Origin of the sequence: Rhizobium sp. CFBP 13726 (assembly GCF_014841925.1) — a bacterium.
Classification (GTDB): Bacteria; Pseudomonadota; Alphaproteobacteria; order Rhizobiales; family Rhizobiaceae; genus Neorhizobium; species Neorhizobium soli.
This window is the reverse complement of sequence record NZ_JACYUU010000006.1, coordinates 1-57,001: the sequence shown is the minus strand read 5'-3', so window position 1 is coordinate 57,001 and position 57,001 is coordinate 1. Positions and strand designations below refer to the sequence as shown.

Here is a 57,001-nt window from a genome sequence, read left to right as displayed (position 1 = left end):
TTGTCGGCTTTTCGCATATCGAGGCTGTGCACAATGCGGCTCACGATACGCGACACTCGCTGGCCTTTCCCTGCCACTAAGAGGAATTCCTTAAATGTCGCTGTTTCGAAACATCGTCCTCACGGCGGTGATCGCAGGGCTTTTGTCCGGGCTCCTGATGACCGTGATGCAGAGCTTTTCGGTCGTGCCGCTTATCATCGCGGCAGAGACGTATGAACATGCCGGCAGCAACGGTGCCGGACATAGCCATGCTGCCGCTCCAACCGCCAGCGTTCCAGCACCAACTGCCGCTCAGCATGATCATGCCGAAGAGGCATGGGCGCCGGCCGATGGGATCGAGCGCTTTGCCTACACGACTGCCGCCAATGCGCTCTCTGCCATCGGTTTTGCGCTGGTTGCCATCGCCATTGCCGAAGCACTCGGCGGGTTTGGCGGATGGCGCGGCGGGTTGATGTTCGGCATTGCTGGCTTCCTCACCGTCAGCCTCGCACCCGGCCTCGGTCTGCCGCCGGAACTTCCCGGCATGCCCGTCGCCGAACTCGGACCGCGGCAGATCTGGTGGATCGCGACGGCAGTCTGCACCGCCCTGGCCCTCGGGCTGCTTGCCTATACCCGTTCCGCCCTTCTTGCGGCTCTGGCGATCGTCCTGCTGGTTGCTCCGCACATCATCGGTGCACCGCTGCCGCCGACCCATGACACCGCGGTGCCGATCGAACTGCATGCGCGGTTCGTCAATGCCGTCTACGCGACGAACCTCGTCTTCTGGGCCGCTCTCGGGGCGCTTTGCGGCGTCCTCCGCGAGCGTTTCCGTGCCGGCGAGGCGATTTCGACCACGTCCAAGGAGCTTGCAGTCCGTTGAAGGAAATCGATCAGACCACCGAGCAGCGCCACCGCGCCAAGATGGAGAACCGCAAGGCGGTTCAGGATGCGGAAGTCGCGGAGAAGACCGTCGAGAAGGGTCTCCTCATGGTTCATACCGGCTCCGGCAAGGGCAAATCGACGGCGGCCTTCGGGCTGGCTTTGCGCACGCTTGGCCACAACCGGCGCGTCGGGATCGTGCAGTTCATCAAGGGCGCTTGGTCGACCGGCGAGCAGCCAGCGCTTGCGGTGTTCGGCGACCGCATCGCCTGGCACACGATGGGCGAGGGCTTTACCTGGGAAACCCAGGATCTCAAGCGTGACATCGCCGCTGCCGAGAAGGCCTGGGGCATGGCACTCGAACTGATGGCCGACGAAACGATCGGCCTCGTCATTCTCGACGAACTCAATATCGCCCTGCGTTACGATTATCTCGATCTCGACAAGGTCGTCGCCCAGTTACAGGCGCGCCGGGCGGATCTGCACGTGGTCGTCACCGGCCGTAATGCAAAACCGGCTCTGATCGAGGCGGCGGATCTGGTGACCGAGATGACGCTCGTCAAGCATCACTTCAAGGCCGGTGTCAAAGCCCAGGCCGGCATCGAGTTCTGACGGGTGGTGGCTCGCGCTCTCATGTTTCAGGGGACAGGCTCGGATGTGGGCAAGTCGCTGGTCGTTGCCGGGCTTGCCCGCGTCTTCACGCTGCGTGGCTTAAGTGTCCTGCCCTTCAAGCCGCAGAACATGTCCAACAATGCCGCGGTCACCGCCGATGGCGGCGAAATCGGCCGGGCGCAGGCACTGCAGGCAAGGGCTGCCGGCGTGCCGCTCAGCGTCCATATGAATCCGGTTCTCTTGAAGCCCCAGAGCGAAGTCGGCGCCCAGGTGGTGGTGCAGGGAAGGGTCGAGGGCAATGCCAAGGCGGCCGAATACCAGCTTGTGAAGCCGAGGCTGCTTTCGCGGGTGCTTGAGAGCTTCGAGATCCTGAAAGCCAGGGCGGACCTGGTTCTGGTCGAAGGGGCTGGCAGCGCGTCCGAAATCAACCTTCGCCAGAACGACATTGCCAATATGGGTTTTGCCTGCGCTGCCGATGTGCCGGTGGTTCTGATCGGCGATATCGACCGGGGCGGCGTGATTGCCAGCCTCGCCGGCACGAAACTCGTCATCGATGACGACGACGCGGCCATGATCCACGGCTTTATCGTCAACCGCTTTCGCGGCGATCCGGCATTGTTTGCCGAGGGCATGCGGATAATCGGTGCGTTTACCGGCTGGCAATCGATCGGCCTCTTGCCGCATTTCGCCGATGCGGCTCTCCTGCCGGCAGAAGATGCGCTCGGCCTGACCCAGTCGTTTGCGCGCAAGCCCGGCGCGAAGATGCGTATCGCAGTGCCGATCCTGCCGCATATTTCCAATTTTGATGATCTCGATCCGCTGGAAGCGGAGCCGGATGTCGAGCTCATCAGGGTTCGCCGCGGCGAGGCCATTCCCGGGGACTGCGATCTCGTGCTTCTGGTCGGCTCCAAGGCAACGATCACGGATCTAGCGGCGCTGCGCGAAGCGGGCTTCGATACGGATATCGCCGCCCACCACAGGCGCGGTGGGCGTGTGCTCGGGCTCTGCGGCGGATACCAGATGCTCGGCAGACGGATATCGGATCCGGAGGGATCGGAAGGTCCTCCCGGTTCGGCGGAAGGGCTGGGGCTTCTGGATGTCGAAACCGTGCTTTCGGCCTCAAAGCGGCTGGAGGCTGTCGAGGGCGTCAGCTCCGATGGAATATCCTTCGCCGGCTATGAAATGCATACGGGTCATACCACTGGCGGCGACTGTTCACGTCCGTTTTCGCGCATTGCCGGCGTTCCGGAAGGTGCATCGTCTAGGGATGGCAGGGTGGTCGGTACCTATGTGCACGGACTGTTTTGCGATGACCGGCAGCGTTCGGCCTGGCTGTCGCGTCTCGGCGGTACGGTGTCGGGCCTGAATTACGAAGCAAATGTCGATGCCATTCTCGATCGCCTGGCCGCGCATATGGAGCAGCATCTCGATATCGACGGACTGCTCAAAATTGCCAGATGAGCAGCGCCAGGATGCCGAACAGGCCGATCAGCAGCGCATCCGCCACGCGGGCAAGCTTGAGGGCGCGGGTGATATCGTCGAAATTCAGGTTGGTCCGGTTACCCTCTCCCATGTAGCGGGCTTCGATCATCTGGCCGCCGTAACTGCGGGGACCAGCCAGCGCGATGCCAAGCGCACCCGCCATCGCTGCTTCCGGCCAGCCGGCATTCGGCGAACGATGATGTTTCGCGTCCCGGCGGATCGCACGCATGGCATCGCGGGGCGAGGCGTCCTTGACGAACACAGCGGCCAAAACGAACAGCGCCGCCGTCAGCCGCGACGCCGGCAGATTGATCAGGTCGTCGAACCGGGCCGCGGCCCAGCCGAACGCTTCATGACGCGGCGACCGGTGGCCGATCATGCTGTCGGCGGTATTGGCAGCCTTGTAGGCCGCCCCGCCCGAGAGGCCGCCGATGCCGAGCCAGAAGGCAGGGGCGACGACGCCGTCCGAAAAATTCTCGGCCAGGCTTTCGATCGCAGCACGGCAAACCGCGGCGTCATCGAGCTTTTCCGGATCGCGGCCGACAATCATCGAGACGGCCTTGCGTCCAGCGTCGAGCCCGTTGTAGCGCAAGGCGGTTGCCACGGCTTCCACATGGGTCTCGAGGCTTTTCTGGGCCGGCAGGCTGGCTGCGGCAAGAACGAGAAGGATCGGTCCGAAGGGCAAAAGCATGAGAACGGCGGCAATCGCCAGCGCGGCGGCGACGGTACAGCCGATGAGGACGATGAGCGCGAGAATGCCCATGCGTTTGCGGCTGGCGAAATCATCGCCCTCGCGGTTCCATCGACTGTCGAGTGCCGATATCAGCCGGCCGATCCAGGTGACAGGATGGCCGATGCGTTTGAACAGCCAGTCCGGATAGCCGACGATGCGCTCGGTGATCAGGGCGAAGAATGCGAGAAGGAACATGACGTTGGCGATCTCTGATTTGGGCAGTCCGATACAGCATGGCGGCAACCTTGCCATGGCGCGTGCGCTGTTTCCTCAGGCGCCAGAGCCGTGGATCGATCTGTCGACCGGCATCAACCCGCATTCCTATCCGCATACGCCGATCCCCGGCAATGTTTTTGCACGTCTGCCGGAGCCTTCTTCGCTCGAGAGGTTGAAGACGGTTGCAGCTGAGGCGTACCAGGCACCATCACCATCTCATATCGCGGCTGGGCCGGGAACGCAGATCCTGCTGCCGATCATCGCCGGCCTTGTCGGAGGGGACGGAAAGGCAGCGATCCTATCGCCCACCTATGCGGAACATGCGCGTGCCGCGACGATGGCAGGCTTTAAGGTTCTGGAGACGGATGATCTCGGCGATCTTGCGACATCCAGTCTCGCCGTCATCGTCAACCCGAACAATCCGACCGGGCGGATCGTGTCGACGGATGACATTCTGGCGCTGGCCGAAATCATGCGCGCGAAGGGCGGGCTGCTCGTCGTCGATGAGGCCTTCATGGATGTGTCGGAAGCGCAGAGCGTTGCCGGCGCTGTCGGCGAGGGCGGGCTGATCGTGCTGCGCTCCTTCGGCAAGTTCTACGGCATGGCCGGCCTGCGGCTGGGGTTTGCGATCGGCCATCCCGATATCACCGTGAAGATCGAGGAGAGGCTCGGGCCCTGGGCGGTCTCCGGTCCGGCTCTGCATGTGGCATCCGAAGCGCTGGCCGATGCCGATTGGCAGGTCGCGATGCGCGTCAGGCTCAGCGCGGATGCTGCAAGGCTGGACGACCTTCTGTCTGCTGCCGGCATTCCGGTCTTTGGCGGCACGTCCCTGTTCCGTTTCATACGAGATCAGCGTGCCCAGGCTCTGTTCCAGCATCTCGGCGAACACGGAATAATGGTCCGACGCTTCCAAGAGCGTCCGGAGGATCTACGGCTGGGGCTGCCTGACGAGAAGGACTGGTCGCAGCTGGAAGCAGCTCTCGCGGGCTTTTAGCCAGCGAACCGGTCACGCCAGGCGGGTTGGGCGCGGGCGTTTGGCAGCGCGGCCGCCTCGAATACACCCCGCGCAACGGCTCTTGCTGTCACGAGGGTCGCGAGGTGGCAGAGTTCGGCGAAAGCGCTCATATCGTCCATCGGGATCTTTCCGGTGGCTGCCGAAAAGATCGTGTCGCCATCTCCCGGCAGATGTGCTGGCAAGACGGCGCGTGCCAGTCCGTCATGCGCCATGATCGACAGCCTGTGCGCCTGCGCCTTGGTCAGAACTGCATCGGTGACGACCACGCCGATCGTCGTTGCCTTCAACGCCACGCCCTTCATCCGCAGGGCCATGTGGTCGGCTGTGAATGTCGCGGGAAGGCCAAGGCCACCGAACTCGTCATCCTGCTCGAACGGCGCCGACCAGAAGTGCTTGGTATCACCGACCGTTGCGGCGCCCATGGCATTGACGGCCATGAGGACGGCAATCGTGTGCCCCGACGAGGTCTTCGCGCTTGCCGAACCGATGCCGCCCTTGACGGTCGCGGTCGTGGCGCCGGTTCCGGCCCCGACGGTGCCGAGCGCGAATGTGCCCTTCTGCGCGGCGCAGAAGGCGTCGTAGCCCATATCGCGATAGGGCGAATGGAGGCCCCAGTCCTTGTCGCCGCCGTTCAGAAGATCCATCAGGATCGCCTGCGGCACGATTGGCACCTTTGCAGACCCGACGGGAAAGCCGCGGCCGATCTGGCGCAGGCCTGCCTGCACCCCACCGGCTGCATCCAGCCCGAACGCCGAGCCGCCCGAGAGAACGAAGGCATCGACTGTCTGCACCGTCATGGACGGGTCGAGAAGGGCGGTCTCGCGCCCACCCGGTGCACCGCCTAGAACCGAGCCGGAGGCGATCGCCGGCTCGTCGAAGATGATCGCGGTGACGCCTGAGCCAAGCTGCAGATCGGTCGCGTGGCCAACAGCCACGCCTTCGATATCGGTGAGAAGGTTCAATGGCGCCACCATGCGAGTATCAGTCGATATCGAACTTGACGCCCTGCGCGAGCGGCAGGGTGCGGCCATAGTTCACGGTGTTGGTGGCGCGGCGCATATAGGCGCGCCACGCATCGGAGCCCGATTCGCGTCCGCCGCCGGTTTCTTTTTCGCCGCCGAAAGCGCCGCCGATTTCAGCGCCCGACGGACCGATATTCACATTGGCAATGCCGCAATCGGAACCGCGCGCGGAAACGAAGGCTTCGGCTTCCCGGATGTCGTTGGTGAAGATCGAGGAGGACAGGCCCTGGGGCACGTCGTTGTGCAGAGCAATCGCTTCGTCGAAGTCCTGATATCTGATGACGTAGAGGATCGGTGCGAAGGTTTCGTCTCTGACCGGGCCGGTCTGATCAGGCATTTCAACGATGGCCGGGCGCACGTAATAGGCATCAGCCGCTTCGCCATCCAGCACGCGTTCACCGCCAACGACCGTGCCGCCGGCGGCCTTGGCTGCCTCGAGTGCCGCCTTCATCTTGTCGAAAGCTGCCTGATCGATCAGCGGGCCGACGAGATTGCCGTCCTGCAGCGGAGAGCCGATGGTGACCGACTGGTAGGCCTTGGCAAGGCGCGGCACGAGCGCATCATAGACGCTGTCATGGACGAAGAGGCGGCGGAGCGTCGTGCAGCGCTGTCCGGCTGTGCCCATGGCAGAGAAGGCGACACCGCGCAGGGTCAGATCGAGATCGGCCGTCTGGGTGACGATCGCGGCGTTGTTGCCGCCGAGTTCGAGAATGGAGCGGGCAAAGCGCTGCGCCAGCCGCGGACCGACTTCGCGGCCCATGCGGGTGGAGCCGGTCGCAGAGACGAGCGGCACCTTGTCGTGGTCCACGAGGATTTCGCCGATGTCGCGGCCGCCGATCAGCAGGGTCGAGAGGTTCTGAGGGGCTTTTCCACCATCGGCGATATAGCGCGACAGCGCCTTTTCGAAGATCGCCTGGGTGGCGAGTGCGGTGAGCGGGGTCTTTTCCGAAGGCTTCCAGATGGTGGAATTGCCGCAGACGAGGGCAAGCGCTGCATTCCACGACCAGACGGCGACGGGGAAGTTGAACGCGGAGATGATGCCGACGGGACCAAGCGGATGCCAGGTTTCCATCATCCGGTGCTCGGAACGCTCGGTAGCGATCGTCAGGCCGTAGAGCTGGCGCGACAGGCCGACTGCGAAATCGCAGATGTCGATCATTTCCTGGACTTCGCCAAGACCTTCGGATGTCACCTTGCCGACTTCGATCGACACGAGGCGACCGAGGGAAGTCTTGGCGGCACGCAGTTCCTCGCCCAGGAGACGGATCAGTTCGCCACGCTTGGGCGCCGGCACGAGGCGCCATTCGAGGAAGGCCTGGTGCGCTGCGTCGATCGCCTTCGTGGCATCGTCCGCTGTCACTTCCGGCAGCTTGCCGATTTCCATGCCCGTGATCGGCGAGCGGACGGTGAGCGTCCCGCCCTTGTACTGGTCGGCTGTGACGCCGAGATCAGCAAAGATCTTGTCCACTTCGGCGACGAGGTCGAGTTTGGCGAGCGTCATGTCGGTCTCCGGATATCGAAATTTGGGGTCAATCTACAAATCGGCGCCGGTTTGACAACAGGTGCGCCGATATTCGTTCTGGGTCAGAAGCGTTCGCCCGTGAAATGAGCGATCTGAGCGCCGGCCTCGTAATAGGCTTCCTTGATGGTGCGAAAGCCTGGTTCCATGACCGTGGTCAGCGGCAGCGGCAGGTCTTCCTCGGTGATCTCGCCAAGGATATGGCGGGCAAGAACCTTACCGAAATTGGTGCCCGGCGAGATGCCGCGACCGTTATAGCCGGAAAAGCCGATGACGTTGCGGCCGAATTTGTGGAAGCGCGGCAGGGCGTTGTCGGTCATGCCGATCTTGCCATACCATTCGGCCTCGAATTCCACGTCGCCGAGCTGCGGAAACAGCCGCTTCAGCGACCGCCGCGCCCAGGATTTGTGGATGTCGAGGCCTGTTCCGCGCAATGCGCCGACGGACCCGAAGACGAGGCGGCCGGCTTGGTCCATCCGGAAGGAGGACAGGACTTCCTTCGTATCCCAGCAGCCTTCGCAATTGGGCAGAACCGATCCGCGCAGGTTGGCGGACAGCGGCTTTGTTGCCAGGTTGAAATAGGGCAGGTGCACCTGTTCGCGCCGTATCTGCGCCCACGGGCCGGTGCTGTAGGCGTCGGTCGATACGATGATCCAGTGGGCGTGAACTTCGCCGTCAGCAGTCTTGACGATCTTCTTGCCATCGGCTTCGGACGTTTCGATGACGGCGCTGCCTGTGTGAATTTTGGCCCCGGCCTTGATCGCCGCATGGGCAAGGCCGCGGGCATAGGCGAGCGGCTGAAGCGTGCCGGCGCGCATGTCGAGAAGCGCGCCCGAATAGGCGTTTGTGCCGATCCGGCGTTCGGTCTCTGCGGCATCCAGCAGGGTAACCGGGGCACCGCGCTTTTGCCACTGGCGCGCGCGCTCCTCCAGTTCCCGCAGTCCCTTGTCACCAACAGCGCAGTGAAGCGTGCCGTTGGTTTCGAGCTCGCAGGCGATGGCGTGCTTCTCGATCAGTTCGCGGACGAGGTAGGGGCCGTTGCCGAGCAGGTCGAGCGCCCGCTCGCCGTAGAGATCGCCGAGTTCTTTCGGAAAATCGTCGGGCATGACCCACATGCCGGCATTAATCAGCCCGACATTGCGGCCGGCACCGCCAAAGCCGATCTCGGCGGCCTCGAGGAGAACCACGTCGACACCGCGTTCCGCCAGATGCAAGGCCGCGGAGAGACCGGTGTAACCGCCGCCGACGATCACCACGTCCGACGACGTTGATCCTCTCAGAGGAAGAGTGGAAGGAGCCGCAGGAGCGGTTCTTTCCCAGAGGCCGTGGGAGCGCTGGTCGTCGAGCATCGAAAGTTCTCGCACTTTATGTTTTGCAGACTTTACAGAACCCGTTTCCCGATGAATATCGACATAATCTCAACAGGTCATTCGCGGGAGGAATGACAATGCTCCCGCCAAGACGGTTTCTTCCATCGTTTTCGCTTCTCGCCGCCTTCGAGGCGGCGGCTCGCAGTGGCAGCGTCACTGCGGCGGCGAACGAACTCGGCCTGACGCAGAGCGCCGTCAGCCGCCAGATCTCGGCGCTGGAGAAACAGCTGGGCGTGGCGCTGTTCCTGCGCGAGCGGCAAACGATTCGGCTGACGCTTGCCGGCGATGCCTATGCACGCGAGGTGCGCGAGGCGTTGCGGCGGATTTCCAATGCGTCGCTGAACCTTCGGGCCAATCCGTCCGGTGGAACGCTCAATCTCGGCATCCTGCCGTTTTTCGGCACGCGCTGGCTCACGCCAAGGATCGGCCGGTTTCTCGATCTTCACCCCGGCGTCGTCGTCAACCTGACCACCCGGCTGGAGCCGTTCGACTTCCGGTTCGATACGCTGGATGCGGCGATCCATTTCGGCTCGGCGCGCTGGCCGGGTGCTGCCCTGACATTCCTGATGGACGAGGATGTGATCCCGGCCTGCAGCCCGGATTTCCTAAGGAAGCACGCCATTCGGGCACCCGGTGATCTGGTGCATGCGCCGCTGCTTCACCTCAACAGCCGGCCGGATGCCTGGGAGACGTGGTTCCGCACAGCGGCAACCGAGTTCGGCGCACTGCATGGCATGTTGTTTGATCAGTTCGCGACCATGGTCGAGGCGGCCGTGGCGGGCCTTGGCACGGCGCTGCTTCCGCGCTTTCTGATCGAGCGCGAACTGCAACAGGGGCTGCTGGTGGAGGCGGTTGCCGGGGGATCGATGGGGACGGGACAATATTATCTCGCCTATCCACCCGACCGCGCAACCTACCCGCCGCTTGCCGTCTTTCGCGACTGGATCTCGCGGGAGATCGAAGCGGATGGCGACCGGTCACTTGCGATCATGGGCGCTATCGGCCAATAGTCCGTGAGACTTGTTATTGTTTTGACCGACCGACGGGAAGACCCTGATGAAACCGATATTCGTCCAGCTTCGCTGCAAGCCCGGCAAGACCTACGAGGTCGCCGATGCGATCTACAAGACCGAGCTGGCTTCCGAACTCTATTCCACCAGCGGTGACTGGGACCTGCTTCTGAAAGTCTATATCAGCGGCGACGATGAAATCGGCCGCTTCGTCAACGAGAAGATCGCCTCCATTCCAGGTATCGAGCGGTCGCTGACGACGATGACGTTCACGGCGTTCTGATCCGTGATGCCTTACATAGAAAAGCCGCCTCAAGGGCGGCTTTTCTGTCTCGACGATCAGGTTTGATCAGGCAAGCGCCGTCGGTGCCTGGGCGCGTGCACGCACCAGGTCACGGATGGCCAGTTTCACTTCGTCGGGCGAATTGAAACGCTGCTCATCGAGATCGATGACGTGAAACTTCACGGCAATGAATTTCAACCGGTCTTCATCCGGGATAACGATACCGACGGGCTCGCCGCCGAATTCTATAACTTGCTTTTGCATGGCATGCTCCCGCGTTTGCTGCCTAAAGCGCAGCACTGGCGAATGGATTTTCAGGAACGAAAGAACTGAAAGGTCTACATTCGACAGCACGGAAGGGAGCTACGCTCCGTGCCTAGCATCTTATACGCGAACCGACCGTAGGCGGCGACGTAAGCAGGTTTAATCATGTCACTCTCCCTCATGGCGTTGCGTAAAATGCCGACGGATAACGTCCGTCGATCGAAAGTGGACTTTAGGTGACTCGCAGAATGCGATCAACGAAAATCCTTTTAAAGGGAATATTTTTCTGTCTGATGACAGTATCGCGGCGGAAATGTGAAATTTCATTCGCGATGGCCTGTCCTTCGACAAGCCAGGAAATAGGTGCGGGCCTCGTCTGCGACAAGATGAGACCGGCTAAAGTTATTGTGACACGTTGTTATCCGGCGCTGCGCCGACCGTCGGTAAACCGACAGTCGGATCAAAGCATTAGATGACTCGGATGGATTAACCCATACGCTCGGAGGCGTAGGAGCCGGGGCTCGGCGGGAAGACCACCGTGCGATTGCCGTTGATGAAGGTTCGGTGGTGGATATGCGCATGGATCGCGCGGGCCAGAACCTGGCTCTCCACATCACGGCCAAGCGAGACATAATCGTCGGGCGATTGCGCGTGGGTAATGCGCACCGTGTCCTGCTCGATGATCGGGCCTTCGTCGAGATCGGCGGTGACGTAGTGAGCGGTCGCACCGATCAGCTTCACGCCGCGCTGGTAGGCCTGCTTGTAAGGGTTGGCACCCTTGAAGCTGGGCAGGAAGGAGTGGTGGATGTTGATGATCTTGCCCGACATTTTCTGGCACAGCTGATCCGACAGAACCTGCATGTAACGGGCCAGAACCACCAGTTCGGCACCGCTTGCCTCGACGACATCAAGCAACTGGGCCTCGGCCTGCGGCTTGTTTTCCTTCGTCACCTTGATGTGGTGGAAGGGGATATCGTTGTTGACCACCTGCTTCTGGTATTCGAAGTGGTTGGAGACGACGCCGACGATATCGATCGGCAGCGCGCCGATCTTCCAGCGGTAGAGAAGGTCGTTGAGGCAATGGCCGAATCGCGACACCATCAGAAGCACCTTCATGCGTTCTTCGGTATCGAAGATGTCCCACTCCATCTCGAACTTTTCGGCGATCGGCTCGAGGCCTTCGGCAATTGCCGGGCGACCGACGCCTTCTTCGGAAATGAACGAGACGCGCATGAAGAAGCGTCCGGTATCCAGATCGTCGAACTGCGAGCTATCGATGATGTTGCAGCCCTGTTCCGCCAGAAAGCCGGAAAGCGCGGCGACGATGCCACGCGTGGAACGGCAGGTAACGGTCAGTACATAGCTCTTCATCGATAACTCCTTGGTCTGCACTTGGCGGAGATCCTTGTAGACATAACCACGCCGGCGGACCATATCCGAAGGCGCAGGAAAGAACAGAAATACGGAGGCGTTTTTCCGTTCCGGCTCAAAGCAATGGAACGTTCCACCCTTACAAACGGCAGCTTAGGCAAGGACGTCAAAAATTCCGGTCCTTTTGCGCCTTTCACGCGTTGATCACCGTCGCGGTGCTTGGTCCGCCGCGCATTTGTCATTCAATATTTTCGAATATTTATTTCGTCGGATTTTGTAAGATACGGGAGGAATGCTGGTGGCTAGATATGCGGGGCGGTTTCAGGGTAAGGCCTGGTTGGGTAGAAACCTCAGAAGCATTGCCTTGAGGGGAATCGCCTTGATCGGTGCGGCCAGTCTCGCGACGCAGCCGGTTTCCGCTGCCACGACCTGTATGCGGGGCATCAATCTCGCCGGTGCCGAATTCGGTAAGGTTGGCGATGCCTACGGTAAAGGCTACACTTACCCTTCCGCCGAAACGATCCGCTATTTTGCAAGCAAGGGCTTCACAGCCGTTCGGCTGCCATTTCTATGGGAAAGGCTGCAGCCCAAGCTCTATGCGTCGTTCGATCGGGCTGAGGCCAAGCGGCTTGCGGCTACTGTCGAGCTTGTACGCAAAGCCGGGATGGTCGTTATTCTCGATCCGCACAACTACGCGCGCTACAAGGGTGATCTGATCGGGACGGACAACGTTCCGCAAAGCGCGTTCGCCGACTTTTGGCGCAGGCTTTCGGTACGGTTTGGCACAGAAGCAGACATTGCGTTCGGTCTGATGAACGAACCGCATGGTATTGCAGCCGAAGACTGGGTGTCCGCCGCCAACGGTGCGATCGCAGCCATCCGGCAGGCCGGGTCCGCCAGTCTGATCCTTGTTCCCGGCACGGCCTGGACCGGCGCCCATAGCTGGTCTGCCGGGGATTACGGCACCACCAACGCTGCCGCGATGTCGGCGATCGTCGACCCGCAGAACAATTACGTTTTCGAGGTGCACCAGTATCTTGACCAGGATTTCTCCGGCAAGAATGACGAATGCTCGCGTGCCGCCGATGCGGTCAAGGCGCTCTCCGACGTCGGCACCTGGTTGAAGCAGAACAACCGGCGCGGCCTGCTGGGTGAATTTGCCGTTCCGCGCCAGCCGGAATGCCAGTCGGCATTGGTCGATATGGTCAAGGTCGTCGAGAGCAACCCGGATGCGTGGCTGGGCTGGGCCTATTGGGCAGCCGGTGACTGGTGGCCGGAAGACGAGATCCTCAACATCCAGCCGGTTCGCACGGTCGACAAGCCGCAGATGGCAACGCTTCTGAAAGCGATGTCGGAAAATGCTTCCTGCGGGCGGTAAGCCGTCAATATTTCACGTGAATCACAGAACGCGGACGCAATTCACGTCGGTGGATAGGTGTGTTCGTTGCCGCGAAAATCGCTGACGGAGTAGCAGCCGCCTTCAGGGCGCGCAGCGCTTTCGCCGATGACCGCCTTGCCGTGGCCGCCTGGAATATCAAGCACGTAAGTCGGCTGGCAAAGTCCGGAAATGGTGCCGCGCAGAGCCGAAACGATTCGCTGGCCCTCGGCGATATCGATCCGGAAATGGCCTGTGCCTGGCGCCAGGTCCGGATGGTGCAGGTAATAGGGTTTGATGCGCGTTTCGACGAAAGCCTTCATCAGGTCGCCGAGCACTTTCGGATCGTCGTTGATGCCTTTGAGCAGGACCGTCTGGCTGACCATCGCAAAGCCGGCGTCAACCAGCCTTGCGCAGGCAGCCCGCGCGTCCTCAGTCATTTCGCGGGGATGGTTGGCGTGGAGCGCCACATAGATTGTCTTGCCGCTTTCCTTCAGCGCCGCAATCATCGGCGCATCCACCCTCTCGGGCTCGACCGCCGGCACGCGCGTATGAAAGCGCACGATTTTGACATGCTCGATTTCAGCCAATCCAACCATGATCACGGAAAGCCGGCGCGGAGACAGGACAAGCGGATCGCCGCCGGTCAGAATGACTTCCCAAATTTCCTCATGAGTGCGGATGTAGTCGAGCGCGGCCGTTAGTTCGTCCGGCGAAAGCGTTCCATCGCCCTGCGGGCCAACCATTTCACGGCGAAAGCAGAAACGGCAATAAACAGGACAGATGTGCACGGCCTTCAGAAGGACGCGGTCCGGGTAGCGGTGGACGATGCCTTTGACCGGACTATGCGCCGCGTCGCCGATCGGATCGGCCCGCTCGTCCGGCGTGCTGACAAGCTCGGCCGCGTCGGGCACGAACTGTCGTGCAATCGGATCGGCGTCATCGGTCGGGTCGATCAGCGAAACGACCGTCGGCGTCAGCGCGATCGCGTAACTGCCGGCGACGGCACGGATGCCGTCGAGACGGTCTTGCGCAATCAGACCTGCATCGGCCAGTTCCTCGGGCGTTTTCAAGGTACGCGCGACGCTCACGGCAGAACCTCGGCGACGGGCGCCCACAGGACCTGGTCGATGCGGGTCGCGCCGGTTGCGAGCATCGCCAGGCGATCAAAGCCCAGTGCTGCGCCGCTCGCCTGCGGCATGATCGAAAGCGCTGACAGGAAATCCTCGTCGATCGGATAGGTCTCGCCGTAGATGCGCGCTTTCTCCGCCATGTCGTGCTCGAACCGGCGGCGCTGTTCGGCCGCATCGGTGAGTTCGCCGAAAGCATTCGCCAGTTCCACGCCGCATGCGTACAGCTCGAAGCGTTCGGCAACGCGGGGATCGCGGGCCGAGGGTCGGGCGAGGGCTGCTTCCGAGATGGGATACTCGCAGAGGATCGTCGCCCGGCCCTGACCGAGATGCGGTTCGATCTTTTCGACGAGAACCTTGCTGAACAGATCCGCCCAGGTATCGTCATCCGAAACCCGATGGCCGGTGCGGGTCAGTTCGGCTGCGAGCGCGTCGCGATCGGTCGCGCCATCGGTTTGCACGGACGAAAGCAGATCGATCCCGGCGTAGCGGAGAAACGCCTCCGCCAGCGTCACGATCTCAGGTTCGGCAAAGGGGTCGGTTTTCATGCCACGAAACGAGAATTGCTTCGTGCCCGTGGTCTCGGCGGCAAGCTTCAGCATGTCGGCGCAGTCGGCCATCAGCTGCTCGTAGTTTTCACCAACCCGGTACCATTCCAGCATGGTGAATTCCGGGTGGTGCAGCGGTCCGCGCTCCCGGTTGCGATAGACATGCGCGAAGGTGAAGATGCGCTTCTCGCCGGCTGCAAGCAGCTTCTTTGCGGCAAATTCCGGCGAGGTGTGCAGGTAAAGCGGCGCTGCGCGGCCATCGATCGTCAGCGCTTGCGTCGCGAAAGCATGAAGGTGGGTTTCGTTGCCGGGCGATACCTGCAATGTCGCAGTGTCGACCTCGATGAAATCCGCTTTGCCGAAGAAACCCCGCAGCGCCGTTTGAAGCGCGTTGCGGCCCATCAGGAAAGGCCGCCGGTCGGCGTGGGTTTCCGGTGTCCACCACGGGGCAGATCGGGCTTCGGAGTGAAACAGGCTCATTTCGGCTTTCTTCGCGGGTTCTTGCCCGCAAGGCTTCCACTTTGCGCGTTTTTGCGGTAGTTGCCCGGAAAACAGATCATCCGTCCTTCAGGCCGGTTATCGCCCGGTCCTCTACGACGCATTCCCGGCAGTTACAAGCCGGCACGCCAACAAGGAATTCAAATGGTCAAGGTCATCGCATCTTCCGTCCGCAAGGGTAACGTCATCGACGTCGACGGCAAGCTCTATGTGGTTCTCACCGCCGAGAACTTCCACCCCGGCAAGGGCACTCCGGTGACCCAGGTCAACATGCGTCGCATCGTTGACGGCGTGAAGGTGTCGGAACGCTGGCGCACCACGGAACAGGTCGAGCGCGCCTTCGTCGAAGACGTCAACTTCCAGTTCCTCTATGAAGACGGCGAAGGCTTCCACTTCATGAACCCGGAAAACTACGATCAGATCGTCGTGGACGTGGATACGATGGGCGACCAGAAGGCGTATCTGCAGGAAGGCATGACCTGCGTCCTGTCTATGCATGAAGGTATCGCGCTCGCGCTGCAGCTGCCGCGTCACGTCACGCTCGAGATCGTCGAGACAGAGCCGGTCACGAAGGGACAGACAGCATCGTCCTCCTACAAGCCGGCGATCCTGTCGAACGGCATCCGCACGGCCGTTCCGCCGCATGTTGATACCGGCACCCGCGTCGTCATTGCCACGGAAGACAATTCCTACGTCGAGCGCGCCAAGAACTGATCGAAGCATCAGGCTTCATTCGAGCATAAAAAAAACCTCCGAGCCGCAGGCTTCGGAGGTTTTTTGTTGTCTGGCGATCCCGCGAGAAGAAAAGGGCCGGCGAACCGGCTGGTCCATCCTGTTTCGCTGTTTAGTTTTTCAGAACCAGCTTGGCAGAGGCCACCTGCGCCGTCGGTGATCCGAAGGCATAACCGCCACCGAGTGCGACGTTGAGCGAGACATAGTCCTGCGCCATCTGCTGTACGGCCTGGGCCAGGCTTGCCTGGGCGGTGGAGACTTCGCGCTGTGCGTCGAGAACGTCGAGCAGCGAGGAGGCGCCATCACGATAGCTTGCGGTTGCGAGCTGCAGAGCTTCCTCGTAGGATTTCACGGTCGCACGGAGCGCTGCCACGGTGCGGCCATCGCGGGCAACGGCGGCAAGCGCGTTCTCGACTTCCTCAACGGCATCGAGAACCGTCTGCTTCCAGGACAGATAGGCTTCGCGGGCTGACGATTCGGACGACTTGACGTTGGCACGCAGGGCGCCGCCGTCGAAGATCGGAAGAGACAAGGCCGGACCGAAGGACCAGGACAGGATGCCACTTTCGCCGCTTCCGGCAACGCGGGTGTAGGATGGCGAAATGGAGCCACCGAGCGTAATCGCCGGATAGAGCTGTGCTTCGGCAACGCCGATCTGCGCAACGGCTGCGGCAAGCTGCCGTTCGGACGCACGAATGTCAGGTCGATTGCGGATCAGGTCGGCGGGAATGCCGGTCTTGGTGCTGTAGCGGGCGACCGGCTGGCGGGCACCGCGCTGCAGTTCAGGAAGCAGTGTGGACGCCGGCATGCCGAGAAGCGTCGCGATGCGATGCGCCGCGGTGCGATACTGGGTCTCGAGACCTGGCAGCTCTGACAGTGTCGAGTTCACAAGACCTTCGGCCTGAACAACATCCAGTCTGGAGGCAGCACCGGCTTCCAGCTGAAGCTTGGTGAGATCAAGCGTTTCACGGCGAGAACCGAGGTTCTTTTTGGTGATCGCGATACGCTCCTGATAGTAGCGAACATCGATATAGGCTGCGGCAACCTGCGAAAGCAGGCTCAGGCGCGCAACGTCGACGCTTGCATAGGCGGCGTCGAGACTGGCAAGAGCCGATTCCTTGCTGCGGCGGTAAAGGCCGAACAGATCCAGGAACCAGGACGCGCTGGCTCCACCGACGGCGGATGATTGCGGAGCGGTCGATGTTGGACCGAGCCGCCCGCCGATGTCCTTCGTGCCGCTACGCTCGCCCTGCGCATCGATATCGAGCGACGGAAGACCGCCGGCGCCGGCACTGACGACGGACGCCTGGGCCTGGTTGATGCGTTCCAGGGCCTGAAGAACGCTGAGGTTCTGCGACAGGCCCGTCTGCATGTAGCCGTTCAGGCGCGTGTCGGAAAACGCCGTCCACCAAGCCTTCATGGAAACGTCGCCATTGCTCGTCTGCGCACCCTCGGCAAACTTCGAAGGAAGGGACACTTCCGGCGCCTGATGGTTCGGTCCGACCACGCAGCCGGAAAGGAGGAGCATGACGAGAGGGGCGGCTACGCGAATGGATGTCATATCTTTGTCCCGAAACGCTTAAGAATGGGGCCCCGCGAACAGCGGAGCAAATCACTGCACAGCCTCCCGCTCAGACGAGCGGCGATTCGATGCTGGCAATCCGTTAACAGATTCACACTGTCTTCACTTGTTTTTCACGCTTTGATAACCGGCGCACAACAACAAAGAAGGACGGAACGAAGAAAATTCCGAGCAGTGTTGCAGAAAGCATACCACCCAGCACGCCGATGCCGATGGCGTTCTGAGCGGCAGAGCCGGCACCCGTTGCGATCGCAAGTGGTACCACGCCGAGAATGAATGCGAGCGACGTCATGATGATCGGACGAAGGCGCAATCTTGCGGCCTCGAGGGTCGCTTCGAGCACGCCCATACCTGTCTCCTGACGATCCTTGGCGAATTCGACGATCAGGATGGCGTTCTTCGCCGCCAATCCGATCGTCGTCAAAAGACCGACCTTGAAATAGACGTCGTTCGACTGGCCAAGCAGATAGGCTGCAGCCAATGCGCCAAGGACGCCGATCGGAACCGCGAGAATGACCGAGAACGGAATCGACCAGCTTTCATAAAGTGCCGCAAGGCAGAGGAATACGATCAGAACGGACAGGCCGTAAAGCATGGGAGCCTGGGAGCCAGACAACCGTTCCTGATAGGAGATGCCCTGCCAGGCCACGGAGTAGCCACCCGGCAATGCCGCAGTCAGCTTCTCCATCTCGTCCATGGACTGACCGGTGCTGACGCCGGCGCCGGTCGCGCCGTCAAGCGATATGGCACTGACGCCGTTGAACCGCGCAAGCTGCGGCGTGCCCGTGTTCCACTGGACGGTGCTGAAGGACGAAAACGGGACCATCTCGCCGCCGGTGTTGCGGGCAAACCAGTATTTGAGGTCCTCCGGCTGCATGCGGTAAGGCGCATCACCCTGCACATAGACGGGCTTCAGCTTGTTCTCGAGCGTGAAGTCATTGACGTCGCGACCGGCAAAGATGGTGGTCAGCATCGAATTGACCGAAGCGAGGTCGACACCCATCGCACCCAGCTTCTCCTGGTCGAGCAGGATCTGCAGCTGCGTTTCAGTTCTCTGCGAGTTGCTGCGCAGCGAGCCGATATTGCGGTTGCTGCCGGCAATCTGCATCAGCTGCTGCGATGCGCTCGTCAAAGCGGGATTGCCGTTGTTGCCGCTGTCGACAAGGTACATCGAAAAGCCGCTGGAATTGCCGAGGCCCTGGATTGCTGGTGGCAGAAGCGCAAACACCTGCGCGTCACGCAGTCCGAAGAAATGGCGCTGAGCCCGCTGCACAACGGCGGACGCTTCCTGCTGCGGCTCGGTGCGAACGTCGAAATCCTTGAGCTTGGCAAAGATCATCGCATTGTTCTGGCCGGTGCCGTTGAAGCTGAAGCCCATCGCACCGAACACCGAAGCGACGCTGTCCTTCTCGTCGTTGAGGAAGAAGGACTCGATCTGCTTGACCACTTCCTCGGTTCTGGCGGTCGTCGAACCGTTGGGAGTCTGGACAAGCACCATCAGAACGCCCTGGTCTTCCTGCGGAAGGAAGGAACTGGGGAGCCTTGAAAACAACAGACCGCAACCGCCGACAATCAGTGCGAAAAGAAGCATGACGCGCAGCGGCCGCTTCAGAAGATAACCGATCGATCCGACATAGCCGTTTGTCGTCTTGTCGAAGCCGCGGTTGAACCAGGCGCCGATACCCTTGTTCTTCTTCTCGTGATTGACCGGCTTCAGGATCGTCGCGCAGAGCGCCGGCGTCAGCACGATCGCAACCACGGCCGAAAGCAGCATCGCGGAAACGATCGTGATCGAGAACTGGCGATAAATGATGCCTGTCGACCCACCGAAGAAGGCCATCGGGATAAACACGGCCGTCAGAACCAGCGCGATGCCGATGATGGCACCGGTAATTTCGTGCATGGACTTTTCGGTCGCCTCGAGAGGAGACAAACCTTCCTCGTCCATGATGCGCTCGACGTTCTCGACGACGACGATCGCGTCATCCACGAGAAGGCCGATCGCCAGCACCATGGCGAACATGGTGAGAGTGTTGATCGAATAGCCCGTCAGCGCCAGGATGCCGAATGTCCCGAGCAACACCACCGGAACGGCGACCATGGGGATCAGCGTTGCCCGCAGGTTCTGAAGGAAGACCAGAAGCACCACGAACACCAGAACGATCGCTTCGATCAGCGTGTGAATGACCTTTTCGATCGACAGCTCGACGAACGGCGTCGTGTCGTAGGGGTAGGTGATGCTGACATTTTCGGGAAGCGTCGGCTCGACCCGGTTGAGGGCAGTTTTTACCCTTTCGGCGGTATCAAGCGCATTGGCGCCCGTCGCGAGGTTGACCGCAAAGCCCGCCGCCGGCTTGCCGTTAAAGCGGGAGCTGCCACCATAGCTTTCCTGGCCGATCTCGACCCGGCCAATATCCGATATCCTGACCGTGGCGCCGTCCTGGCCGACTTTGAGGATGATCCGCTCGAAGTCGTCGACGGTGGTCAGCTGGCTCTGGGCGGTCATGGTGACGGTCAGCTGCTGGCCTTCCGACACGGGCTGCGCCCCGAGCGAACCAACGGACACCTGGGTATTTTGCGCTTCGATCGCGGATGTGACGTCGGCCGACGTCAACTGGTATTTCTGCAGCTTGAAGGGATCGAGCCAGACGCGCATTGCATAGCCTGAGCCGAAGATATTGATGCTGCCGACGCCTTCCAGGCGCTTCACCTGATCTTCGATCTGGGTCGAGAACACGTCGCCGAGATCGACCGAACTGCGCTTGCCGTCCGACGACACAAGCGCGCCGACCATCAGGATACTGGAGGTGGAGCGCGAGACTTCGATGCCGGACTGCTGCACGACGTCAGGCAGCTGCGACTGTACCAGCTGCAACTTGTTCTGCACCTGAACCTGGGCGATATCAGGCATGATCGAGTTGCCGAATGTCAGCGTGACGGTCGCGCGTCCCGTTGACGACGACGAATTCATGTAGGTGAGATCATCGAGACCGGTCATGCCGTCCTCGATGATCGTCGTCACCGATTTCTCGACGGTTTCGGCGCTGGCGCCGTTATAGCTGGCAGAAATGCGCACCGTGGTCGGGGCGATATCCGGATACTGCGAGATCGACAGCGTGGTGATGGCGAGCGCACCACCGAGCATGATCACGATCGCAATAACCCAGGCGAAGACGGGCCGCCGGATGAAGTAATGGGCCATTCACTTGTTCCTTGCCGTATTCGGGGCGGCGTTCTTCGCGTTGTTGCGGGATGCGGACCTCAACCTCTACGGCTTCGGCGCATCAACCTTCGGCTTCTCGACAGTAAATCCCTGCTCGTTGACCGTGACTTCGACGGGCTGGACGGCGGCGGCGTCGGCAATCCACTGGAACCCGTCGACGATCAGGCGATCGCCATCCGCGATGCCGTCGGTGACCAGCCAGTTGTTGCCGGATGTGGTGCTGACCGTGAAGGTCCGCGTTTCCACCTTGTTATCCGCGCCAACAAATTTCGCCGTCAGTTCGCCACGGGCATTGCGGGTCGCGGCACGCTGCGGGATCAGATAGCCGTTTTCGTTGCCAAGCGTCACCGTCGCACGCACATACATGCCGGGCAGAACGATATTGTCCGGGTTGGGGAACACGGCACGGATCTGAAACGTGCCGGTGGTTTCGCTGACAGCCATTTCCGACATGTCGAGCTTGCCGGCAGGTTCGTAAGCCTTGCCGTCCTCCAACCGCAATCGGATCTCGGCGTTGCGAGGATCGCCGGTGACCCGTCCGGACGCAAAGGCTGCACGAAGCTCCAGGAGATTGGTGCTGGAATCGATGAGATCGATATAGATCGGATCGAGCTTGCGCAGTGTCGACAGCGCGTCGGTCTGGTTGGCGGTGACGATATTGCCGAGGCTGACATTGGAGATGGTCGTGACGCCATCGAAGGGCGCCCTGATCTTGGTCAGGTCGAGATCGATCTCGGCCGATTGCAGAGCGGCCTGCGCCTGCGCCACATCGGCCTGGGCCTGCAGCAGGGTGACCTTCGCATTTTCATATTCGATCTGCGTCGCGCCGCTGTTGACCAGCCGCTCGTAGCGGGTGAGGTTTGCCTGCGCGGCCGGGATGCTGACCTCGGCCTTGGAAAGGCTCGCTCTCGCCTGCGCGACGGTCGCCTCGTAAAGATTGTCCTCGATCTGATAGAGGATGTCGCCCGCCTTGACTTCGCTTCCTTCCTTGAAGCTGATCTCACGAATGGCGCCGGTCACACGCGGCCTGATCTGGGTCGTCTGGAATGCAACGGCGCGGCCCGGCAAAATCGAGGTAATCGGCCGCTCGGCCTTTTGCATGACGACGACACTGACGGCCTGCGGCGGCTTCTGAGGTGCGCCGCCGGCTGGAGCGTTTGCGGTCTGCTGATCGGAATCGCTGCAGGAGGCGAGCAAGACCGTGAAAAGGAGGGGGAGAAGCAGTTTGCGACGGGTCATCGTTGGATCCAGGGCCGGTCGTTGCGCATTCCGAAGAACCGGATTTCCTCGGGAGGGACAGGTTAACCCACAAGAAGCGGGAGGAAGCATGGCAAGGGGCGGAACCGCCACAGCCCAGCCTCGAAGTGACGTAATTCACTTATCGTCACTTTGCAAGCGGGCTTTGCAGTGCAGCATTCACGAGTTCGACAAGTCCGTCGCAGCGGGCATGCAGCTCCGCCTCGTCGGCATGTATAAGAAAGACATGGTGGAGGACCCCTGCAAAGCAAGGGGCAACGCTCCGCCCGATGGTACTTTCCGGTGCGGACTTGTAGACCCCGGTTTCGAAGCCGTGGCGAACGACGCTTTCAAAGAGATCCTCAATGAGCTTTCGATAATGCCGGCCGCTGGGCAGGTCGGTACTTGCCATCATGGCCAGCATTTCGAAAAACAGCGGATTATCCCTGATATCGGCAAGATGTGCGTCCATCAGGCGGCGCGCAACAAGTCCCAGCCGCGCTGGCGCCGGGACGGAATCGTCCTTCGCGTCGAAGCGACCGATCATCCGGGTGGTGTGCCGGTCGCAGATTGCATCCGCAAGCACCGTCTTGGATTGAAAGTGCTTGAAGACATTGGCGGGCGACATCTGCAATTCGGCTGCAAGGTCGGCGATCGAAAAGCCGGCAAAACCCTTCTTCCTGAGCAGCGCTTCGGCGGCCGTCAGGATATCCGCTTTTGTCTCTTCCGCCTTGCGCCTTGGTCTTCGCACGATGTCCTCAACTGTGTGCCGCCGATACCGCCCGGAGACTGCTGCTGATCAAGTACCGAAATACGGCTCGAGGTTCTTGCGAATGCGCGCCAGCACCGTCTCGCCGCACTCATCGGGCACGAAACGCGCGCCCGTGATCGTTTCATACGCGGTTCGGTAAACCTTGGCCGTTTCCTCGATCAGATCGGCCGGGATTTCCGGAATATCGTCCTTGTAGGGATCGCAGCGTTCGACCACCCAAGAGCGGATGAAATCCTTGTCGAAGCTTTTTGGACGGCCGCCGGTTGAAAAGGCGTCGTCATAGCTGTCGGCAATCCAGTAACGACTGCTGTCGGGCGTGTGGATTTCGTCGGCGAGAATGATTGTACCATCCGCGTCGGTGCCGAACTCGTATTTCGTATCGACAAGAATGAGGCCGCGTTTTGCCGCGAGTTCCTGGCCGCGAGCAAACAATGCCAGCGCATAGCGCGACAGTGTTTCCCACTGTTGGGCCGTCAGCAGTCCCTGCGCAATGATATCATCCGGCGTCAGCGGTTCGTCATGACCGCCGTCGAATGCCTTGCTGGTGGGGGTGATCACCGGATACGGCAGAACCTGGTTGTCCTTCAGCCCGTCGGGCAGCTCGAGACCATACATGCGGCGCTGACCCTTCTTATAGAGCGTCAGAAGCGATGTGCCGGTCGTGCCGGCAAGATAGCCGCGCACGACGATCTCGACGGGCAGGATATCCAGCCGCTTGCCGATGACGACATTCGGGTCCGGATAGGAGATGACGTGGTTGGGGCAGATATCGGCCGTTGCATCGAACCAGTAGCGGGCAGTCTGCGTCAGCACGTGCCCCTTATCCGGGATTGCCGTCAGGATCCGATCGAAAGCACTGATCCGGTCGGTCGAGATGATGATGCGCGAACCGTCAGGCAGATCGTAATTATCGCGCACCTTGCCGCGATAGTAGTTTGGCAGTTCCGCAATGAAGGCTTCGTCTAATACGCGCACGGTCATGGCTCTCTCTATATAGAGGCGGCTTGCAAGGCCTCGATGATATCAATCCGAGCTGTGGCTATGCCATGTTTTTCCGCGCCGGCACAAGGCGATTGCCGGGATGGAGATGCGTCGCAGGAGGTGAGGAAGCCGGAACCAGCGATCCGTGGTCCGCAAGGGGAGCGACAGACGNCGTAGTCGTCGAACTCCCGGACAGCCTGAGCGTAGTCGGCAAGCACTGATCTGAATGCAGGCATGGCGACCACGGGCTTTTCGTTTGTCGGCATCACGTCCATCACGGCCTCTGCCCGGAACATGACGTTTCGCACATGCCAGCGCGATTTCTTGCCCTCGGCCTTTTCGAGCGCGAGCAGCGATGCGCGGTCGAGCTTGACCTTTTCGGTCCTCAATGCGGCGTCCACTGTCTTCCGGCGTTCTTCATAGACGGGCGAAAGGGCAGCGATGTCCTTATGGAACGCCTTACCGTCTGCCATCTTGTCCGACTTATAGTCTTGGCGCTCGTAATACTTGTTCGCCCGCTCGATGACGGGAGCCAGTTGCTGGTAGGTCTCGACATAGGCTGTCATGGCAGCGTCAAGCTCCGGCAGCTTTGGCTCTTCCTGAGCGGAAGCCAAGGCTTTGCCCGCCAACTCTCTCACGTCGTATAGAGAGTACATGCCATAGATGATGCGCTCCTTGCCGGTCGGGCCCTTCTTCATGTCGACCCAACTGTCGTATCGCTGTAGCGACTCGGACGCGCGCAGGGTTTGGTTGAGAAACTCGACGTACGTGTTCATCTTGCCCATCGCCGCGTCAGATACGGTGGCATCGGGTGGCGACTGGGCCTGTACGGCGGATGTCCCCAACAGATATGGGGCCGAACCCTGAAGGATCAGGACCAGAACCGAGGCGGTAACCGCCTTTGCGAGCGTCTTCATCGGATGCGTTCCCCCATCGATCAGCCTGCTATCTGTCGCGCAAGATCCCTAGATCAAGGCCTCGTCTCACTCGGAAGAGCCCGAACGCCGCCTTCATGTTAATGACGCTCCGCCGTCATCTAGCCATTGAAAGCGCTGTTGATACTCCAGCGTGGCCGCATATCTAAGCACGACACGGAGAGACGGGCATGTGCAACCTCTACAATGTCACGACCAACCAGCAGGCGATCAGGGACTTCTTCAGCATCTCGCGGTTTCGTGAAGGAAACCTGCCACCGTCAATCAACGTCCACCCGGATCGCGAGGGGCGATCATCCGCGTGGACTCTGGTGGCGAGCGTGAACTGACGATGTCGGCATAGGTCGAGGTCGTGCCAATCTTTGCCAACAGACCAATTTACAAAAGGATTTTTGTCTCGCCATACGAGGCCATCCATTCCGACAAGCGTCGCCAACTCGCGCGGCGTCTCGTAAATTGTTTCGCCATCCACAACCGAGTTACACACATCAGTCTCCTAGAAAGGCATCACGATATCTCGGCGGCCGGTTCGTGTCACGGCCGCTGAATTTCTAGGGGGCAGATGAGATGCTAACCACCAATAGTTTTTCAACAGTATCGGCCGACTGCCGCCCTTGCATGCGTTGCGCCAATAGCAGTCATAGCTACCGCAAGACAAAATTTGCGGTAGCTCCCAGTAAGGGCTGAAAACTGCCGGCACAATTCAAGAGAGCCAGCATGACCTCCCGCTAGTCCCGCGCGGTCCACAGGGCAAACGTCTCTCGTTGGTCTCCCGCTCTGACCGCCTCCAGGTAGCGCGGCTTCCAAACATCACCTATGAAGACCTCCATGGTCGTGGGCAATTTCGGACGATCCGCGTGCTCCCCATGGAACCTGACGATGCCATTATTGAGAGCGTCAGCACTCAGTGTGTCGTCCTGCCATTTCTCCGGCGTCCCAAACCGCGCCAGAAATTCAGCTTCCACGTCTTTGCGGGTCGTCTCGATGTGTCGGTACTCCACCGGCCTGCCGATCTCCTTGCCAATCATCGCGACCAATTCGTTCATCGAGATATCTTCCGAGCCGACGTCGCGATAGACACGGTGTATGCCCGTCGGATTGGTCAGTTCCTTTGCCGCCAGCCATGCGATGTCATCGGTCGCCACCCAGGGCATCTTCAAATCAGGTTTGCAGAACCAGGCAATTCGACCGTATTGGGCAACCGGCCCCGTCCACGCCAAAACATTCTCCATGAACCAGGCGGCGCGCAGGTGGACCAGATTGACAGTGTCGAGTTGGTTGAGCTTTTCGTCCAACTGGTGGAAGCTTTCAAAATGGCCGGTTTTCCCTTTGACGTCCGAACCCATGGCCGTCAGGCTAACGGCCAGTTTGACGGAGGATTTTTCGAGCGCATCGAAAAAGCGCTGGGCAACAGCGGGGTAGTGTCCCTCGATGTTGTTCCAATCGGTCTTCACCATCAGGAACGCGGCATCTGCACCCTGGAAAAATTGGTCAAGGTCTCCCGCGCCTGTGTCGAAGCTTCCGATAAACGGCTCGGCTCCGAGCGCGACCAGTGCGTCCAAGGCTGGGCCACCTCTCGACAGCGCTCTGACCTGATGCCCGGCGCTCAACAGGGTCCGGGTCAGCTTGGCGCCAATTCGTCCCGTGGCGCCGACGACAGAAATTCGCATGACAGTCTCCATTCGGTTGTTAATCACCCAGGAATAGACTATCGCCGTGCGTACGAATTTGGAGATAATGCCAGATGATCTCAAAATCGGGCCAATCCGCAAAACGGCGTCCCTGCTCCGACGACATTGAACCCGACCGGTCGAATCGTCCGGCCTTCGCTGTCCGTCTCGACTTCAGTGACTATGAGGCTGAAGTGCCCCAGCACCAGCACAAGGAAGGGCAGCTCATTTTGGCGCTGCACGGGGCCGTCACATGCCGAACGGAGAATGGCATCTGGATTGTCCCACCAGACTGCGGCGTCTGGATACCCGGCGGAGTGCCGCACAGCAACCAGGTTACGTCCAACGCACGCCTGTCCTATCTGTTCGTTCAACCCGAAGCGGCCAAGCTGCCTCAGGCGTGCTGTACGCTGTCTGTGTCGCCGATGCTACGCGAGATGATCCTTCGACTAGCAGATGTACCGGTTAACTCTGCTGCTGACGATCATGTCGGCCGTATGGTGCGGGTCTTGCTGGATGAACTCACGCAAATGCCGATACAGGGGCTTGATCTACCCGCGTCCAGCCATCCCAAAATCGCCGCGATCACTGCGGCCCTGATAGCGGAGCCGAGTGACCGTCGCACGCTTGTGGATTGGGCGGCACATGTTGCCATGAGTGAGCGGTCCCTGAAGCGGCTGATGGTCCAGGAAACTGGACTGACCTTCGGCCGATGGCGGCGGCAACTGCACCTGGTCGTCGCGTTGCGTGAACTGGCCAGCGGCGCGACGGTCCAGAGGGTTTCGAGCGACTTGGGATATGAATCCGCGACCGCCTTTATCGTCATGTTCAAGAAGGCATTGGGCACAACGCCGACACGCTACTTCGCGAGCTGATTTTCCAAACGGACAACTTCGGTAACGATGGGTCGGCATTTTGCGGCACGTGCAATGACCGCTTTGGGCCGAACGCGGACCACATCACTGCTTACGTGGATGTCCGGTTTTCGCCGTTCGGCACCCATCATCGGACAGTCCGCTTGCGGCCCCAAAGCGGAAATAATTTCCGCTTCGTGCCTCCATTCCAGCCGTCGCACCTGCACTGGCAGTGCACTGGAAGCAGAAATCGCTCGCTGCGACGTCATCGACCCTGTGTCAGAGGCGGAATGTGACTCGTGAGCGTCGATTTGCCATGTTGCCGTAGCATAAAGTGGGCCTCGACTTTGTCGCCATTGATCACGTTCGGAGCCGCACGTCGAAATCGTGGAAGTCAAAGAATTCCGTGCCAACGAAAGCTCGTCAAGCATATATATGGGTGATTGGTCCAAATAGCGCATAACCGTATGCGGACTGGATGACCTAATCCTTTTGGCGGATCCGATGTAAAACGACCAACGACCTACTCGTTGTGAAGGAGATCACCGTGAAATTTTCAGGTTTCCAATCGTGCGCATTCTGCCTGCTTGCCCTTGTTTCCGGCTTAGGATGGGTAGTGCACATCCAGAATTGCGCCGCCTAAAAAGTAATTCGGTAATACGTACTGATCAACAATGCGGGCATCATCCCGGTTTCTGCCCTTGAAGCGCTTAATGTCGATGAATGGGACCGAAAGATTGACGTTAGCATCAAGGCCGTACTCTATCGTATCGCCGCTGCGCTGCATTATGAAGGCGTGCAGGAGTCGGGCCATATTATCACTACGGCCTCAGTAGCAGGTCACCTGTTGTTTCCGGCCTAGACTGTCGTCGCGGGTGCACCAAGTTTGCCGTCAGGGCGTTCTGCGAAGGTCTCCGCCAAGAGGTGGCAGGACTATAACATCCACACCACTATTTTAAGTCCCGGTGGGGTTAAGACCGAGTTGCTTGACCAGATATCTGACGAGGCGATGAAGTCGGCGAAAAGCGACTACGTCAACCAGGTCGGAATTTTCCTATGATAGCTACTCGCCTACAGCGGCTTTTGTCATCGGTCAGCCGAATGAGGTCGATGTGAACGCGATCATCTCTCGCACGACTGCCCATCAGCTTTGGTCAAACTTGCGGCGACTCCGTTCGCCGTGTTGCCTACTATCTTGCAAGGCATCCTCCGCCGCTCAAGGACCAATCGCCAATTGATTGATGTTCAGGTTCGATATGTCCAAGCGATGAATGCCACCTAATCATTTTGTATCCCCGCCACTATCCTTCACCGTGGTGCGGTCTACCCGCGCTCGACAACACCGAAGAACGAAGTGGAGCCGGATATGCAAAACCCAATCCAACTGGAAATATCCCGAAGGAATTTACTTGTCTCGTCAGCCGCGACAGTGGCGGTGAAGGGGGTCGCGGGTAAAGCGGCGGCACAGCCCGCGGGACGAGCCATGAACCTTACGACGAAACTATCCTTCACTGTCAACGGCGAGATACGTGAGCTCGACGTCGACAACCGCACTACGCTGCTTGATGCCCTGCGGGAGCATCTTCACCTGACAGGCACGAAAAAGGGCTGCGACCACGGCCAGTGCGGTGCCTGTACCGTCATGGTGGACGGCCGTCGCGTCAACTCCTGCCTGTCGCTTGCGGTCATGCATGATGGCGACCAGGTGACCACGATCGAGGGTCTCGGCGAACCCGGCAATCTGCACCCGATGCAGGCCGCCTTCGTCAAGCACGACGGCTTCCAGTGCGGCTACTGCACGCCCGGGCAGATCTGTTCCTCTATCGCCGTGATCGAAGAGATCAAGGCGAACATCCCCAGCCACGTGACGGGCGACCTGACCGCCCAGGCACAGATGACGGCCCACGAAGTGCGCGAACGTATGAGCGGCAACATCTGTCGCTGCGGTGCCTACTCCAATATTCTCGACGCCATATCCGAAGTTGCGGGGATCAAAGCATGAGAGCCTTTACCTATGAGCGTGCTTCCTCCGTGGAGGCGGCAGTGCAGACGGCTGCCGGCAACCGGGAAGCCAAGTTTATTGCCGGCGGGACCAATCTCCTCGACCTGATGAAGCTCGAGATCGAGACGCCCACCCACCTGATCGATGTGAACGGTCTTGGGCTGGATGCGATCGAGACCACGGCCGACGGCGGCCTGCGGATCGGGGCCATGGTGCGCAACACCGATCTCGCCTCGCATGAGATCGTGCGACGCGACTACGGCCTTTTGTCGCGTGCGCTTTTAGCTGGTGCTTCCGGGCAACTGCGGAACAAGGCGACAACAGCCGGAAATCTGCTGCAGCGGACGCGCTGTCCCTACTTCTATGACACCAACCATCCCTGCAACAAGCGTCAGCCTGGGAGCGGATGTTCCGCCATAGGCGGCTTCAGTCGCCTACACGCCGTTGTCGGCGCGAGCGACGCCTGCATCGCAACTCATCCAAGCGACATGGCGATTGCCATGCGGGCACTGGATGCCGTGGTCGAAACCGTCAAAGCCGATGGCAGCCGCAACGCTGTCCCAATCGCGACATTCCATCGCCTGCCAGGCCAAACGCCGCAGATCGAAACGGTCCTTGATCAGGGCGAATTTATCACGGCTGTCGTGCTGCCGCAGCCGCTCGGTGGAAAGCATATCTACCGCAAGGTTCGCGATCGAGCGTCCTATGCTTTCGCGCTAATTTCCGTCGCCGCCGTCATCCAGCCGGATGGCAAGGGTCGCGTCGCAGTGGGTGGCGTTGCCCACAAACCCTGGCGCGTCGAAGCGGCAGAGGCCGAATTGCCCAAGGGCGCACGCGCCACGGCAACCATTCTTCTCGCGGACGCCCGTCCGACCGAGCAGAACCGATTCAAGGTCGATCTGGTCGAGCGTACGCTCGGTGCCGTGATCGCCGAAGCGAGGGGCTGAGCCATGAAGTTCGACACACCAGCAACCACCAATCCAATCGATCAGCTCAAGGTCGTGGGCCAGCCGATCCAGCGCATCGATGGTCAGCTGAAGGCCACCGGGCGAGCAATGTATGCCTATGAATGGCACGATCCGACGACACCCTGTGCCTATGGCTATCCGGTCGGTGCTGCCATCGCGAAAGGGCAAATCAACAAAATAGACGTCGCAGTCGCCAAGAAGTCGCCGGGCGTTATCGCCGTTGTCACGACATTGGACGTCGGTGAACGCGCAAAGGGCAAGTTCAATACTGCCAACCTCTTCGGCGGCAGCAAGATCCAGCACTATCATCAAGCGATCGCGGTGGTGGTAGCCGAAACCTTTGAGCAGGCGCGTGCTGCCGCTGCTCTTGTAAAGGTCGATTATACGGCCGAGGAGGGCGTGTTCAATCTTTCGGCGGCCGTCAAGGATGCGGTCAAGCCGAAGGATGCCGGCGGCGCGCCAACTGATAGCGCTGTTGGCGATTTCGATGCCGCCTTCAGGGAGGCTGCCGTAACCCTGGAAGAAACCTACAAAACACCAGACCAATCCCATTCGATGATGGAGCCACATGCTTCGATCGCTGCGTGGGACGGTGACGAACTGACGCTGTGGACATCTAGCCAGATGATCGACTGGTGGCGGTCCGACCTTGCAACGACGCTTGGCGTCGACAAGGAGAAGATCCATTTGATGTCGCCCTTCATCGGCGGCGGGTTTGGCGGCAAGCTCTTCCTGCGCGTTGATGCCGTTCTGGCCGCTTTCGGTGCGAAGGCTGCCAAGCGCCCTGTGAAAGTCGCGTTGCCACGACCTTTTATGGCCAACAACACCACACACCGTCCGGCGACTTCGCAACGCATCCGGATCGGCGCCGAAAAGAACGGCAAGATCACCGCAATCGGTCACGAAAGCTGGTCGGGTGACCAGCCCGGTGGTCAGTTGGAAGCGGCTACGCTGCAGACGCGTTTGCTCTATGCGGGTGAAAACCGGATGACGGCGATGCGGCTGGCAGCGCTCGATCTTCCGGAAGGTAACGCCATGCGGGCCCCGGGGGAGGCGCCGGGTTTGATGGCACTCGAAATTGCAATGGACGAGATGGCGGAGAAGCTTGGGCTCGACCCGGTCGACTTCCGGATCATCAACGACACGCAGGTCGATCCGGAAAAGCCTGAACGCCCCTTCTCGCACCGTGACCTCAACGGTTGCCTCAAGCTGGGTGCCGAGACATTCGGCTGGAACGGCCGCGGCAAACCCGGCACACGGCGCGAAGGCAACTGGCTGATCGGCACAGGGGTCGCCGCCGCTTTTCGAAACAACATGGTCCTGCCGTCGGGCGCAAGGGTGCGCCTGGACAACGAGGGGATTATCACTGTCGAAACCGACATGACCGATATCGGAACGGGCAGCTACACGATCATCGCCCAGACGGCTGCCGAAATGATGGGTGTCACGATCGACAAGGTCGCGGTCCAACTGGGCGACTCGCGGTTTCCCGTATCGGCCGGTTCCGGCGGGCAGTTCGGTGCCAATTCGTCAACGTCAGGTGTATACGCCGCCTGCGTCAAGCTACGGGAGGCGATTGTTCAGAAGCTCGGTTTCAATTCCGCCGATGCAGTCTTCGAGGACGGCCAGGTGCGCTCCGGCAACAGCTCGGTTCCTCTTGCCGGGTCCGCCGGACCTGAAGGCTTGGTGGGAGAGGACACGATGCAGTGGGGGAACCTCACCGAGACGCACCAGCAGTCTACCTTCGGGGCGCATTTCGTGGAAGTCGGCGTGGACGTGGCGACCGGGGAGACCCGCATCCGACGCATGCTTGCAGTTTGCGCAGCCGGCCGCATCCTCAACCCGATCACCGCACGCAGCCAGGTCATCGGCGCGATGACCATGGGTGTCGGCGGTGCGCTTACCGAGGAACTGGCGGTCGACACCCGCCGGGGCTTCTTCGTCAACCACGATCTGGCCGGCTACGAAGTTCCGGTGCATGCGGATATTCCGCACCAGGAAGTAATCTTCATGGACGAAACCGACCCGATGTCATCGCCCATGAAGGCAAAGGGCATCGGCGAACTTGGCCTCTGCGGCGTTTCCGCCGCCATCGCCAACGCCATCTACAATGCGACAGGTTTGCGTGTTCGGCACTATCCGGTCACGCTCGACAAGCTGATTGGTGGGCTCCCCGAGGTTGCTTGACGTGGTCAGACGGCGGCTCAACATGAGCCGCCGTCTGAGAACATTCGGAAAACCGAGGTTTTTCAATATCGCATCGATCACTCCGCCCTGCGGGTAGGATGACGTCGCGTGCCAAAAATAATTAAGGAGCACCAGATGAAAATCCAGAGAATTGGATCGCAGCCGTCTGCGAAAGGACCAGCGGACTGGTTCACCGGTACGGTCAGGATCGATCCGCTTTATGCGGCAAACGATGCACGTCGTGGCGCTGCCGGCGCCGTCACTTTCGAGCCAGGCGCGCGAACTGCCTGGCACACGCATCCGTTAGGCCAGACGCTTATTGTCACCGCAGGCTTTGGTCGTGTACAGCGCGAAGGTGGTGAAATCGAAGACATTCGGCCGGGAGACGTCGTCTGGTTCGAACCCGGTGAAAAACATTGGCACGGCGCGTCGCCCACGACGGCCATGACCCATATTGCCATCCAGGAACACCTGGATGGCAAGGTTGTCGATTGGCTCGAGCACGTTTCCGACGAAGACTACGACAAGTAATTTCGCGACACCGAGCTCACTCAAACGTCAACGTGAGCGTCGAAGACGTAGGGATCGACGATGGATGCCGGGCGCTCCGTTGGGTGCCCGGCATTCTCTTTTAGTCGAGGTATTGGTTGTCCGTGACTTTTTCCATCCAGTCGACCGGCTTACCATCCTTGACGTTCGATACTGCGATATGACTGACGCTGGTTTTGTCTGTAGCTCCGTGCCAATGCTTTACGCCAGGCGGCGTCCACACCACGTCGCCGGGCCTGATGGAGCGCTTTTCGCCACCTTCCTCCTGAACCCATCCGGATCCTGACGTAACGATCAGAACCTGTCCGGCAGGATGTGTATGCCACGCCGAACGAGCGCCCGGTTCGAAAGTCACTAAGGCCCCGGTATTACCTGTGTGCTCGTTGTTCGAGTAGAGCCTGTCAACCATGACAGAGCCAGTGAAGGTGGCTTCCGGCCCCTTGGAGGTCGGCCTCGATCCTGCCTGAAAGACCTCCGTGGATTCTGCGGAAGCCTGTGTTGTTGCGAAAAGTGTAAAGAGCATGGCAGTTGTGGCGAACAGTTTCATCTTATCGTCCTTCTGTCGTGTCGTTTAAAGTTGGCCTGAACGCTTCACCTTGTTACGAGGAACGTCATGGCTACGACATAAGTGGGATGCCGTTGCTTTGGCATTAGAGGTCAAAACCCGCAAAGATATATGGGCCTCACTCGTAAGTGTATGGCGCAGGTAGCAAGTCTCGCTACACTAACCCAGACAGTAATGAGGTGACGCATGCTGAGGGAAAACGTGACCGACCTGATGGCGTTCATGGTGGTTGCTCGCGAGCGCAGCTTCACGAAGGCTGCAGCACAGCTTGGCATTTCCCAGTCCGGATTGAGTCACTCGATCCGAGGACTTGAGGAAAGGCTGGGCTTGCGTCTTCTAACAAGAACCACCCGTAGCGTGGCTCCGACACCAGTAGGTGAGCGAATTCTGGAGACTATAACGCCGAGATTGCTCAAGGTAGAACAAGCGCTTATCTCACTGACCGATACGCGGGAGAAGCCGGCGGGCACGATCCGCATTACTGCCGTCGATTTTGCCATAGATCATGTCCTGTGGCCGAAGCTAAGACGGGTTCTCCAGCAATATCCCGAGATTAAAATAGAACTCATCGTGGACTATGGCCTGACAGATATCGTTGCTGATCGTTTTGACGCCGGTGTGCGGCTGGGCGAAAATGTTTCACCGGGAATGATTGCGGCGCGTATCAGCGGCGATCAAAGAATGGTCGCTGTTGGGTCGCCCAGATACTTTGAAAAGCGAAGAGAACCCGTCTCACCACTTGATCTTACCGGGCATGATTGCATCAATCTACGACTTCCCACCAAGGGCGGGCTTTATGCCTGGGAATTTGAAAAGGACGGCAGGAACCTCAACGTCCGTGTCGATGGCCAGATGACGTCCAACGGCATCTACCAGATCCAGCAGATGGCTCTCGACGGCTACGGGATTGCATTTGTGCCAGAGGGCCTTGTCCTCGCTGACCTGAAAGACGGCCGACTCAAACAGGTGCTGGGGGACTATTGTCCCTGCTATCCGGGATATCACCTTTACTATCCGTCGAGAAGGCAGCCCTCGGCAGCCTTCTCAATCGTCCTTGAAGCTCTTCGGGAACGTACCTAGTAGATCTACAAGCCACTGGGCGCAACGCTCACGAGGAGCGTTTGTTGATCACGTCTTTCACTATCGGCACGGCGGAGAACACGTTTGGCCAACCCGCATAGAAGGCGAGCTGCGTCAGCATTTCGGATGCTTCCGTTGCTTTCAGACCGTTATCCATCGCCCGGTTGAGGTGATAGGTGGCCTGAGCGATCTGCCCGTTCGTGATTAAGGATGTGACCGTGATCAGGCTTCTGTCACGCGGGTTCAATCCGGGCCGCAACCATACGTCCTGGAACAACAAACCGTTGGTATATTCCGCGACACCGGGGGATGTCGGAGCTACTGTTTGTTCGACGGTAGCCTGTCGTGGCGCATCTTTCTTACCATCTATAGGTAGCAAGGCCGGTGATGCTTCAGGAAGCTGATCCTGCCCGATACCCCTTGCAGCGAAAACGTCCTTTGCTACCGCGACGGCGCTCGTTGCGTTTGCCCAGCCGGAGTAGAAGGCCAAATGAGTGATGATCTCCGATAACTCCGCCGGCGTTACCCCATTGTCGAGTGCCAGATTCAGATGAAAGGGCAGTTCAACAGGTTGGTTTCGGGCGATCAAAGCCGCAACAGTGATCACACTACGATCTCGCGGAGAAAGACCCGGACGTTTCCACAACCCACCGATGACTGAGACCTCGGTGTATTTTGCAAATGCCGGCGATACCGTCCTCATATCCTCGATTGTGACAGGCGAGGTTGCGAGCGGGTATGTCTTCTCATCAGCAAGAACCGGCTCTGCTGCAAGCGAGAGGGAGAAAGCCGTGGCGGCAAGATGCTGCTTCATTATTCGCTGTCCTTTCGAATGGGTGCACGCACTGAAACAGTGGCTGCCTACTGGATATGACCACACTCCTGCTCAAAATTAGGGGTCGATCATTGATAGAACTTATGAACTCGTCTCATGAATGGAGCCTTATGACAGATGCTCGATCCCGGTCTCGGAACAACCTTTACAGCCTTGGCAACGCAATGAAGCGCTTCCTGCGGGTGGACGATGATAGAGCTGACATCTGTAGCATGGTTCATCGACGCGATACTGATCACCAGGCCGCTGGTCGGTGTGTGTTCGGCGGGTTCTTTCTGAATTTGTCACTTTATAATGTCTATTGTGACACTGACCTGGCCAGGACGATCAAAGATCGAAACGTCTCCTTGCACCTGACCCAGAACAACGATGCCTGGCGCCGGCACGCGTCCATCACGGTAATAGATGACGAAGTCGCTCGAACTCCATAGGCCAAGCATTCCCGTGGTAAATTCGCGCTGCCGTGAAGCCGTTGGCAAGGCAGCCGGCAGGTCGCCCGTCTTTTCCTGGCGCAGATGATCGTCCATCTCGATTGTCAAAGGCAGCATTTCGGCCAGGGCACGAGCAGCCGCGTTGTCCGCCAGCTCGGCCGTGACCGTGCCCCAGTCGGACGAAATCGAGATAAGATCTTGGGCCATGGCGGATCCTCCAACTGGCATTGTAAGCGAGGCGATGACGAACGCGGTTCCTGCGAAATATCTCATGTTTCACCATTGTTTGAATGAGAAATGGGCTTTCCAGCGGACCTCAGAGCAGCCATCGAGTAATATGAAAGCACGGCGACACCAGCAATGACCGCTGTCCAATGCGCAAAAAATGGCGTCACCGACGCGGTAAAATCCCAGAAATCCAGGCTGTAGCCAAACATCAGCTTTGTCGAAACGCCGAGGACAGCGAAACTCCAAGCTCCAGATGCCAGCAAGAGTGCGGAACAAAACCTGAGCGAGTTGGTCCTGATCCGCGAGGGAGAGAGCCTGAGTACTGTAGCGGTTGTCGCCATCACACGCGTCCAATGGCTTCCGAGATGGGCGGCGATGATCAACACCAGCCAGTACGCCGAGAACCAGTGAAGTTCGATGATGCTGACATTGTCTGTGAACTGGATGAAGCTCAGCACCGAGCGGGAGATCAGCACGCTGGTCACGAACAGCACCGCGATATTAAGCGCAAGCCATATATGGATGATCGCGACCGCCCAGCGGCGCGCGTCGTAGCGGCCGATGCGAATCGTTACGAACCAGCGCTTGTTGGTGTAAATATGCCATGCCAGGAGACCGAACATCGCCGTCCCAAAAATCTCGTGTAGGCCGTTGTCGAGCCACCAGTAGGCAAGCGACAGCATCAAGAGCGCGGCCATAACTGCGGGAAGAAGAAGGCGATTGGTCGCTAGTCGGAGCATCGCGACACCCCGCTTACATTAGAGGAGATCATCATCTGAGATGGCTCCATCGAACGTGAACATGAACTGTTCGGACTGACGTGATCGATGGCAGGAATAGCAACGAGCGACGTTTTCGTCTGCCTTGACGCTCCCATCGGGCCAGAACCACTGGTATTCCCACTCATTGTCACCATCGCCGATCTTTTGCCCGACGAGATAACGCGTCAGGACATCGCTCTGATAATCGACAAGAACCATGTGCGTGCCCGTTGGAACAGGCTGCCCGGCCTTTAGAGCGATGAGGGCCTCAGAGCTTGTCAGCATGTGTTCCCGTGTAATCCCCCGTCTAACCGTCGTGTAATGCTTGAGCTGGTCGAGAGGCGGAAATGTCACGGAATTGGCGGCCGCAAGTGCTGGTGTCGGAGAAAGCTCGATTTCGACCAGGAAATAGCCCGTCAGAACGACCACGAAGGGTAGGGCCATCAAGCCAGCCCAGCGAAAGATCTCCATATTTGTCATTCCTTATGCTGGTTCGTATGCGGCGCTCGAAGCCTCGCAACGCGCAGGCCTGTTCCAGAGCTTACCAGGATGTCTCGGTCGCCCCACGACGACCGACACAGATGGACGTTCCGCTTCGGTCAGGCGAGATATTGACCGAAGAACGTCTTCAGCCGGTCGAACGGGATGAGATCAACACGGTCGTAGAGATCGACATGACCGGCGCCCTTTACCCAGACCAGTTCCTTGGGTTCCGACGCCCGGTTATAGGCATCCCGGCTGAACTCCTTCGAATGCGCTTGGTCGCCCGAGATGAACAGCATTGGGCGCGGCGAGATGGTCTCGATGTCGTTGAAGGGATAGAAATTCATGAATTTGACGCTGCTGCTAAGGGTCGGCTTCGTCGTCGTCTCACGGGTGACGCCAGCAGGCGTGAACTCACCGCGAGGCGTGCGATAGAAGTCGTAGAACTCGCGTTGTATTGGATCCGTATCGGCCGTCAGTTCCAGTGTGGTGCCACCGATGTACTGGGCCTCTGCACCGTCGGCCTCTGCCCAGCGCTGTTCGGCAGCCGTTGCGATGAACTGCTTCCGCTGCTCGATCGTCTGAGACTTGTTCAGTGCGTCGCGAAAGGCAGCGCCCATGTCGTACATACTGACAGTGGCGACCGCCTTGATGCGCGGATCGATCTTGGCGGCGCTGATGACGAAGCTGCCGCTGCCGCAGACGCCGATTGCACCTATGTTGGCGCGATCGACGAACGCATTCGAACCCAGGAAATCGACGGCTGCGCTGAAGGCCTCTGCATACATCTCTGGGGACACCAGATTGCGTGCCTGCCCTTCGCTCTCTCCCCAGAACGGCAGATCGAGGGACATGGCGATAAAGCCCTGTTCAGCCATCTTGGTTGCGTAGAGATTGGCGCTCTGCTCCTTTACCGCACCCATCGGATGCCCGACGATGATCGCGGCTATCTTGCTGGTTCGATCGAGGCCATTGGGGAGGAAGAGGTTTCCGACCACAGATGTCTGGTACTGGCTTTTGAAGGTAACCTTGTGCGAGGTCACCTTGTCGCTGGTGTAGAAATTGGCGGCGCCTCTGGACATGTCCTGAGCCCCTACAGGCGGCGTGTCGAAAACCGATATCGCCCCGAGAGTTGCGATGCCCGCACCCGTCATCTTCAGCAGGTTGCGGCGATCGATGCCGGTCTTCGCGGTCTGCGTGCCGTCCTGGTTCTGGGTGGTCATATGGATGTCTCCTTGAGCGATGAAGCGATGGAAATCGGGTTTGTTGAAACGAGCGGCACGTTCATCGGCGTGTTGAACGCCAAGCGGCGATGGCGAGAAGAAACGCGCCGAAAAGCAGCCCTGCGGCCAAAAGAAAGGTTGTCCACCAGCCATAGCCGTCGAACAGGACGCCGCCGACGGACGCGCCGAGGGTAATTGCAAGCTGGATGGTCGCCACCTGCAACCCGCCGCCGGCCTCCGCGTCGTCGGGCATTGTCCGGCTGAGCCAGGTTCCCCAGCCGACCGGAGCGGCCGTGCTGAACAGACCCCAGCCGACCAGAAGCACGGCGGTGATTGTCGAGGATGATCCGAATGCGATCAGGCCCAGGGCAATGAACGCCATGATCAGCGGGATTGCTGCGAGGATCACAAACAGCCGTTTCTGAAGCAGGTGACTGACGATCGTGGTGCCTGCGACCCCTGCCAGACCCATCAGCAGAAGCAGGAGAGACAGTGTCGATATCGAAACCGCCGTCACTGTTTCCAGAACGGGCCGAAGGTATGTGAACAGGGCGAACTGGCCCATGAACAGCAGCATGATCGAGGCCATCCCGATCGCCACCGGCGGGCGCAAAAGCAGCCGGAAGACATTCGACGAGCCCTCGCTGGAACGCGGAGGCATGGGAGGAAGGCTGATCCACTGCCAGACAAGCGCCAGAAGTGCCAGGGGAACAACGGCGAAGAAGGCGCCACGCCAGCCGATATAGCTGCCGAGCAAGCTTCCCAGCGGGGCCGCGAACGTCGCCGCGACGGCGTTGCCGGCGTTCAGCATCGCAAGACCCCTGGGGACCGAGTCGGCCGGAACCAGCCGCATGACGATCGAGGTCGACATCGACCAGAAACCGCCGATGGCAATGCCCAGCAGGGCGCGCCCTATCATCAACACGAGATAGTTGGGGGCGAATGTGACGATCGTTCCAGAGATCACCAGGATTGCCGAGAACGATGCGAGCACCAGACGCCTGTCCATCCGACGCGTCATGCCAGCTACGAAAATGCTGGTCGCGACGGCAAAGACCCCGGAGATCGAGATCGCCTGGCCGGCACGACCTTCCGTGACACCGAGCTCCGTTGCAATCGGTGACAGAAGGCTGACCGGCATGAACTCCGACGCGATCAGGACGGCAACGCACAACGCCATCGAGATGACTGCGCCCCAGGCCGCAACTGGTACAGTCGAATTGGCGGTAGTCGTGAACGCGGCTGCGTCGTCGTCGTTTTTGAAGTCGGGCTGTATGAAAGCTTGTTGTGTCATGGCGGCAATATACGCAACGGCCAGTTCGAAGATTAGTCATTGCAATTCGCTTGGACCTATCGCCCTATGACATCAATCACCGAGGCTTTGGAGACGGACCATGAAGCGGGAAGATCTCAATGACATGCTCTGGTTCTTGGCGGTAGCAGAGGAGCGGAGCTTTACAAAAGCGGCCGCGAGACTCGGTACGTCGCAATCGACGATCAGCCATACCATCAAGAAGCTAGAAGCTCGGATGGGGCTGCGCCTTCTGACCCGCACAACCCGCAGCGTTGCTCCTACGGAAGCGGGCGAGAGATTGATCCGCTCTCTGGCCCCGCGCATCGAGGAGCTTGAGACCGAGATCGACGCGCTGATGGAGTTCAGGGACAAACCGTCAGGCTCTGTTCGCATAACGCTTTCCGATCACGCCTTGGAAAGCGTCGTCTGGCCGAAGCTGTGCTCAGTGCTTCGGGACTACCCCGACATCAAGGTGGAGCTTAACAGCGACAATGGCTTCCGGAATATTGTGGAAGAAAAATTCGACGCCGGCGTGCGGCTTGGCGAAAGCGTAGACAAGGACATGATCGCTGTGCGCATCGGGCCGGACTGGCGACTAATCGTCGTTGGCTCTCCGGAATATTTTGCTGGGAGGCCTGCTCCTGAAACGCCACAGCAGCTTGTCGCTCATGACTGCATCAACCATCGGCAGTCGCGCCTTGGAGGGCTCTATAGCTGGGAATTCGAGAAGGACGGCAGGGAGCTTCGGGTCCGTGTAGAGGGCCAACTGACCTTCAACACGTCCTATGCGATGATCGATGCTGCCGTGAAGGGCTACGGAATTGCTTACGTACCCGAAAACCTTGTTCAACAGCAGCTTGCGTCTGGTGAGTTAGTGCAGATTCTCAATGACTGGACGCCGCTGTTTCCGGGCTACTACCTCTATTACCCAAGCAGACGACAGAACTCCCCAGCGTTTAAGGTCGTTGTGGAGGCGCTACGCGTTTTAATGTGAAAGGGCAGAACGTGGCCGATGAAGTGTTAAGGGCCGTTGCGGGGCTGCGGAGTAATGCAGCTTCGATACATCAAACATGTTCTCCTCGCCCGAATTCGTCCGCTTCCCGGCTCCATCACCTGAAAGCCGCCCGTCCGCTTGCGGCCCCATATCCGCCGATCCCTTTTAAGACAAACGACGGTCCCCTCTGTGGAAGTTCAGCGCGTTAGCTACATTCAAATAAGAGGGTCGTGGGTTCGAACCCCTTCAAGGCGCATGCACTATTGGATGCCAAATCGTTGAACATCAGAGCACAGCAGTACCCCTGAATGACTAAAGGCGCAGTCTGTGAAGACCACGCCTAGCCAAATTCCGTTTAGACTCTCCAAGTGCCATGGTAAGGCCATGGGCTCGCAACACCATTGTGCCACCACTCAGCGAGTAGCTATGTTATAGGGAAAACAGACTCGCATTGCAAGGGGAAGCAAGTGTCCAGCATCACCAAGCGGCATGTGCCGACATCACAGCTACTGGGTGAATACCTGACATTCGTCCCCACCCCGCAGCAGGGGGATCACTTCAAGGCTGATATGCGCACCCTCAACCCCACCCTGTTGCGCGATAGTATCCGCGAAGGGGTTCAGGTCCAAGCTCTACAGCAGATACCCATACCTGAGCAGAGGCTGGTGATCCACAGGATCTATACCCGCAAGGTGAAAGAGTTTTCGTCGATCTATCCCTTCGTGTTCGCGGTGGAGAACGCTCTGCGCTCGGTGCTTGCCGATTATTTAGAAGAACGCTTCGGGCGGATGGACTGGTGGACGCTAATCCGCAATGCTCGGCAGAACGGCCAGACCTATACTGCCTTTCCCAACATTCTAGGTACGCCCGTCAATCCAGCTTTCGTGAAAGCTGTCTGGCGAGTTTTCGACAATATGGTCAATCAGCAGCATATCAACAATGCTACCGGAAACAACAAAACCGACGAGTTCTACTATTGCCTTACCCTGGGTGACCTCTGGTCGATTATGCAGGCGGATTGGCCCCTGATCCGCGACATGTTCGCCACGGATTCTGTCCTCGGCTTCAGTTTCACAAAAACCATGTTTAACGACACGATGCGCGTCATCAAGGAGACACGCAACGAGCTGTTTCACAGCAACCCGATTAAGGACCGCAAAAAGATCGTCGACTCCTGTGAGCGGATCCTGAACGGACTGCAGTTCCACCTCGGCGACTATGATCATGATCTTGGGGTCGCGCAATATGTGCGCGTGCCGGCGACCGTTGCCAGGGCGCAGCGCCACGTCATTCCGGTGCGCTAACAGACGGATGCGTTCCCGTCTTGCGCCGGAGGCGTAGCTTAAAGCGGAGGGCCTTAATTGCGTTTGGATACAGTGGTTTGTTCGGACAAGCCCGGCACACCGGTTCGGATCCCTTCAAGGCGATACAACAACTAATCGGAGGCTCGGAACATCCAATTGTGCGGCTGCTCTGCAAGTAAAGTGGTCGAAAGTTCGTCGACCGACGAACACGCGAGATGACCGAGCATTGTCCAAAATTCGCGCTGCAGCAATTCCAGCGTCGCTGCGGGATCCGACTTGCCAGTGCCGGAGTTCGAGGGCGAGGCCTCGTAGCGAAGCGAGAACCGGTCTTCATCATTCGTTCCCGCCATTGCCGAATCGGCGAATAGGTGACGCATATGTAGGCATAGCCAGCCGCCTTGGCGCGCTCCATCATCTCGAGCACGCCTTCCTCATCACCGACGAAAGTGATTTGAAAAGACCGAAGCGACCGAAGACGCCTTCGCGATCTCCTCTAGCGAGTGGGAGGCGGCAACCGGCACCATCTGTTGGATGCCGACGGCTGCCGCGGCCTGGCCGATCGCCAGGTGGCCCCGCGGATGAAGCACAGCCTCGCCGCCACCGAAGGGAGCAATGAAGGCCGGGACGCTGAGGTTAAAACCCAATCTCGGTGGCCTGTCGAATCTCACGGTTCTCCCGCTCCAGTGCCTTCATCTTCTCAGCCACGTCACTCGGCAAACCTGCACGCTTGCCGCTGTCGACCTCGGTCTTCTTGACCCATTCGGCCGCGTGGCTGGCGAGCAGCCAATCTAGGCAGCGATAGATGAAACGGCAGCCCACCGCGAAGGGTGCTCGGCTTCGCGATCCAGCACCATACGAATGGCATGTTGACGGACTCCAGGTGAAAATTTGTTAGTTGTCTTGCTCATGATCGCTCCACTTTCTCAGAAGTTGGAGCCTCCGGCGAAACCGGCGCGGTTTACGGGTCAGGCAAGGGTCGTAGCGTTCTCTGCACGCCACATCTTCAACGTACAATCCGGTCGGAGAGGATGATGGAGGAAAGCGTGCGCTCCACGCCAGGCAGTTCCCCAATAAGGTCAATCAGCCGGTCCAGATGCGCGATGGACGGCGAGGCGATAACGGCAATCAGATCGTAGAGCCCATTTACCGAATGCAGTGATCGGACTTCCTGTATCGCGTCAAGTTCTACAGTAACGGCAGCAAGTGCTTTCGGGGCAATGGTGATCAGCACATGGGCGCGGATCAGCCCTGAAAGATACTCGTCCGAGAGCCGCACCGCATAGCCTGCAATGACGCCTTCTCTTTCCAGCCTGTCCAAACGGGCTTGCACGGTGGTGCGCGATAGCCCCAGCCGCCTTGCCAGTGTTGCCACAGCCATTCGGGCATTTTCAGCGAGCAGGCCAAGAAGCTCGCGATCTTTCGCAGTCACTTGCATTCCGTACAGATCCTCCAGTCGATTTGCACAAATTGATACCGTATTTCGTTGATTTTGCCGCTATGAATCGGAGGTGCCTCATAAGAGTGTCTTTCTGACAGCGAATTCGGAGCCATGGGTTGCAAATGAAGCAGATCGTTATTGTCGGCGCGGGAAAAATTGGCGGTGCGGTTGCTCGCATGTTGGCAGCCACGAAGGATTATCAAGTCACATTGTCCGATGCGAATGATGCTCAACTCGCGGGCTTCAATTCACTTGACGGGATCACAACGTCCCTCGTTGATATCAAAGATCATACCAGTCTCGTATCTCTTCTCACGGGCAAATTTGCAGTCTTGTCTGCTGCACCGTTCCATTTAACCGGTCTCGTGGCGAAAGCTGCGGTTGACGCAGGTACTCATTATCTCGATCTGACGGAAGACGTGACAACCACCCGGAGGGTAGAAAGCCTCGCTGAGCAAGCAAAGTCTGCACTGATTCCTCAATGTGGTCTTGCACCCGGCTTCATCTCTATCGTCGCGGCCGATCTTGCAGGCCGGTTTGATACGCTCGACAGCGTGCGCATGCGTGTAGGCGCATTGCCGCAGTATCCCTCAAACGCTCTCAACTACAATCTCACCTGGAGCACGGACGGACTGATCAACGAGTACATCGAGCCCTGCGAGGCTGTAGTTGAGGGGCGCTTAATCTCGGTTCCTGCAATGGAGGAGCGGGAGGAGTTTTCGCTCGACGGAGTGACCTACGAAGCGTTTAATACCTCTGGTGGTCTCGGGACCTTGGCAAAGACCCTTGAGGGCAAGGTGCGGACAATGAACTATCGCACCATCCGCTACCCGGGTCATCAGGCGATCGTGAAGGCTCTTCTCAACGATTTCAATTTGCGCAACCGCCGTGACGTGCTGAAGGACCTCTTTGAGAACGCTCTACCAGCGACAAATCAGGATGTCGTCGTGATCTTCGTTACCGTTTGCGGCTGGAGGGACGGGCGATATCTTCAGGAGACCTATGCCAACAAGATCTATGCTGGGACGGTGGCAGGCCACCGGATGAGCGCGATCCAGATCACCACCGCTGCAGGTATTTCCGCGGTGCTCGATCTGCTGGCTGAAGGTCAACTGCCGGCGTCTGGGTTTGTCCGGCAGGAAGAGATCAGACTTGGCGCCTTCCTGTCAAATCGTTTTGGGCAAATGTACGCGCATAGACCTTCGAACAGTGAAAGTAGCAAAGGCTTTGAAACGCTTCCGGAACTGAAGGACGCTGCCGTTTTGGGACTTGCGCGGGACGCCAGTCTGGCAGAGGTCGGGCGGGTCCTTCCGTAGCTCCACAACCCAAGGCTCTCCGCTTCTGCTCCCCACAGCTTTGTGATTTACGAGGTATTCAAGTCCGCAGGACCGTTGGATGAGGACCGCAAGACCGCCACGACTTGGAATGCGTACTGCCTCGCTGATCCCACCATCACGGGCCAGCGCACAAAAACCTTCTACAATGTGGAGATGGCGGTTTTTCTGACTGCCTAATCCATTCATCTGCCGAAGCCTTGAATATCCGGTGGCATGTCGTGCTCGGGGCGAGGGAGTTTCGGACGGACCATTGGATGTCCGTCCGTTTTGCTTAATCCGGCTTCAGACGGATCTGATGGCCCCGCCGTCCACTCTGATCTTGCTTCCCGTCACGTAGGATGCGGGCTCGGAGGCGAGGAAAACGGCAACGGCGGCGAATTCCTCCGGTCGTCCATAGCGTCCAGCTGGAATGCCGGCTGCGGATTCGGCGGCAATCTCTTTGATACTCTTGCTTGAGTGACTGGCTGCGGCTGCATCGAGTTCGTCCACCCTTTGTGTGTGAATGCGCCCTGGAAGAAGGACGTTCACGGTAACGCCGTCTGTGGCCACTTCCGCAGCAAGCGTCTTCGACCAGCCGATCAGGGCCGAGCGAATACCATTGGACAGCGCCAGCCTGGCGATCGGCTGCTCCACCCCTGAGGAGGCGACCGATATGATCCGCCCCCAGCGTCTCTGCCGCATACCGTGCAAAAGACCGGTGGTCAGATGGAAGATGTTGGCGGCCATCGTCTCGAAATGATTGAGCCAGTCCGTCCGTTTTGCATCGAGGGCTGCAGCTGGCGGCGGGCCGCCAGAATTGTTGACGAGGATGTCGACACCCCCTGCCGCAACAAGAGAGGCAATTGTCTCATTCACGCTGTCGATGTCGGAGAGATCGAGCTGGAGTGGGATTACGGTACCTGACGTCGGTGCGAGCTTGGAAGCCCACTCGGAGATGGCCGAGGTGTTGCGGGCGGCGGCATGGACTGTCACCCCCTCTTCGGCGAGCCCGCGGGCGATCGCGGCACCCAGCCCGCGGCTTGCACCTATCACGAGAGCGGTTTTGTTTTTCAAGCCGAGTTCCATCAGCCGAGCTCCTTCAGTCTTCTGTCCTGCCGCGCGACGAGGCGCTCGATCTCGCTGACATCGGCGGGAGAAAGGGCTCCTCCCGGCTTGCGCAGTGTCGGCGTCGCGATCGCGCCACGTTTCGCCATGATGTATTTCCGGATGGAGAGGCCAAGGCCCGGTTGCTGTTCGTAACGGGCGAGGGGGAGATAGGCGTCGAAGATGTCCTGGGCGCGCTCGGCATCGCCGCTCTCATGGTGGAGGACGACGTCGCGCATCATCTCCGGATAAGCAAAGCCGGTCATGGCGCCGTCTGCCCCGCGCGCCATCTCCTCAGGTAGGAAAACGCCGCCATTGCCGCACAGGATCGAAATGCGGCGGGTACCGTTGGTCTGCGCCTGCGTGCGCAGAGCCGTGATCTTTGCAAGTCCCGGCCAATCCTCGTGTTTCAGGCAAACGCAGGTCGGGATCTGGTCGATGATCGTCTGGATGACGGAAACGGGTATGGTGACGCTGGTAACAAGCGGAAAATCCTGCAGCACGAACGGCGTATCACCGATGAACTCCGCCGCCTGCTTGTAGTAGCTGACGATCTGCTGATCGTTGCGCAGCGACGATGGCGGAGCAATCATCACGCCTGCCGCACCGTCGTCCATCACCATTGAGGTCAAGGCCTGCATCTGGGCAAAGCCTGCAGCAGAGACGCCCGCAACAACCGGCACGCGGCTGTCGACCCTGTGAAGGATACGTCGCACATAGGTATGCGCTTCCTCGATGGTGAGCTTTTGCGCTTCCCCCATCATCCCAAGCACGGTCAGTCCCGTCGCGCCGCGCTCAAGGTAGAAATCGACCATGCGGTCCGTGCTTTCCAGATCTACATCACCCGTATCCGTGAACGGGGTCAGGGCAATAACATAGACGCCTTTTGCCTCTTCATTCAGCCTGATCATTGGCTGTCTCCTTGAAGTTTTGGATATCTTGCATGGCCAAAAAAGCCTTCCGGCTGGCCGATCATTTTTTCGAGGCCCATGCGCTCGATGAGCAATCGGGCTTGCCTGTCGGCCTCTGCAATGACCTCGTCGAGGTCGGTCAGCAGAGGGCGGCCACCTTCAAGCAGGATCTGCCCGTCGGCCACGACGGTGTCGACGTCATTGCCATTGGCGAAGTAAGCAAGGCGGAAGATGGGCATCTGGAAGGGCGCTAAGTGGGGGCGCTTCATGTCGACCACCACGATATCGGCCTTCTTGCCGACTTCGAGGGATCCGAGGTCTTGATCGAGCCCGAGGGCAGTCGCTGCATCGATCGTCACCATTTCGAGGGCCTTGCCCGGAGGCAGGACCGAGGGATCGCGGAAATGCGTACGGTGATAGTGCATGCATTGCTGCATGTGCCGGAACATGTCCGCCGATCGGTCCGGCGCGGTTGCATCGGAGCCGATCGCGACCACTGCACCTGCCTCGATCAATTCGATCGCTGGGCACCGGCCAAGGATGGAGGCGATAGCGCTTGGGTTATGAGCGATGCGGGCGCCGGTATCGGCAATGATGCGGATCTCTTCTGGCGTGATGTCGATGGCATGGGACAACAGCGCGTCCGGTCCGAGAATTCCGAGCTTTTCGGCGCGGGAAACGGAGCCCTTCCAGTGACCATCCTGAGTGAACACCACGCCCGCGTCGCGCGAGAGCGCCCGCACGGCCTTAGTCTGGGCGATCGCGGCTTCGTAGTCTGCGGTCGACATGCCGCGCTGATGTTCGTCACGTAGGACAGGGGTGAGCAAGGCGATCTTCAGGCGTCCGCGCCCGTGCCACAGTTCCAGCAGTTTCCGGCTGACGGCAAACTGCTCCTCGAAGGTTACAGGTCGTTCTGACGCCCTGCCGTCTTGCCAGGATGCATAGGTTCGCGGATGCGGGGGGCGTGTCGGTCCGACGGCGACCACGGAGCGCGTGCCGACTGCGCTTACTCCCTCGCAATGTGCATTTCCGTAGGCGACATCATCCGTGCGCATGATCGTATCGCCGCCACCGAGAAGTGAAACGCCGGTGGTGACGCCGAAGCGCAGCCGCTCAAGGGCTGCAAGCCGTGCTTCTGCGAACCAGAATTCCGGTGTCGAGCCGACGGTATAGGCCGCGTTGCAGATCTCTTCCCAATGATTGCCTTGCTCCATGCCCATGGTTTTGATCAGACCATGGCCTGCATGGGCATGGACGTCGATCATCCCGGGCATGACCACCTTGCCGTTGGCGTTGATATGGCGCTCGGCCTGGTATTCTTTCGCGATCTCGTCCGCGTGCCCGATCGCGACAATGCGATCGTCGAGAACCGCGACCGCACCCTGGTCGAGAACGCGGCGACTCCCGTCCATGGTGAGGATGGTTCCGCCGCTGATGATCAGATCGACGCGCCTCATGGTGCTGGTTTCCCGGATTGGAAATTAGGGAGCCGAGTCACGTCGAGCACGCAATCCTGACGCATGCGCCAGTCCGGCCAGGACCCGGACAGGCCTGTCACCCTCAATGGATTGTAGAGATATAGCCATGGAGGATCCACTTGCAGCGCGTGAAAGGCCTTTACGAAGATCTTCTCACGTTCACTCGGATCAACAGTTGCCCGCCCCGCGTCGAGCAAGTCTTCGGCTTCGGCATTGTGAAAGCCCAGCCACCAGGAGCCCTTAGCCCTTTGATCGATTTTTTCGGCGAGGATGCGGAAGGTGCTCAAGGGGCTTGAATCGAAAACGCACATGTCGCGCACCTGCTTCAAGCGGACACGATGCGCATAGGCTTCGCGGTCTGTGTGGCGGTGAACGTTCAGCGTCACACCGATTGGGGCGAGCTGCTCCGCAAGAGCCGCCGTCAGGGCCTCGGCTTCATCGGGCAGGCGTGTCGGGCTGTCAACCTCAATGGTCAGACCCTCGGCAAATCCAGCTTCTTCGAGCAGCCTTTTTGCCTGATCCAGATCAGGGCGCAGATCCTTCGATGGCATGCTGCCGAAATGCACGGGGCTGACGAAGCCGGTCAGTGGCTTTGCTGCACCTGCGACCACCCGATCAATCAGGGCCTGGCGGTCGATCGCCAGGTTAAGGGCGCGGCGAACGCGGCTGTCCTTGAGCGGTCCCTTGAAGGCATTGAAGAGGTAGATGATGGCGACCGGGACGAGTGATGTCACCCGCGTATGTTGGCCTGTTTCTTTTAGCGCTTCAGATGCTTCGTAGTCGAGGCTGTTTGCCACCTGCGCCTGGCCGGAGATCAACATTTGCAGTCGTGCTTCCCGGTTCGGCTCCAAGCGGAAGGTCAGTTCAGCATTGGCTGGTCGCTCGCCATGCCAGCCTTCGAAACGCTGGAGGTGCAGGGCGCGACCGGGTTTGTAGGAAACCAGGCAATACGGGCCTGTACCGACTGGCTGCGATGTATCTCCCGCCTCGTAGCGGTCCAGTGCTGAGGGAGCAAGCACGTAGCCGTAAACCAAGATGTCGAGGAGATCGGCGATCGGCTTCGAGAGGCGGATCGCGACGGTCAGGGGATTGATCGCCTCGATCTCCGCGTCACCAAGATACTGATGCCAGACCCCGGGCGCACCGAGTGTGTAGCCTTTGTCAGGACGGGCCATGCGCGTCAGGGATTGGCAGACGGCTGCCGCATCGCAGGGGCTGCCATCGTGAAATCTCAAGCCTTCCCTCAGCCGAAAAGTCCATTGTTTCGCATCCGGGGTGACATCCCAAGAGCTTGCGAGTGCTGGCACGTAGCCGCCATCCTTGCCATAGCGCACAAGCCCGTCGAACAGTGCATCGAAGACAGCCAGCATGTCGTTAGCATCGGTGCAGTCGTGCGGATCTTCGAGGGCGAGGCGGGGTTGAACAATGACGGCGGGCGAATTCACTGGCATTTCCTTTCGGCATCATTCCGATCATGGAGGTGGCATGCAACAGCGCTGCCATCCGGTTGGGGCGTCAGCACGGGACGCTCGATCGCGCAGCGATCAAAGGCCATGGGGCACCGGGTTCTGAAGCAGCAGCCGGAGGGCAGGCGCAGTGCGCTTGGCACTTCGCCGACGATCTCGATCTTCGGTTTTGCGAGGGACTTGTCGATGGTTGGCGCGGCCGAAAGCAGAACCTGCGTGTAGGGATGTTTCGGCTGATTGAACAACTGATCACGGCTGGCCGTCTCAACCATGAAGCCGAGATACATGACCCCGATCCGGTCAGCGATGTGGTGAACCACCGAAAGGTCATGCGAGACGAAAAGATAGGATAGGCCGAACTCGTCGCGCAGGTCCATCATCAGATTGAGGATCTGCGCTTGGATCGAGACGTCGAGCGCCGAGACGGGCTCGTCGGCAATGATGATCTTTGGCCGGACCGACAATGCGCGTGCTATGCCGATCCGCTGCCGCTGACCTCCTGAAAACTGATGCGGGTAGCGGCCGGCCTGTTCGGAATTGAGGCCAACCTTTGCCAGAAGTGCAATGGCCTCGTCATGGAGTTCGCGTCGGCTGAGTTTGCCCTCGGCCTGAGCGCGTCTTGGCTCCATCACGATGTCCCTGACCCGCTGCCGCGGGTCGAGAGAGGCATAAGGATCCTGGAAGATCATCTGCAGCTTGCGGCGGATCGGACGCATTTCGCGAAACTGCATGCGGGAAATGTCTTCTCCGTCGATCCGGATCTCGCCTGCGGTCGGCTCGTAAATCCTGGCAATCGTCTTTGCCACGGTCGACTTGCCGCAACCGGATTCGCCCACCAAGGCCATGACCTCGCCAGGCGCAATCGACAGGTCGACACCATTCACCGCCCGCAATTGTTTCTGGGGAGCGAGGAGCTTTCCCTTTCCGAACTGTAGCCGATCGAAAAGACCTCCCACAGGAAAGGCTTTGACCAGGCCTCGAACATCGAGCACGGGGGTCGTCATTAGGCCGTCTCCTCCAGCGGAAAGTGGCAGGCTGCTTCGAGCGAGCCGCGCACGGGGGTGAGCGCCGGCGTTTCTGCCGAACAGATGGCCTGGGCCCGGAAGCACCGGTCTTTGAAGCTGCATCCTTGGCCGAGCGTGCGAATGTCCGGTACAGTGCCTGGGATCTGGCTGAGGCGTGCCCGGCGATCGGTGATCTTCGGAATGCTGTCCAGGAGCCCGCGCGTATAGGGATGGGCAGGCGACTGAATGATCTCGCTCGTAAGCCCCCTTTCCACGACCTTGCCGCAATAAAGCACGACGACCCGGTCCGCCATTTCGGAGACAACGGCGAGATCGTGCGTCACAAGGATCATGGCCGCTCCGCGCTCGACGATCTGGCGACGCATGAGCTTCAAGATCTGGGCCTGGACGGTGACATCAAGGGCTGTGGTGGGTTCGTCCGCGATGATCAGCCGGGAACCAGCCAGCAGCGCGATGGCGATGACAACGCGCTGGCGCATACCGCCAGAAAACTGGTGCGGGTAGGCGTCGAGGCGGCTGGCGGCCTCCGAGATGCCGACATCCTCGAGCATCTCGATGCAGCGCGCACGTCGCGCTTTCTGATCGAGATCCGTATGCAGGCGCAGCATTTCGTCCATCTGGCGTCCGACCGTGTAGACTGGGTTGAGCGACGTCATGGGGTCTTGGAACACCATGGCGATCTCGCCGCCGCGCACCGCACGCATCTGGTCCTCGCTCTTGCGCGTCAGGTCTTCGCCGGCAAAGAGGATATTGCCGGCTTCGATCCGTCCGGGCGGGTCGATCAGGCCGAGAATGGAAAAGCCAATCACGGATTTGCCGCCGCCGGACTCACCGACGAGCCCGACCACCTCGCCCGGGCGGACGTCGAAGCTGACGCCGTCCACGGCTTTCACCACGCCGCCGAATGTATGGAAATGCGTTTTCAGATCCCGGACTTCGAGAAGTGCTTCACCCATGGTCACCGTCTCCTTCGTCATCTCAGGCGTGGATTGAGTTCGTCCCGCAGGAAGTCGCCGAACAGGTTGATGCCGAAGACGAGGAACATGATGAACAGCCCGGGAAAGGCAGAGGTCCACCAGATGCCCGAGAAAAGGACATCGAACCCCTCCTTGACGAGCAGGCCTAGCGAAGGCTCGGTGATCGGAACGCCGACACCGAGGAAACTCAGCGAAGCTTCGATCAGAATGAAGGTGCCGACCTGGATCGTGGCAACCACGATGAGCGGCGTCATGACGTTCGGCAGCACGTGGCGCAGGATGATCTCGCCGTTTCCAAGGCCCGCCACCTTGGCCGCCTGGATGTATTCCTTCTGGATCTCGCTCAATGTCGATCCGCGAACGGTGCGGGCGTAAACCACCCAGCCGACAGCGGTGAGCGCGATCAGAACCATGCCGATGCCGGTCCCGAAGGCCGACATCAGGAAGAGCGCAATCAGCATGGAGGGAAACGACAGCTGGATGTCAGCGATGCGCATGATGATGCTGTCGACGATGCCGCCATAGTAGCCCGAGATCAGGCCGAGTGCCGTCCCGATCACGCAGGAGAAGATCATGGCGGCCAGGCCGATGAAGGCGGAGATCCGCGCGCCGTATACGATGGATGCGAGCACGTCGCGGCCCTGCCCATCCGTCCCGAGCAGATATCTGCTCTCGCCACCCTCCAGCCATACCGGCGGCTTGAAGCTGTCCATCAGTTCCAGCTGTGAAACGTCGTAGGGGTCCTGGGACACGAGAAGTGGTCCGAGGGTCGCAAGCAGGGCGAAGAAGGCGAGCAGTGCGCTGCCGAAGACCGCCGGTAGATTTCGGCGGTAGTGAAAGAAGAATTCCGAAGAGAAGAACCCGGTCATGCGATCCTCACTTCACGGTAATGCGCGGGTCGATCAGCGTGTAGACGATGTCGACGACAAAATTGATGGCAACGAAGATGAAGGCTGTCAGCATCAGGTAGACGACGATGACGGGGCGATCGCCGCGGTAGATCGAGTCGATCAGCAGCTTGCCTGTGCCTGGCCATGCGAAAATTGTTTCGGTGATTGTTGCAAAGGCGATGAGGTCACCGAGCTGGAGGCCGAAGATCGTGACGACCGGAATGAGGGCGTTCTTGAGCCCGTGCCTGAACAGGATGTTCTGGCGAGAGGCGCCTTTCGCGCGGGCGAACCGCATATAATCCTGCCGCATCACCTCCATCATGCCCGCACGGGTCATGCGCAGCATGATCGCGAGGGTGGCAAGCGCCAGTGTGGCGGACGGCAGGATGATGTGCGACCAGCCGTCCGCCGTGAAGATGGATATGCGCATGCCGAGGATTTCGACCGTATCGCCGCGTCCAGACGAGGGCAGAAACTGGTAGCGGACGGAGAAGAAGAAGATCAGCATCATGCCCACCCAGAAGCCAGGTAGGGAAATGCCAAGCAGCGAGCCTGCCATGATGCCGCGAGACACCGGATTGTTCGGATTGGCGCCTGCATAAACACCGAGCGGCACGGCGATCACGGTTGCCAGCATGATCGCCACCAGCACCATTTCGATCGTTGCCGGCAGGCGCTCCAGGATGAGGTCCATGGCCGGCTGGCGGAACACATAGGAGCGCCCGAAGTCGCCCTGCAGCATGTTGCCGAGGAAGATGAAGTATTGGCTCAGCAGGGACTGGTCGAGACCCAGAAGGCGGCGGGCCTGTTCAATCTCGGCGGTGGTGGAATCGATCGGGATCACCATGAAGACGGGATCGCCGGTAAAGCTCATCATCAGGAAGACGATGATTGATACGCAAAAGAGTACCAGCACCATCTGCAGGAGCCGCTTGATCGTGTAACCCAGCAAGGCAGTGTCCCGTCATGAAGAAGTGAGAAATTCGGGACTGTCTTCCTCAAGGTCGACAGTCCCGCGTTCGCTCGGGTTGAGACTTATTCCTTGACGTCGATCTCGTAGGCCCAAAGGAACTTGTCCGCACGCGGTGTCATCTCGACATTGGTCTTTGCCGCATAGAGATCCTGCTCGTAGTGGATCGGGATCATCGGGATATCCTCCATCAGGATCTTGGTGACTTCCTGCAGGTACCCGTCGCGCTCTTCGAGCTTGGAGGTCGCATCGGCCTTGTCGATCAGCTCGTCCACCTTCGGATTGGAATAGGATCCGCGGTTGACTTGGCCATAGCCTTCCTTCTTGTCGCGGGAGTAGAACATCACGCTGTACATCGAGCCGCCGTCACCGGAGGGAACGTCCCAGCCGCTCATGATCATGCTCGACTTGTCGCTCGGGACCCGGATGTAGCCGAAGAAGTTGGACTTCGGCATTAGGTTGAGCTTGAGATCGACTTTGATCTTGCCGAGCATAGAGGCAAGCGCCTGGGCGATCTGCTGATCGTTGACATAGCGGTTGTTAGTGGTGTCAAGGGTCACCGTGAAGCCATCTGCATAGCCGGCTTCAGCCATGAGCGCGCCCGCCTTCTGAAGATCGAAGGGATACATGTCGCGGAAGCTTGCGCCATCGACATAGCCCGTATGGGAAGCGGGGACATATTGCTGTGAGGGTGTCGACAGGCCGTTCATGATGATCTTGTTGATCGCATTGACGTCGATTGCGCGGACCATGGCCTCGCGGACACGCCGATCCATCATTGGGTTCTTGTCGAGCGCGATGGTAGGGCTCTTCTCACGTTGGTCGATCGACACAACGACATTGAGCAGGCTCGGTCTGGTCATGACTTTGTAGCGGTCGTCAGCCTTGACGCGCGCAACGTCGCGGACGTTGAGATCCTGGATGACATCGACTTCACCGGTCAGTAGGGCTGCGGTGCGGGTGGCGCCATTGGTGATTGGGCGGAACGTGACCTCTTCGATCTTCGGTGCGCCGGCGAAATACTCAGTGTTGGCGGCGAGCGTAATGTGATCTTCCTTGATCCATTCGACCAGCTTGTAGGGGCCGGTGCCGATAGGCTTCAGGTCCAGCTGCTCGTCGCCCACTTCCTTCGCATACTTCTCGCTGAGGATCAGGACGGCTGCCAGATCGTTCGGCAGGACTGCGTAGGGCTTGGGTGTCTTGATCTCGACCGCGTAGTCGTCGACCGCTGTGAAGGAAGCGATGTTGGCGCCAAGATTGGCCATCAGCGACTTCTTCAGACGGTCGAGGGTGAAGACAACGTCCGACGCCTTGAAGTCCTCGCCATTGTGGAACTTGACGCCTCGGCGCAGCTTGAAGACCCAGGTCGTGTCGTCCTTGAGCTCCCAGCTCTCCGCAAGGCCGGGTCCGAATGAAAGGTCGGCATTGCGGCGGACCAGGGGATCGTAGATGTGGTAGAACAGGATGTTGCTGGACAGTTCCTCGCCCGCCTGGGGGTCGAGGTTTACCGCGTCCGACGTCAGCCCGACGGTCAGTTCCTTGGCCTGGGCCAAGCCGGTAAGTGCCGTCGAGCTCACGAGGACGAATGCGGCAAGCGCCGCGATACGTCCGGATTTCATGCGAAGATTCAGCATTTTCGTTCCCCTTTTTTGGTATGCCGACACGTTTGCATGCGCGTTTTCACCGAAGTGCGGATTGCACCTCGATCTGGTAGCCTTCCGGGTCTTCCAGCACGAAGGCTCGAATTCCCAAGGAGGCGCTGTCCTTTGGTTCTGTCAGCCCGATCGCGTCCTGGCTCGAGAGATAGCGGTGCCAGGCATCGACATCCGGCACGCGGATGCAAAGCTGCACGGGCTTGATTGGATTGGCGCGATGCATGCCGCGGGTCTCGTCGACAAGACCGACATAGGCATGCTCTGCAATTCTCAGGATCTTTGACCAGCCCTGATCGATCTCGAGCGGAAAGCCCATGACCTCTGTGTAGAAGTCGAACGCTCTGGGCAGATCGACATAGTAGAGAAATGTGATCGCCTTCTCGACGATGCCGTGATCGGGCCGGGTGGCTGCCTCAGTCATGTTGCGAGTTCCTTCGAAAACCATTTGCTTTCGCCGCGGCACAGATAGCGTCCGCTGCCGGGTGTGTTGAGGACCGAATGGCCGTCATAGGCGAGCTTGCCCGCGTGAAAGGTCGCGGCAACCCGAGCGGCGAAACGCCGTCCGTCGTAAGGGCTCCAGTTGAGGCCATCCTGGGCACGGCTCGCGTCCCAGACATCGTCACCCTCGGCGAGGATCGTGATGTCGGCATCGGCACCCGGGACGAGAGCCCCCTTGCGAGGATAAAGGCCGAAGAAGCGGGCAGGGCGTTCTGCGAGATATTCGGCGCAGAAATGCGCCGCGTCGACGCCGCGCTGTTTTGCGACGGTGTAGAAGGCAGGCAGCAGGGTCTCCATCCCGGGAACTCCCGCTCCGGCATCGAAAATGCTGGCGGTAAACTTGTTGTCGATCGGCCAGCTGGAATGATCGGAGCTGACAAATGCAATCCGGCCGTCGACCAGTTCCTGCCAGAGCCGGTCGATCTGGCCGGGACGAATGGGTGGGTTTACCTTCATCCGCGCACCGAGCTCTTCGCCGTCGCGTTCGGGATCGAACCAGAGATAGTGGACGCAAAGCTCGCCGGTCGCCCTGAAGCCCTCTCGCGCATAGTCATCCACCAGCTTGAAGCCGCGCGGCGTGCTGATATGGACGATATGCGCATGGCCGCCAGCACTGGCGGCGAGTTCGAGGAAATGCACGGACGATGCCAGTTCTGCGACTTCAGGCCGACTCGGCGAATGCGCGGTGATGCCGTTTCGGCCCTCATCCCTTGCGCGCGAAACCCGTGACCGCACGATTTCCTGGTCTTCGTTGTGCAGGCCAAGCGGCAGGTCGGTCGCCGAAAGCGCTTCCAGCAGATCGAGGGCGAGAGCCGCATCGATCCTCGGAAAGCGGGTGGGGCTGCTTTCGAAGGCGGAGATCTTGAAGGCGACGACGCCACCATCGGCGAGCGATCGCACCTCGTCGAGGGATTGCCCCGGCATGACTGTGCCGTAGAGCGCCACATCGCAATGGGCGAAGTGTTCGACCGCTGCGACCTTGGCGTCGAGGTGCTCCCTGGCGCTCAGAGGTGTCGGGTTGTCGTAGGGCATGTCGACGATGGTCGTGACCCCGCCGGCAATGGCAGACCGTGTCGTC

At 59.7% G+C, this 57,001-nt stretch carries 55 protein-coding genes and 2 pseudogenes (1 of these 57 cut by a window edge); 20 read left to right on the top strand and 37 right to left on the bottom strand.

Annotated elements, in window-relative coordinates; all coding sequences use genetic code 11:
- The 4 genes in view from IFT66_RS21105 to IFT66_RS21090 are tightly spaced (at most 14 nt apart) and all read left to right on the top strand, a layout consistent with a single transcriptional unit that may run on beyond the window.
- Window positions 1–80: the end of a CbtB domain-containing protein gene (locus IFT66_RS21105; RefSeq protein ID WP_062576923.1), read on the top strand. It extends 97 nt beyond the left edge of the window; only the last 80 of its 177 coding nucleotides appear in the window; its start codon lies off the left edge, out of view; the stop codon is at window positions 78–80.
- Between the two features lie 14 nt (window positions 81–94).
- Window positions 95–859: a CbtA family protein gene (locus tag IFT66_RS21100; protein ID WP_192078831.1), complete on the top strand. Its 765-nt coding sequence runs from the start codon at window positions 95–97 to the stop codon at window positions 857–859.
- Window positions 856–1,470 carry a cob(I)yrinic acid a,c-diamide adenosyltransferase gene (cobO, locus tag IFT66_RS21095; RefSeq protein ID WP_062463600.1) on the top strand — a complete coding sequence of 205 codons (615 nt, stop codon included), beginning with the start codon at window positions 856–858 and terminating at the stop codon, window positions 1,468–1,470. Before IFT66_RS21100 ends, cobO begins: the two co-directional genes overlap by 4 nt.
- Window positions 1,471–1,473: 3 nt before the next feature.
- Window positions 1,474–2,931 (top strand): cobyric acid synthase, encoded by a 1,458-nt coding sequence (locus tag IFT66_RS21090; protein ID WP_192078830.1) that lies wholly within the window; start codon window positions 1,474–1,476, stop codon window positions 2,929–2,931.
- On the opposite strand, the gene cbiB is transcribed toward IFT66_RS21090, so the two are convergent.
- Window positions 2,915–3,880 (bottom strand): adenosylcobinamide-phosphate synthase CbiB, encoded by a 966-nt coding sequence (cbiB, locus tag IFT66_RS21085; RefSeq protein ID WP_192078829.1) that lies wholly within the window; start codon window positions 3,878–3,880, stop codon window positions 2,915–2,917. The genes IFT66_RS21090 and cbiB overlap by 17 nt on opposite strands.
- A 55-nt stretch (window positions 3,881–3,935) precedes the next feature.
- On the opposite strand from cbiB, the gene cobD reads away from it, so the two are divergent.
- A complete protein-coding gene (gene cobD, locus IFT66_RS21080) occupies window positions 3,936–4,895 on the top strand; it encodes a threonine-phosphate decarboxylase CobD (RefSeq protein WP_446737947.1) in 960 nt (319 codons plus the stop codon).
- Here the strand turns inward: cobD and IFT66_RS21075 are convergent.
- The 3 genes from IFT66_RS21075 to IFT66_RS21065 form a co-directional block, all read right to left on the bottom strand.
- Window positions 4,892–5,890: a P1 family peptidase gene (locus IFT66_RS21075; RefSeq protein WP_192078827.1), complete on the bottom strand. Its 999-nt coding sequence runs from the start codon at window positions 5,888–5,890 to the stop codon at window positions 4,892–4,894. The two genes, cobD and IFT66_RS21075, sit on opposite strands and share 4 nt — an antisense overlap.
- 7 nt (window positions 5,891–5,897) lie before the next feature.
- Window positions 5,898–7,439 (bottom strand): L-piperidine-6-carboxylate dehydrogenase, encoded by a 1,542-nt coding sequence (amaB, locus tag IFT66_RS21070; protein WP_192078826.1) that lies wholly within the window; start codon window positions 7,437–7,439, stop codon window positions 5,898–5,900.
- 83 nt (window positions 7,440–7,522) lie between these two features.
- A complete protein-coding gene (locus tag IFT66_RS21065; RefSeq protein ID WP_192078825.1) occupies window positions 7,523–8,806 on the bottom strand; it encodes an NAD(P)/FAD-dependent oxidoreductase in 1,284 nt (427 codons plus the stop codon).
- 92 nt (window positions 8,807–8,898) lie between these two features.
- Here IFT66_RS21065 and IFT66_RS21060 point away from each other — a divergent pair, with 92 nt between their 5' ends.
- Window positions 8,899–9,837: a LysR family transcriptional regulator gene (locus IFT66_RS21060; RefSeq protein ID WP_192078824.1), complete on the top strand. Its 939-nt coding sequence runs from the start codon at window positions 8,899–8,901 to the stop codon at window positions 9,835–9,837.
- A 46-nt stretch (window positions 9,838–9,883) separates the two neighbouring features.
- Entirely contained in the window at window positions 9,884–10,120 is a 237-nt protein-coding gene (locus IFT66_RS21055) for an Lrp/AsnC ligand binding domain-containing protein (protein ID WP_062463623.1), read from the top strand.
- Window positions 10,121–10,186: 66 nt separating this feature from the next.
- Here the strand turns inward: IFT66_RS21055 and IFT66_RS21050 are convergent, their stop codons facing one another.
- Both IFT66_RS21050 and purU read right to left on the bottom strand, forming a co-directional pair.
- A complete protein-coding gene (locus tag IFT66_RS21050; RefSeq protein ID WP_062576904.1) occupies window positions 10,187–10,384 on the bottom strand; it encodes a hypothetical protein in 198 nt (65 codons plus the stop codon).
- A gap of 486 nt (window positions 10,385–10,870) precedes the next feature.
- Complete coding sequence (gene purU, locus IFT66_RS21045) at window positions 10,871–11,755, bottom strand: formyltetrahydrofolate deformylase (RefSeq protein ID WP_062577168.1); 885 nt, start codon at window positions 11,753–11,755, stop codon at window positions 10,871–10,873.
- Window positions 11,756–12,053: 298 nt separating this feature from the next.
- Between purU and IFT66_RS21040 the strand changes: the two genes are divergently transcribed.
- The gene (locus IFT66_RS21040) at window positions 12,054–13,133 is read left to right on the top strand and encodes a glycoside hydrolase family 5 protein (protein WP_342344804.1); all 1,080 of its coding nucleotides are present in this window, start codon (window positions 12,054–12,056) and stop codon (window positions 13,131–13,133) included.
- 41 nt (window positions 13,134–13,174) lie between these two features.
- Here the strand turns inward: IFT66_RS21040 and IFT66_RS21035 are convergent, their stop codons facing one another.
- Both IFT66_RS21035 and epmA read right to left on the bottom strand, forming a co-directional pair.
- Complete coding sequence (locus IFT66_RS21035; RefSeq protein ID WP_113112105.1) at window positions 13,175–14,221, bottom strand: lysine-2,3-aminomutase-like protein; 1,047 nt, start codon at window positions 14,219–14,221, stop codon at window positions 13,175–13,177.
- Window positions 14,218–15,288 (bottom strand): EF-P lysine aminoacylase EpmA, encoded by a 1,071-nt coding sequence (gene epmA / locus IFT66_RS21030; RefSeq protein WP_192078823.1) that lies wholly within the window; start codon window positions 15,286–15,288, stop codon window positions 14,218–14,220. Before epmA ends, IFT66_RS21035 begins: the two co-directional genes overlap by 4 nt.
- Window positions 15,289–15,450: 162 nt before the next feature.
- Between epmA and efp the strand changes: the two genes are divergently transcribed.
- Window positions 15,451–16,020, top strand: a complete 570-nt coding sequence (gene efp / locus IFT66_RS21025) for an elongation factor P (RefSeq protein ID WP_062463637.1) — start codon at window positions 15,451–15,453, stop codon at window positions 16,018–16,020.
- 130 nt (window positions 16,021–16,150) lie between these two features.
- On the opposite strand, the gene IFT66_RS21020 is transcribed toward efp, so the two are convergent.
- The 6 genes from IFT66_RS21020 to IFT66_RS23975 all read right to left on the bottom strand — a co-directional run.
- Window positions 16,151–17,599 (bottom strand): efflux transporter outer membrane subunit, encoded by a 1,449-nt coding sequence (locus tag IFT66_RS21020; protein ID WP_062463641.1) that lies wholly within the window; start codon window positions 17,597–17,599, stop codon window positions 16,151–16,153.
- 112 nt (window positions 17,600–17,711) lie between these two features.
- A complete protein-coding gene (locus IFT66_RS21015; RefSeq protein WP_192078822.1) occupies window positions 17,712–20,822 on the bottom strand; it encodes an efflux RND transporter permease subunit in 3,111 nt (1,036 codons plus the stop codon).
- 66 nt (window positions 20,823–20,888) lie between these two features.
- Entirely contained in the window at window positions 20,889–22,082 is a 1,194-nt protein-coding gene (locus tag IFT66_RS21010) for an efflux RND transporter periplasmic adaptor subunit (protein WP_062463646.1), read from the bottom strand.
- Window positions 22,083–22,227: 145 nt separating this feature from the next.
- A complete protein-coding gene (locus IFT66_RS21005) occupies window positions 22,228–22,830 on the bottom strand; it encodes a TetR/AcrR family transcriptional regulator (protein ID WP_062463649.1) in 603 nt (200 codons plus the stop codon).
- A 48-nt stretch (window positions 22,831–22,878) separates the two neighbouring features.
- Window positions 22,879–23,826, bottom strand: coding sequence for a phosphoribosylaminoimidazolesuccinocarboxamide synthase (locus IFT66_RS21000; RefSeq protein ID WP_192078939.1), 948 nt, complete (start codon window positions 23,824–23,826; stop codon window positions 22,879–22,881).
- A 178-nt stretch (window positions 23,827–24,004) separates the two neighbouring features.
- Window positions 24,005–24,608: DUF3829 domain-containing protein (locus IFT66_RS23975; RefSeq protein ID WP_446737946.1), on the bottom strand; the 604-nt coding region annotated here is incomplete at its 3' end.
- 329 nt (window positions 24,609–24,937) lie between these two features.
- On the opposite strand from IFT66_RS23975, the gene IFT66_RS20990 reads away from it, so the two are divergent.
- Window positions 24,938–25,096 (top strand): hypothetical protein, encoded by a 159-nt coding sequence (locus IFT66_RS20990; protein ID WP_192078820.1) that lies wholly within the window; start codon window positions 24,938–24,940, stop codon window positions 25,094–25,096.
- A 399-nt stretch (window positions 25,097–25,495) separates the two neighbouring features.
- On the opposite strand, the gene IFT66_RS20985 is transcribed toward IFT66_RS20990, so the two are convergent.
- Complete coding sequence (locus tag IFT66_RS20985; protein ID WP_192078819.1) at window positions 25,496–26,437, bottom strand: NmrA family NAD(P)-binding protein; 942 nt, start codon at window positions 26,435–26,437, stop codon at window positions 25,496–25,498.
- A 74-nt stretch (window positions 26,438–26,511) separates the two neighbouring features.
- Between IFT66_RS20985 and IFT66_RS20980 the strand changes: the two genes are divergently transcribed.
- The 6 genes from IFT66_RS20980 (at window position 26,512) to IFT66_RS20955 (ending at window position 32,979) form a co-directional block, all read left to right on the top strand.
- Window positions 26,512–27,312, top strand: coding sequence for an AraC family transcriptional regulator (locus tag IFT66_RS20980; RefSeq protein WP_192078818.1), 801 nt, complete (start codon window positions 26,512–26,514; stop codon window positions 27,310–27,312).
- A 643-nt stretch (window positions 27,313–27,955) separates the two neighbouring features.
- The gene (locus tag IFT66_RS23970; protein ID WP_192078938.1) at window positions 27,956–28,153 is read left to right on the top strand and encodes an SDR family NAD(P)-dependent oxidoreductase; all 198 of its coding nucleotides are present in this window, start codon (window positions 27,956–27,958) and stop codon (window positions 28,151–28,153) included.
- 504 nt (window positions 28,154–28,657) lie between these two features.
- Window positions 28,658–29,293 (top strand): aldehyde dehydrogenase iron-sulfur subunit PaoA, encoded by a 636-nt coding sequence (gene paoA / locus IFT66_RS20970; protein ID WP_192078817.1) that lies wholly within the window; start codon window positions 28,658–28,660, stop codon window positions 29,291–29,293.
- Window positions 29,290–30,240 (top strand): FAD binding domain-containing protein, encoded by a 951-nt coding sequence (locus IFT66_RS20965; protein WP_192078816.1) that lies wholly within the window; start codon window positions 29,290–29,292, stop codon window positions 30,238–30,240. Before paoA ends, IFT66_RS20965 begins: the two co-directional genes overlap by 4 nt.
- 3 nt (window positions 30,241–30,243) lie before the next feature.
- Complete coding sequence (gene paoC / locus IFT66_RS20960) at window positions 30,244–32,448, top strand: aldehyde oxidoreductase molybdenum-binding subunit PaoC (RefSeq protein ID WP_192078815.1); 2,205 nt, start codon at window positions 30,244–30,246, stop codon at window positions 32,446–32,448.
- 135 nt (window positions 32,449–32,583) lie between these two features.
- Window positions 32,584–32,979, top strand: a complete 396-nt coding sequence (locus tag IFT66_RS20955) for a (R)-mandelonitrile lyase (RefSeq protein WP_192078814.1) — start codon at window positions 32,584–32,586, stop codon at window positions 32,977–32,979.
- Between the two features lie 100 nt (window positions 32,980–33,079).
- Here the strand turns inward: IFT66_RS20955 and IFT66_RS20950 are convergent, their stop codons facing one another.
- Window positions 33,080–33,520 (bottom strand): (R)-mandelonitrile lyase, encoded by a 441-nt coding sequence (locus IFT66_RS20950; RefSeq protein ID WP_199864910.1) that lies wholly within the window; start codon window positions 33,518–33,520, stop codon window positions 33,080–33,082.
- Between the two features lie 228 nt (window positions 33,521–33,748).
- Between IFT66_RS20950 and IFT66_RS20945 the strand changes: the two genes are divergently transcribed.
- Complete coding sequence (locus IFT66_RS20945) at window positions 33,749–34,642, top strand: LysR family transcriptional regulator (RefSeq protein WP_192078812.1); 894 nt, start codon at window positions 33,749–33,751, stop codon at window positions 34,640–34,642.
- A gap of 28 nt (window positions 34,643–34,670) precedes the next feature.
- Here the strand turns inward: IFT66_RS20945 and IFT66_RS20940 are convergent, their stop codons facing one another.
- From IFT66_RS20940 to IFT66_RS20915, 6 genes are all read right to left on the bottom strand, one after another.
- Window positions 34,671–35,456, bottom strand: a complete 786-nt coding sequence (locus IFT66_RS20940) for a carboxymuconolactone decarboxylase family protein (RefSeq protein ID WP_192078811.1) — start codon at window positions 35,454–35,456, stop codon at window positions 34,671–34,673.
- Window positions 35,457–35,761: 305 nt separating this feature from the next.
- Window positions 35,762–36,115: a cyclophilin-like fold protein gene (locus IFT66_RS20935; protein WP_192078810.1), complete on the bottom strand. Its 354-nt coding sequence runs from the start codon at window positions 36,113–36,115 to the stop codon at window positions 35,762–35,764.
- Window positions 36,116–36,177: 62 nt separating this feature from the next.
- Complete coding sequence (locus IFT66_RS20930) at window positions 36,178–36,834, bottom strand: hypothetical protein (RefSeq protein ID WP_249406538.1); 657 nt, start codon at window positions 36,832–36,834, stop codon at window positions 36,178–36,180.
- A gap of 60 nt (window positions 36,835–36,894) precedes the next feature.
- Window positions 36,895–37,368: a hypothetical protein gene (locus IFT66_RS20925; protein WP_192078808.1), complete on the bottom strand. Its 474-nt coding sequence runs from the start codon at window positions 37,366–37,368 to the stop codon at window positions 36,895–36,897.
- Window positions 37,369–37,496: 128 nt separating this feature from the next.
- Window positions 37,497–38,603 carry an alpha/beta hydrolase gene (locus tag IFT66_RS20920; protein ID WP_192078807.1) on the bottom strand — a complete coding sequence of 369 codons (1,107 nt, stop codon included), beginning with the start codon at window positions 38,601–38,603 and terminating at the stop codon, window positions 37,497–37,499.
- Between the two features lie 61 nt (window positions 38,604–38,664).
- Window positions 38,665–39,897: an MFS transporter gene (locus IFT66_RS20915; protein ID WP_249406537.1), complete on the bottom strand. Its 1,233-nt coding sequence runs from the start codon at window positions 39,895–39,897 to the stop codon at window positions 38,665–38,667.
- Window positions 39,898–39,997: 100 nt separating this feature from the next.
- Between IFT66_RS20915 and IFT66_RS20910 the strand changes: the two genes are divergently transcribed.
- Both IFT66_RS20910 and IFT66_RS20905 read left to right on the top strand, forming a co-directional pair.
- On the top strand, window positions 39,998–40,891 hold the full coding sequence (locus IFT66_RS20910) for a LysR family transcriptional regulator (RefSeq protein WP_192078806.1): 894 nt from the start codon (window positions 39,998–40,000) through the stop codon (window positions 40,889–40,891).
- Window positions 40,892–41,358: 467 nt separating this feature from the next.
- A complete protein-coding gene (locus IFT66_RS20905; RefSeq protein ID WP_192078805.1) occupies window positions 41,359–42,195 on the top strand; it encodes a hypothetical protein in 837 nt (278 codons plus the stop codon).
- Here IFT66_RS20905 and IFT66_RS23965 read toward each other — a convergent pair.
- From IFT66_RS23965 to IFT66_RS20890, 4 genes and pseudogenes are all read right to left on the bottom strand, one after another.
- A complete protein-coding gene (locus IFT66_RS23965) occupies window positions 42,179–42,607 on the bottom strand; it encodes a hypothetical protein (protein WP_446737945.1) in 429 nt (142 codons plus the stop codon). The genes IFT66_RS20905 and IFT66_RS23965 overlap by 17 nt on opposite strands.
- Before the next feature lie 22 nt (window positions 42,608–42,629).
- Complete coding sequence (locus IFT66_RS23375; RefSeq protein WP_342344806.1) at window positions 42,630–42,782, bottom strand: hypothetical protein; 153 nt, start codon at window positions 42,780–42,782, stop codon at window positions 42,630–42,632.
- Window positions 42,783–42,837: 55 nt separating this feature from the next.
- Window positions 42,838–43,103: pseudogene (locus IFT66_RS20895) on the bottom strand (transposase); the annotation flags it as partial.
- 95 nt (window positions 43,104–43,198) lie between these two features.
- Window positions 43,199–43,630 (bottom strand): Lrp/AsnC family transcriptional regulator, encoded by a 432-nt coding sequence (locus tag IFT66_RS20890; RefSeq protein WP_192078804.1) that lies wholly within the window; start codon window positions 43,628–43,630, stop codon window positions 43,199–43,201.
- Between the two features lie 125 nt (window positions 43,631–43,755).
- On the opposite strand from IFT66_RS20890, the pseudogene IFT66_RS20885 reads away from it, so the two are divergent.
- Window positions 43,756–44,835: pseudogene (locus IFT66_RS20885) on the top strand (saccharopine dehydrogenase C-terminal domain-containing protein); the annotation flags it as partial.
- 417 nt (window positions 44,836–45,252) lie between these two features.
- Here the strand turns inward: IFT66_RS20885 and IFT66_RS20880 are convergent.
- From IFT66_RS20880 to IFT66_RS20830, 11 genes are all read right to left on the bottom strand, one after another.
- The gene (locus IFT66_RS20880; RefSeq protein WP_192078802.1) at window positions 45,253–46,035 is read right to left on the bottom strand and encodes an SDR family oxidoreductase; all 783 of its coding nucleotides are present in this window, start codon (window positions 46,033–46,035) and stop codon (window positions 45,253–45,255) included.
- Window positions 46,035–46,964: a dihydrodipicolinate synthase family protein gene (locus tag IFT66_RS20875; RefSeq protein ID WP_192078801.1), complete on the bottom strand. Its 930-nt coding sequence runs from the start codon at window positions 46,962–46,964 to the stop codon at window positions 46,035–46,037. The genes IFT66_RS20880 and IFT66_RS20875 overlap by 1 nt, the downstream gene beginning before the upstream one ends.
- Complete coding sequence (locus IFT66_RS20870) at window positions 46,961–48,421, bottom strand: amidohydrolase family protein (RefSeq protein ID WP_192078800.1); 1,461 nt, start codon at window positions 48,419–48,421, stop codon at window positions 46,961–46,963. Before IFT66_RS20870 ends, IFT66_RS20875 begins: the two co-directional genes overlap by 4 nt.
- Window positions 48,418–49,887 carry an ABC transporter substrate-binding protein gene (locus IFT66_RS20865; RefSeq protein ID WP_192078799.1) on the bottom strand — a complete coding sequence of 490 codons (1,470 nt, stop codon included), beginning with the start codon at window positions 49,885–49,887 and terminating at the stop codon, window positions 48,418–48,420. The genes IFT66_RS20870 and IFT66_RS20865 overlap by 4 nt, the downstream gene beginning before the upstream one ends.
- Entirely contained in the window at window positions 49,884–50,912 is a 1,029-nt protein-coding gene (locus tag IFT66_RS20860) for an ABC transporter ATP-binding protein (RefSeq protein ID WP_192078798.1), read from the bottom strand. The genes IFT66_RS20865 and IFT66_RS20860 overlap by 4 nt, the downstream gene beginning before the upstream one ends.
- Window positions 50,912–51,889: an ABC transporter ATP-binding protein gene (locus IFT66_RS20855; protein ID WP_192078797.1), complete on the bottom strand. Its 978-nt coding sequence runs from the start codon at window positions 51,887–51,889 to the stop codon at window positions 50,912–50,914. Before IFT66_RS20855 ends, IFT66_RS20860 begins: the two co-directional genes overlap by 1 nt.
- A 17-nt stretch (window positions 51,890–51,906) precedes the next feature.
- Window positions 51,907–52,779, bottom strand: a complete 873-nt coding sequence (locus IFT66_RS20850) for an ABC transporter permease (RefSeq protein WP_174196901.1) — start codon at window positions 52,777–52,779, stop codon at window positions 51,907–51,909.
- Between the two features lie 7 nt (window positions 52,780–52,786).
- Complete coding sequence (locus IFT66_RS20845; protein ID WP_174196902.1) at window positions 52,787–53,752, bottom strand: ABC transporter permease; 966 nt, start codon at window positions 53,750–53,752, stop codon at window positions 52,787–52,789.
- Window positions 53,753–53,835: 83 nt separating this feature from the next.
- Window positions 53,836–55,404 (bottom strand): ABC transporter substrate-binding protein, encoded by a 1,569-nt coding sequence (locus IFT66_RS20840; RefSeq protein WP_192078796.1) that lies wholly within the window; start codon window positions 55,402–55,404, stop codon window positions 53,836–53,838.
- Between the two features lie 46 nt (window positions 55,405–55,450).
- Complete coding sequence (locus IFT66_RS20835) at window positions 55,451–55,846, bottom strand: VOC family protein (protein WP_192078795.1); 396 nt, start codon at window positions 55,844–55,846, stop codon at window positions 55,451–55,453.
- Window positions 55,843–57,001, bottom strand: a 1,159-nt coding sequence (locus IFT66_RS20830; protein WP_192078794.1) for a dihydroorotase, incomplete at its 5' end; no start/stop codon positions are given. The genes IFT66_RS20835 and IFT66_RS20830, both read right to left, overlap by 4 nt.

Coding starts and splice junctions, on each gene's coding strand:
- IFT66_RS21100 (WP_192078831.1), top strand. CDS start 95: ATGTCGCTGTTTCGAAACATCGTCCTCACGGCGGTGATCGCAGGGCTT.
- cbiB (WP_192078829.1), bottom strand. CDS start 3,880: ATGTTCCTTCTCGCATTCTTCGCCCTGATCACCGAGCGCATCGTCGGC.
- cobD (WP_446737947.1), top strand. CDS start 3,936: ATGGCGCGTGCGCTGTTTCCTCAGGCGCCAGAGCCGTGGATCGATCTG.
- IFT66_RS21075 (WP_192078827.1), bottom strand. CDS start 5,890: ATGGTGGCGCCATTGAACCTTCTCACCGATATCGAAGGCGTGGCTGTT.
- amaB (WP_192078826.1), bottom strand. CDS start 7,439: ATGACGCTCGCCAAACTCGACCTCGTCGCCGAAGTGGACAAGATCTTT.
- IFT66_RS21065 (WP_192078825.1), bottom strand. CDS start 8,806: ATGCTCGACGACCAGCGCTCCCACGGCCTCTGGGAAAGAACCGCTCCT.
- IFT66_RS21060 (WP_192078824.1), top strand. CDS start 8,899: ATGACAATGCTCCCGCCAAGACGGTTTCTTCCATCGTTTTCGCTTCTC.
- IFT66_RS21055 (WP_062463623.1), top strand. CDS start 9,884: ATGAAACCGATATTCGTCCAGCTTCGCTGCAAGCCCGGCAAGACCTAC.
- IFT66_RS21050 (WP_062576904.1), bottom strand. CDS start 10,384: ATGCAAAAGCAAGTTATAGAATTCGGCGGCGAGCCCGTCGGTATCGTT.
- purU (WP_062577168.1), bottom strand. CDS start 11,755: ATGAAGAGCTATGTACTGACCGTTACCTGCCGTTCCACGCGTGGCATC.
- epmA (WP_192078823.1), bottom strand. CDS start 15,288: ATGAGCCTGTTTCACTCCGAAGCCCGATCTGCCCCGTGGTGGACACCG.
- efp (WP_062463637.1), top strand. CDS start 15,451: ATGGTCAAGGTCATCGCATCTTCCGTCCGCAAGGGTAACGTCATCGAC.
- IFT66_RS21020 (WP_062463641.1), bottom strand. CDS start 17,599: ATGACATCCATTCGCGTAGCCGCCCCTCTCGTCATGCTCCTCCTTTCC.
- IFT66_RS21015 (WP_192078822.1), bottom strand. CDS start 20,822: ATGGCCCATTACTTCATCCGGCGGCCCGTCTTCGCCTGGGTTATTGCG.
- IFT66_RS21010 (WP_062463646.1), bottom strand. CDS start 22,082: ATGACCCGTCGCAAACTGCTTCTCCCCCTCCTTTTCACGGTCTTGCTC.
- IFT66_RS20990 (WP_192078820.1), top strand. CDS start 24,938: ATGTGCAACCTCTACAATGTCACGACCAACCAGCAGGCGATCAGGGAC.
- IFT66_RS20985 (WP_192078819.1), bottom strand. CDS start 26,437: ATGCGAATTTCTGTCGTCGGCGCCACGGGACGAATTGGCGCCAAGCTG.
- IFT66_RS20980 (WP_192078818.1), top strand. CDS start 26,512: ATGATCTCAAAATCGGGCCAATCCGCAAAACGGCGTCCCTGCTCCGAC.
- paoA (WP_192078817.1), top strand. CDS start 28,658: ATGCAAAACCCAATCCAACTGGAAATATCCCGAAGGAATTTACTTGTC.
- IFT66_RS20965 (WP_192078816.1), top strand. CDS start 29,290: ATGAGAGCCTTTACCTATGAGCGTGCTTCCTCCGTGGAGGCGGCAGTG.
- paoC (WP_192078815.1), top strand. CDS start 30,244: ATGAAGTTCGACACACCAGCAACCACCAATCCAATCGATCAGCTCAAG.
- IFT66_RS20955 (WP_192078814.1), top strand. CDS start 32,584: ATGAAAATCCAGAGAATTGGATCGCAGCCGTCTGCGAAAGGACCAGCG.
- IFT66_RS20950 (WP_199864910.1), bottom strand. CDS start 33,520: ATGCTCTTTACACTTTTCGCAACAACACAGGCTTCCGCAGAATCCACG.
- IFT66_RS20945 (WP_192078812.1), top strand. CDS start 33,749: ATGCTGAGGGAAAACGTGACCGACCTGATGGCGTTCATGGTGGTTGCT.
- IFT66_RS20940 (WP_192078811.1), bottom strand. CDS start 35,456: ATGAAGCAGCATCTTGCCGCCACGGCTTTCTCCCTCTCGCTTGCAGCA.
- IFT66_RS20935 (WP_192078810.1), bottom strand. CDS start 36,115: ATGGCCCAAGATCTTATCTCGATTTCGTCCGACTGGGGCACGGTCACG.
- IFT66_RS20930 (WP_249406538.1), bottom strand. CDS start 36,834: ATGGCCGCGCTCTTGATGCTGTCGCTTGCCTACTGGTGGCTCGACAAC.
- IFT66_RS20925 (WP_192078808.1), bottom strand. CDS start 37,368: ATGGAGATCTTTCGCTGGGCTGGCTTGATGGCCCTACCCTTCGTGGTC.
- IFT66_RS20920 (WP_192078807.1), bottom strand. CDS start 38,603: ATGACCACCCAGAACCAGGACGGCACGCAGACCGCGAAGACCGGCATC.
- IFT66_RS20915 (WP_249406537.1), bottom strand. CDS start 39,897: ATGACACAACAAGCTTTCATACAGCCCGACTTCAAAAACGACGACGAC.
- IFT66_RS20910 (WP_192078806.1), top strand. CDS start 39,998: ATGAAGCGGGAAGATCTCAATGACATGCTCTGGTTCTTGGCGGTAGCA.
- IFT66_RS23965 (WP_446737945.1), bottom strand. CDS start 42,607: ATGGAGCGCGCCAAGGCGGCTGGCTATGCCTACATATGCGTCACCTAT.
- IFT66_RS20890 (WP_192078804.1), bottom strand. CDS start 43,630: ATGCAAGTGACTGCGAAAGATCGCGAGCTTCTTGGCCTGCTCGCTGAA.
- IFT66_RS20880 (WP_192078802.1), bottom strand. CDS start 46,035: ATGGAACTCGGCTTGAAAAACAAAACCGCTCTCGTGATAGGTGCAAGC.
- IFT66_RS20875 (WP_192078801.1), bottom strand. CDS start 46,964: ATGATCAGGCTGAATGAAGAGGCAAAAGGCGTCTATGTTATTGCCCTG.
- IFT66_RS20870 (WP_192078800.1), bottom strand. CDS start 48,421: ATGAGGCGCGTCGATCTGATCATCAGCGGCGGAACCATCCTCACCATG.
- IFT66_RS20860 (WP_192078798.1), bottom strand. CDS start 50,912: ATGACGACCCCCGTGCTCGATGTTCGAGGCCTGGTCAAAGCCTTTCCT.
- IFT66_RS20855 (WP_192078797.1), bottom strand. CDS start 51,889: ATGGGTGAAGCACTTCTCGAAGTCCGGGATCTGAAAACGCATTTCCAT.
- IFT66_RS20850 (WP_174196901.1), bottom strand. CDS start 52,779: ATGACCGGGTTCTTCTCTTCGGAATTCTTCTTTCACTACCGCCGAAAT.
- IFT66_RS20840 (WP_192078796.1), bottom strand. CDS start 55,404: ATGCTGAATCTTCGCATGAAATCCGGACGTATCGCGGCGCTTGCCGCA.
- IFT66_RS20835 (WP_192078795.1), bottom strand. CDS start 55,846: ATGACTGAGGCAGCCACCCGGCCCGATCACGGCATCGTCGAGAAGGCG.